53 protein-coding genes (1 of these 53 only partly in view) are annotated in these 56,247 nt (G+C 72.3%); 25 read left to right on the top strand and 28 right to left on the bottom strand.

What is annotated here, in order from left to right; translation table 11 throughout:
- Both BLA60_RS07335 and BLA60_RS07330 read left to right on the top strand, forming a co-directional pair.
- Positions 1-647: the 3' portion of a response regulator transcription factor gene (locus BLA60_RS07335; RefSeq protein WP_075132121.1), read on the top strand. Its footprint begins 10 nt before the window's first position; only the last 647 of its 657 coding nucleotides appear in the window; the start codon falls outside the window, past its left edge; its stop codon occupies positions 645-647.
- The gene (locus tag BLA60_RS07330; RefSeq protein ID WP_075131953.1) at positions 644-1,819 is read left to right on the top strand and encodes a sensor histidine kinase; all 1,176 of its coding nucleotides are present in this window, start codon (positions 644-646) and stop codon (positions 1,817-1,819) included. The genes BLA60_RS07335 and BLA60_RS07330 overlap by 4 nt, the downstream gene beginning before the upstream one ends.
- Here the strand turns inward: BLA60_RS07330 and BLA60_RS43055 are convergent.
- The 4 genes from BLA60_RS43055 to BLA60_RS41975 all read right to left on the bottom strand — a co-directional run bounded on the left by BLA60_RS43055 (position 1,792) and on the right by BLA60_RS41975 (position 8,052).
- Positions 1,792-5,658 carry an FAD-dependent oxidoreductase gene (locus BLA60_RS43055; RefSeq protein WP_075131952.1) on the bottom strand — a complete coding sequence of 1,289 codons (3,867 nt, stop codon included), beginning with the start codon at positions 5,656-5,658 and terminating at the stop codon, positions 1,792-1,794. The two genes, BLA60_RS07330 and BLA60_RS43055, sit on opposite strands and share 28 nt — an antisense overlap.
- Entirely contained in the window at positions 5,659-5,880 is a 222-nt protein-coding gene (locus BLA60_RS07320) for a ferredoxin (RefSeq protein ID WP_075131951.1), read from the bottom strand. It abuts the gene before it with no gap.
- Positions 5,880-6,458 (bottom strand): ferric reductase-like transmembrane domain-containing protein, encoded by a 579-nt coding sequence (locus BLA60_RS07315; RefSeq protein WP_245811859.1) that lies wholly within the window; start codon positions 6,456-6,458, stop codon positions 5,880-5,882. Before BLA60_RS07315 ends, BLA60_RS07320 begins: the two co-directional genes overlap by 1 nt.
- Before the next feature lie 88 nt (positions 6,459-6,546).
- Positions 6,547-8,052 carry a DUF1996 domain-containing protein gene (locus BLA60_RS41975; RefSeq protein WP_075131949.1) on the bottom strand — a complete coding sequence of 502 codons (1,506 nt, stop codon included), beginning with the start codon at positions 8,050-8,052 and terminating at the stop codon, positions 6,547-6,549.
- A gap of 663 nt (positions 8,053-8,715) precedes the next feature.
- On the opposite strand from BLA60_RS41975, the gene BLA60_RS07305 reads away from it, so the two are divergent.
- Together BLA60_RS07305 and BLA60_RS07300 are read left to right on the top strand one after the other, a co-directional pair.
- Positions 8,716-9,270 (top strand): sigma-70 family RNA polymerase sigma factor, encoded by a 555-nt coding sequence (locus BLA60_RS07305; RefSeq protein ID WP_075131948.1) that lies wholly within the window; start codon positions 8,716-8,718, stop codon positions 9,268-9,270.
- 7 nt (positions 9,271-9,277) lie between these two features.
- Positions 9,278-10,318: an anti-sigma factor family protein gene (locus tag BLA60_RS07300; RefSeq protein ID WP_154814182.1), complete on the top strand. Its 1,041-nt coding sequence runs from the start codon at positions 9,278-9,280 to the stop codon at positions 10,316-10,318.
- 3 nt (positions 10,319-10,321) lie between these two features.
- Here BLA60_RS07300 and BLA60_RS07295 read toward each other — a convergent pair whose 3' ends face one another.
- Entirely contained in the window at positions 10,322-11,053 is a 732-nt protein-coding gene (locus BLA60_RS07295) for a class I SAM-dependent DNA methyltransferase (protein ID WP_075131946.1), read from the bottom strand.
- Positions 11,054-11,164: 111 nt separating this feature from the next.
- Here BLA60_RS07295 and BLA60_RS07290 point away from each other — a divergent pair, with 111 nt between their 5' ends.
- From BLA60_RS07290 to BLA60_RS07280, 3 genes are read left to right on the top strand one after another with little or no spacing between them, the layout of a single operon-like run.
- Positions 11,165-12,349: a CaiB/BaiF CoA transferase family protein gene (locus BLA60_RS07290; RefSeq protein WP_075131945.1), complete on the top strand. Its 1,185-nt coding sequence runs from the start codon at positions 11,165-11,167 to the stop codon at positions 12,347-12,349.
- 11 nt (positions 12,350-12,360) lie between these two features.
- Positions 12,361-13,515 carry an acyl-CoA dehydrogenase family protein gene (locus tag BLA60_RS07285; protein ID WP_075131944.1) on the top strand — a complete coding sequence of 385 codons (1,155 nt, stop codon included), beginning with the start codon at positions 12,361-12,363 and terminating at the stop codon, positions 13,513-13,515.
- The gene (locus BLA60_RS07280) at positions 13,512-14,252 is read left to right on the top strand and encodes a GntR family transcriptional regulator (RefSeq protein WP_245811858.1); all 741 of its coding nucleotides are present in this window, start codon (positions 13,512-13,514) and stop codon (positions 14,250-14,252) included. Before BLA60_RS07285 ends, BLA60_RS07280 begins: the two co-directional genes overlap by 4 nt.
- On the opposite strand, the gene BLA60_RS07275 is transcribed toward BLA60_RS07280, so the two are convergent.
- The 3 genes from BLA60_RS07275 to BLA60_RS07265 all read right to left on the bottom strand — a co-directional run bounded on the left by BLA60_RS07275 (position 14,227) and on the right by BLA60_RS07265 (position 16,777).
- Positions 14,227-15,117 (bottom strand): transglutaminase-like domain-containing protein, encoded by an 891-nt coding sequence (locus BLA60_RS07275; protein ID WP_075131942.1) that lies wholly within the window; start codon positions 15,115-15,117, stop codon positions 14,227-14,229. The two genes, BLA60_RS07280 and BLA60_RS07275, sit on opposite strands and share 26 nt — an antisense overlap.
- 52 nt (positions 15,118-15,169) lie before the next feature.
- Complete coding sequence (locus tag BLA60_RS07270; RefSeq protein WP_154814181.1) at positions 15,170-16,132, bottom strand: acyl-CoA desaturase; 963 nt, start codon at positions 16,130-16,132, stop codon at positions 15,170-15,172.
- 138 nt (positions 16,133-16,270) lie between these two features.
- Positions 16,271-16,777, bottom strand: a complete 507-nt coding sequence (locus tag BLA60_RS07265; protein ID WP_075131941.1) for a YceI family protein — start codon at positions 16,775-16,777, stop codon at positions 16,271-16,273.
- Between the two features lie 154 nt (positions 16,778-16,931).
- On the opposite strand from BLA60_RS07265, the gene BLA60_RS07260 reads away from it, so the two are divergent.
- Genes BLA60_RS07260 through BLA60_RS07250 form a run of 3 tightly spaced genes read left to right on the top strand, consistent with a single transcriptional unit; the run spans position 16,932 to position 19,291 of the window.
- Complete coding sequence (locus BLA60_RS07260) at positions 16,932-18,065, top strand: sensor histidine kinase (RefSeq protein ID WP_075131940.1); 1,134 nt, start codon at positions 16,932-16,934, stop codon at positions 18,063-18,065.
- Positions 18,062-18,709 carry a response regulator transcription factor gene (locus BLA60_RS07255; RefSeq protein ID WP_170108387.1) on the top strand — a complete coding sequence of 216 codons (648 nt, stop codon included), beginning with the start codon at positions 18,062-18,064 and terminating at the stop codon, positions 18,707-18,709. Before BLA60_RS07260 ends, BLA60_RS07255 begins: the two co-directional genes overlap by 4 nt.
- 12 nt (positions 18,710-18,721) lie before the next feature.
- The gene (locus BLA60_RS07250; protein ID WP_075131938.1) at positions 18,722-19,291 is read left to right on the top strand and encodes a phosphatase PAP2 family protein; all 570 of its coding nucleotides are present in this window, start codon (positions 18,722-18,724) and stop codon (positions 19,289-19,291) included.
- On the opposite strand, the gene BLA60_RS07245 is transcribed toward BLA60_RS07250, so the two are convergent.
- Genes BLA60_RS07245 through BLA60_RS07235 form a run of 3 tightly spaced genes read right to left on the bottom strand, consistent with a single transcriptional unit; the run spans position 19,260 to position 23,182 of the window.
- Positions 19,260-21,344: an iron ABC transporter permease gene (locus BLA60_RS07245; RefSeq protein ID WP_075131937.1), complete on the bottom strand. Its 2,085-nt coding sequence runs from the start codon at positions 21,342-21,344 to the stop codon at positions 19,260-19,262. The genes BLA60_RS07250 and BLA60_RS07245 overlap by 32 nt on opposite strands.
- Positions 21,345-21,354: 10 nt before the next feature.
- A complete protein-coding gene (locus BLA60_RS07240; protein ID WP_075131936.1) occupies positions 21,355-22,326 on the bottom strand; it encodes an ABC transporter substrate-binding protein in 972 nt (323 codons plus the stop codon).
- Between the two features lie 25 nt (positions 22,327-22,351).
- Positions 22,352-23,182, bottom strand: a complete 831-nt coding sequence (locus BLA60_RS07235; protein ID WP_075131935.1) for an ABC transporter ATP-binding protein — start codon at positions 23,180-23,182, stop codon at positions 22,352-22,354.
- Between the two features lie 123 nt (positions 23,183-23,305).
- On the opposite strand from BLA60_RS07235, the gene BLA60_RS07230 reads away from it, so the two are divergent.
- Together BLA60_RS07230 and BLA60_RS07225 are read left to right on the top strand one after the other, a co-directional pair.
- Positions 23,306-23,722 (top strand): Ohr family peroxiredoxin, encoded by a 417-nt coding sequence (locus tag BLA60_RS07230; protein WP_075131934.1) that lies wholly within the window; start codon positions 23,306-23,308, stop codon positions 23,720-23,722.
- Complete coding sequence (locus BLA60_RS07225; RefSeq protein ID WP_075131933.1) at positions 23,722-24,723, top strand: NADP-dependent oxidoreductase; 1,002 nt, start codon at positions 23,722-23,724, stop codon at positions 24,721-24,723. The genes BLA60_RS07230 and BLA60_RS07225 overlap by 1 nt, the downstream gene beginning before the upstream one ends.
- 49 nt (positions 24,724-24,772) lie before the next feature.
- Here the strand turns inward: BLA60_RS07225 and BLA60_RS07220 are convergent, their stop codons facing one another.
- Complete coding sequence (locus tag BLA60_RS07220; protein WP_075131932.1) at positions 24,773-25,687, bottom strand: LLM class F420-dependent oxidoreductase; 915 nt, start codon at positions 25,685-25,687, stop codon at positions 24,773-24,775.
- Between the two features lie 96 nt (positions 25,688-25,783).
- Between BLA60_RS07220 and BLA60_RS07215 the strand changes: the two genes are divergently transcribed.
- Complete coding sequence (locus tag BLA60_RS07215) at positions 25,784-26,092, top strand: isoamylase early set domain-containing protein (RefSeq protein WP_075131931.1); 309 nt, start codon at positions 25,784-25,786, stop codon at positions 26,090-26,092.
- 29 nt (positions 26,093-26,121) lie between these two features.
- Here the strand turns inward: BLA60_RS07215 and BLA60_RS07210 are convergent, their stop codons facing one another.
- The 8 genes from BLA60_RS07210 to BLA60_RS07175 form a co-directional block, all read right to left on the bottom strand.
- Positions 26,122-26,691, bottom strand: a complete 570-nt coding sequence (locus BLA60_RS07210; RefSeq protein ID WP_075131930.1) for an HdeD family acid-resistance protein — start codon at positions 26,689-26,691, stop codon at positions 26,122-26,124.
- Between the two features lie 45 nt (positions 26,692-26,736).
- Positions 26,737-27,897, bottom strand: coding sequence for a metallophosphoesterase (locus tag BLA60_RS07205; RefSeq protein WP_075131929.1), 1,161 nt, complete (start codon positions 27,895-27,897; stop codon positions 26,737-26,739).
- A 282-nt stretch (positions 27,898-28,179) separates the two neighbouring features.
- The gene (locus tag BLA60_RS07200; RefSeq protein WP_075131928.1) at positions 28,180-29,424 is read right to left on the bottom strand and encodes a styrene monooxygenase/indole monooxygenase family protein; all 1,245 of its coding nucleotides are present in this window, start codon (positions 29,422-29,424) and stop codon (positions 28,180-28,182) included.
- Positions 29,425-29,475: 51 nt separating this feature from the next.
- Positions 29,476-30,072, bottom strand: coding sequence for a GTP-binding protein (locus tag BLA60_RS07195; RefSeq protein ID WP_075131927.1), 597 nt, complete (start codon positions 30,070-30,072; stop codon positions 29,476-29,478).
- Positions 30,047-30,442, bottom strand: a complete 396-nt coding sequence (locus BLA60_RS07190; RefSeq protein WP_075132119.1) for a DUF742 domain-containing protein — start codon at positions 30,440-30,442, stop codon at positions 30,047-30,049. The genes BLA60_RS07195 and BLA60_RS07190 overlap by 26 nt, the downstream gene beginning before the upstream one ends.
- A gap of 20 nt (positions 30,443-30,462) precedes the next feature.
- On the bottom strand, positions 30,463-30,903 hold the full coding sequence (locus tag BLA60_RS07185) for a roadblock/LC7 domain-containing protein (protein ID WP_075131926.1): 441 nt from the start codon (positions 30,901-30,903) through the stop codon (positions 30,463-30,465).
- Complete coding sequence (locus BLA60_RS07180) at positions 30,900-32,153, bottom strand: sensor histidine kinase (protein WP_245811857.1); 1,254 nt, start codon at positions 32,151-32,153, stop codon at positions 30,900-30,902. Before BLA60_RS07180 ends, BLA60_RS07185 begins: the two co-directional genes overlap by 4 nt.
- 371 nt (positions 32,154-32,524) lie before the next feature.
- Positions 32,525-33,511, bottom strand: coding sequence for a DNA polymerase domain-containing protein (locus tag BLA60_RS07175; RefSeq protein WP_075131924.1), 987 nt, complete (start codon positions 33,509-33,511; stop codon positions 32,525-32,527).
- A 182-nt stretch (positions 33,512-33,693) separates the two neighbouring features.
- Here BLA60_RS07175 and BLA60_RS07170 point away from each other — a divergent pair, with 182 nt between their 5' ends.
- From BLA60_RS07170 to BLA60_RS07140, 7 genes are all read left to right on the top strand, one after another.
- Positions 33,694-34,995: an SWIM zinc finger family protein gene (locus BLA60_RS07170; RefSeq protein WP_245811856.1), complete on the top strand. Its 1,302-nt coding sequence runs from the start codon at positions 33,694-33,696 to the stop codon at positions 34,993-34,995.
- Positions 34,992-36,371, top strand: a complete 1,380-nt coding sequence (locus BLA60_RS07165; RefSeq protein WP_154814179.1) for a DUF5691 domain-containing protein — start codon at positions 34,992-34,994, stop codon at positions 36,369-36,371. Before BLA60_RS07170 ends, BLA60_RS07165 begins: the two co-directional genes overlap by 4 nt.
- The gene (locus BLA60_RS07160) at positions 36,368-37,447 is read left to right on the top strand and encodes an ATP-binding protein (RefSeq protein ID WP_075131923.1); all 1,080 of its coding nucleotides are present in this window, start codon (positions 36,368-36,370) and stop codon (positions 37,445-37,447) included. Before BLA60_RS07165 ends, BLA60_RS07160 begins: the two co-directional genes overlap by 4 nt.
- Entirely contained in the window at positions 37,444-39,621 is a 2,178-nt protein-coding gene (locus BLA60_RS07155; protein ID WP_075131922.1) for a DUF5682 family protein, read from the top strand. The genes BLA60_RS07160 and BLA60_RS07155 overlap by 4 nt, the downstream gene beginning before the upstream one ends.
- A complete protein-coding gene (locus tag BLA60_RS07150) occupies positions 39,618-40,775 on the top strand; it encodes a VWA domain-containing protein (RefSeq protein ID WP_075131921.1) in 1,158 nt (385 codons plus the stop codon). Before BLA60_RS07155 ends, BLA60_RS07150 begins: the two co-directional genes overlap by 4 nt.
- Before the next feature lie 75 nt (positions 40,776-40,850).
- Positions 40,851-42,086 (top strand): glycosyltransferase, encoded by a 1,236-nt coding sequence (locus BLA60_RS07145; protein WP_075131920.1) that lies wholly within the window; start codon positions 40,851-40,853, stop codon positions 42,084-42,086.
- Between the two features lie 76 nt (positions 42,087-42,162).
- Entirely contained in the window at positions 42,163-43,425 is a 1,263-nt protein-coding gene (locus tag BLA60_RS07140; protein WP_075131919.1) for a glycosyltransferase, read from the top strand.
- Here BLA60_RS07140 and BLA60_RS07135 read toward each other — a convergent pair.
- From BLA60_RS07135 to BLA60_RS07125, 3 genes are all read right to left on the bottom strand, one after another.
- Positions 43,380-44,831, bottom strand: a complete 1,452-nt coding sequence (locus tag BLA60_RS07135; RefSeq protein WP_075131918.1) for a DUF6239 family natural product biosynthesis protein — start codon at positions 44,829-44,831, stop codon at positions 43,380-43,382. The two genes, BLA60_RS07140 and BLA60_RS07135, sit on opposite strands and share 46 nt — an antisense overlap.
- Before the next feature lie 3 nt (positions 44,832-44,834).
- Positions 44,835-45,428: a hypothetical protein gene (locus tag BLA60_RS07130; protein WP_075131917.1), complete on the bottom strand. Its 594-nt coding sequence runs from the start codon at positions 45,426-45,428 to the stop codon at positions 44,835-44,837.
- Between the two features lie 63 nt (positions 45,429-45,491).
- The gene (locus tag BLA60_RS07125) at positions 45,492-46,265 is read right to left on the bottom strand and encodes a winged helix-turn-helix transcriptional regulator (protein ID WP_162292915.1); all 774 of its coding nucleotides are present in this window, start codon (positions 46,263-46,265) and stop codon (positions 45,492-45,494) included.
- Positions 46,266-46,628: 363 nt separating this feature from the next.
- On the opposite strand from BLA60_RS07125, the gene BLA60_RS07120 reads away from it, so the two are divergent.
- The gene (locus BLA60_RS07120) at positions 46,629-49,721 is read left to right on the top strand and encodes an AfsR/SARP family transcriptional regulator (protein WP_084734711.1); all 3,093 of its coding nucleotides are present in this window, start codon (positions 46,629-46,631) and stop codon (positions 49,719-49,721) included.
- Positions 49,722-49,798: 77 nt separating this feature from the next.
- On the opposite strand, the gene BLA60_RS46145 is transcribed toward BLA60_RS07120, so the two are convergent.
- Positions 49,799-49,933 (bottom strand): hypothetical protein, encoded by a 135-nt coding sequence (locus tag BLA60_RS46145; RefSeq protein ID WP_281257419.1) that lies wholly within the window; start codon positions 49,931-49,933, stop codon positions 49,799-49,801.
- 200 nt (positions 49,934-50,133) lie between these two features.
- On the opposite strand from BLA60_RS46145, the gene BLA60_RS07115 reads away from it, so the two are divergent.
- From BLA60_RS07115 to BLA60_RS07100, 4 genes are all read left to right on the top strand, one after another.
- On the top strand, positions 50,134-51,063 hold the full coding sequence (locus BLA60_RS07115) for a hypothetical protein (RefSeq protein WP_075131916.1): 930 nt from the start codon (positions 50,134-50,136) through the stop codon (positions 51,061-51,063).
- Between the two features lie 46 nt (positions 51,064-51,109).
- The gene (locus BLA60_RS07110; protein WP_154814178.1) at positions 51,110-51,985 is read left to right on the top strand and encodes a hypothetical protein; all 876 of its coding nucleotides are present in this window, start codon (positions 51,110-51,112) and stop codon (positions 51,983-51,985) included.
- Positions 51,982-52,197: a MerR family transcriptional regulator gene (locus tag BLA60_RS07105; RefSeq protein ID WP_075131914.1), complete on the top strand. Its 216-nt coding sequence runs from the start codon at positions 51,982-51,984 to the stop codon at positions 52,195-52,197. Before BLA60_RS07110 ends, BLA60_RS07105 begins: the two co-directional genes overlap by 4 nt.
- A 273-nt stretch (positions 52,198-52,470) precedes the next feature.
- Positions 52,471-53,274: an AfsR/SARP family transcriptional regulator gene (locus BLA60_RS07100; protein WP_075131913.1), complete on the top strand. Its 804-nt coding sequence runs from the start codon at positions 52,471-52,473 to the stop codon at positions 53,272-53,274.
- Positions 53,275-53,421: 147 nt separating this feature from the next.
- Here the strand turns inward: BLA60_RS07100 and BLA60_RS07095 are convergent, their stop codons facing one another.
- The 4 genes from BLA60_RS07095 to BLA60_RS07080 are packed head-to-tail and all read right to left on the bottom strand — an operon-like array spanning position 53,422 to position 56,170.
- Entirely contained in the window at positions 53,422-53,928 is a 507-nt protein-coding gene (locus tag BLA60_RS07095; RefSeq protein ID WP_245811855.1) for a carboxymuconolactone decarboxylase family protein, read from the bottom strand.
- Between the two features lie 13 nt (positions 53,929-53,941).
- Positions 53,942-54,394, bottom strand: a complete 453-nt coding sequence (locus BLA60_RS43050) for a DUF6187 family protein (protein ID WP_075132114.1) — start codon at positions 54,392-54,394, stop codon at positions 53,942-53,944.
- The gene (locus BLA60_RS07085; protein WP_075131911.1) at positions 54,381-55,688 is read right to left on the bottom strand and encodes an FAD-dependent oxidoreductase; all 1,308 of its coding nucleotides are present in this window, start codon (positions 55,686-55,688) and stop codon (positions 54,381-54,383) included. The genes BLA60_RS43050 and BLA60_RS07085 overlap by 14 nt, the downstream gene beginning before the upstream one ends.
- Positions 55,685-56,170, bottom strand: a complete 486-nt coding sequence (locus BLA60_RS07080) for a DUF6423 family protein (protein WP_075132113.1) — start codon at positions 56,168-56,170, stop codon at positions 55,685-55,687. The genes BLA60_RS07085 and BLA60_RS07080 overlap by 4 nt, the downstream gene beginning before the upstream one ends.
- Positions 56,171-56,247 lie beyond the last annotated feature (77 nt).

Here is a 56,247-nt window from a genome sequence, read left to right as displayed (position 1 = left end):
TGGTGGTGGAGGACGAGCCGCTGCTCGCCGACGCGATCGCCGAGTGGCTGCGCGACGAGGCCCACGCCGTGGACGTCGCCCACGACGGCGCGGCGGCACTGGACCGGCTCGGCGTGCACGCCTACGACGTGCTGGTCCTCGACCGCGACCTGCCCGTCGTCGGCGGCGACCAGGTGTGCCGGCAGGTCGTCGACTCGGCGGCGACCACCCGGATCCTGATGCTCACCGCCGCCGCCGAGATCACCGACCGGGTCGCCGGCCTCGGCCTGGGCGCCGACGACTACCTCACCAAACCCTTCGCGTTCCCCGAACTGGCCGCGCGGGTGCACTCACTGGGCCGCCGCGCCCGCCCCGCCGCGCCGCCCGTGCTGCGCCGCGCCGGCATCACCCTCGACCCCGGCCGCCGCGAGGTCTTCCGCGACGGGCACTACGTTCCGTTGTCCCGCAAGGAGTTCGCCGTGCTGACCGAGCTGCTGCTGGCGCAGGGAGCGCCGGTGTCGGCCGAACACCTGCTGGAGAAGGCGTGGGACGAGCACGCCGACCCGTTCACCGGCGTCGTGCGGCTGACGATCCTCAAACTGCGCCGCAAACTCGGCGAGCCGTCGGTCGTGGTGACGGTGACCGGCGTCGGGTACCGGATCCCGTGAAGCGCTCGCGGCCCAGGCGGGTCACGCTGCGCGCCCGGCTGACGCTGCTCCACGGCGGGCTGTTCCTGGTGGCCGGCGTCGTCCTGCTCGGCGTTACCTACGCGTTGTTCAACCAGCAGCTGTCCCGGTCCGGGATGAAGGTCATCGCCCAGGTCCAGCCGGACGGCCAGCGCACCTGGACACAGACCGGCGAGCCGCCCGACGAGGCCCAGGAGTGGATGCTCGAACAGCAGCGGCAGGTGCGTGCGGCGGCGATGACCTCGCTGCTGGCGCAGGGTTCCATCGCGCTCTGCCTGGTCGGCGGGGCGGCGGCCGGGTTCGGCTGGCTGGTCGCCGGCCGGGTGCTGGCGCCGCTGCACCGGGTCACCGACACCGCGCGGCGCATCTCGCTGGCACCCGCCGCCGACCGTGGCCTGCACGAACGCATCGCCCTGCGCGGGCGCGACGACGAGGTCAAGGACCTGGCCGACACGTTCGACACGATGGTCGAGCGGCTCGACCGGTCCTTCGACGGCCAACGCCGGTTCGTCGCGAACGCCTCGCACGAGCTGCGCACACCGCTGACGCTGGGCCGCTCGCTGGTCGAGATGGCCATGCACCGCCGCGGCGCGTCACCGGACGTCATCCGGCTGGGCGAACACCTGCTGGAGATCAACTCCCGGCACGAGCGGCTGATCGGCGGGCTGCTGGTGCTCGCCCGCTCGGAGAACGAGATCACCGAGCGGCGGCCGGTGGACCTCGCGGACGTGGTGAGCCACGTGGTGACCCAGTTCGAGCACCCGGTCGAACTGGCGGCGCGGGAGGCGTGGACGACCGGCGACGCGTTGCTGCTGGAACGGATGGTGCACAACCTGGTGGAGAACGCGGTGCGGTACAACGAGCCGGACGGGTGGGTGCGGGTCGCCAGCCGGACGGCCGGCGGGCGGGTGGAGGTGCAGGTCAGCAACACCGGGCCGGCGATCCCGCCCTACGAGGTGCCGACGCTGTTCGAACCGTTCCGCCGCCTGCCCGACCGTCTCACCTCGGCGAAGGGCTCCGGGCTCGGGTTGTCGATCGTGCGCTCGGTCGCCCTGGCCCACGGCGGCTCCGCGTCGGCACAGGCCCGGCCCGAAGGTGGACTCGCGGTGACGGTCAGCCTGCCCGGTCAGCCCATCGGCGTGATCTCCTCGTAACGGGACGGGTCCTCTATCCCCGGTACCGCCGGAGGCACGGCGGAGACCGTGCCCTGCGGCGGCATCGCCGCCCGGCGGCGGCGGGAGGTGGCCTTGGGCTTCTTGGCGTCGGGGTGACGTTCACGGTCGGGTGGGGCCGCGCGGCCGGCTGGGGGGTTACCGGCCGCGCGGCTGCTCGCAGGGCGGAAGGTCGGGGCTGGCGGAACATCGGCGAAGACCCGTTCCTTGGGCGGGGTCTCGGGGACGGGAGCCAACGGGCTGACACCACTGGCGATGGCGGGGATGCCGGGCAGGCTCGGGGTGGTGGGCCTCTGGGGCACCTGGGCCAGCCGGGTCCCGGTGGAGGTCGCGGAACCGGGCGGGCCGACGGGACGCGGCGCGGAGTCGGTGGGGTGCGGTGGTGGCGCCGGAAAACTGGGGTGGTGGGCGACCGGCCGCAGGCCGCCCGACGAATCGGCCGGGCCGGGCGGACGCCTGGCCGGTGAGGTCCCCACCGGCCGCATCCCGGGGTGGGTGGCGGTGGCCGGCCTTCCCGGCGCGGCCCCCATCGGACCGACTGGCCGCATCCCGCCCGAGGAGTCCATCGGGCCAACTGGACGCAGGCCAGCCGAAGAATCCATCGGACCGACCGGGCGCAGGCCAGCCGAAGAATCCGTCGGGCCGACTGGGCGCATGCCGGATGAGGACTGCGTCGGGCCAACCGGACGCAGGCCCGCCGAAGAATCCACCGGACCAACCGGACGCATCCCCGACGAAGAGGCCGTCGGGCCGACCGGGCGTAGGCCCGACGAAGAGGCCGTCGGGCCGACCGGGCGTAGGCCCGACGAAGAGGCCGTCGGGCCGACCGGGCGTGGGCCCGACGAGGAGTGTGTCGGAGCGGCCGGGTGTGTTCTGGGCGAGAACTGTGCCGGGGCTACCGGGTGCATGGCTGGTGAGGAGTCCGTCGGAACCACTGGAGGCATGCCTGGCGACGAGGCGGTGGGGTGTGGGTAGCGGTTGACGGGGTTCCATGGTGCGGAATCGGGTGGGGTCGGCGGGTACTGGGGTCCGCCGGCCTGCGGGCCTGAGGGGCGGGTGCGGCCCAGTGCTCCCGGCGGCGGGTAGGCGGACTGCGGGAAGTCCGGTGCGGACGATGTCGGCCAGCCGGTGGCGCGGGAGCCCGCGGCCGGCGGGAACGTCGGACGGACCGGAGGGCCCGGCGGCCCGCCCGGTGCGGAGAACACCGGAGGGGCCGCCGGAGTCGTTGACCGCACCGGCGGGATCTCGCCGGTTTCGGCCCATTCCAGCGGTGTCGGCTGCCGGAACGTCGATTGCGGCCGCGCCGCCGGCGACACGGGCAGGGGCCGCGCCGTCGGGAAACCCGTCGACGGCCCCGCGGCCGTCACCTCCGCCGGAAGCGGCGGCCCGGCGAACGCGGGACCGGCGGGCGAAGACCGAACAGCCGTCACTTCCGCCGACGTCGGGCCGGCGAACGCGGGCCCACCAGCCGAACCCGAACCAGCGAACGCGGGCCTGGTAGCCGGGGCCGAGCCGGTGTAGGCGGAGCCGGTGGGCGGGGAGGGGGGCAGTTGCGGGAGTTCCGGTTCGGCGTGGCGGCCCACGGCGGGCATCGACGGGATGGAGGCCATCGCTGGACCGGACTCGTCGTAGGTGGGGCGGCGGGTGGTGGGTGAGTAGTCGGCGGGTACCGGGCGTTTCGGGGAGTCCACCGGCGGGATCGCGGTGGTCTCCTCCACCGCCGCCCTCGCCCGTCGTTGGGCTCTGGTTTCGCGGACCGGCGGGATCGCCTGGGTGTCGTCGCGTTCTGGTCTCGAACCGCGGACGGGCGGGATCGAGCTCGTCACCTCCTCGGGGCGGGTCCGGCGGCCGGACCGTTTCGCCAGCGCGTCGGCCAGGGTCCCCGACGGCGGGGTGTCGTCCGCACGCGCCCGGCGACCGGACGGGGAATCAGGGTGCGCCTGGCCGCCGGACGCGGAATCAGGATGGGCTCGGCGGTCGGGCGCGGAATCTGGGGGCGCCTGACGGCCGGGCAGGGAGTCGGGGTGGGTTCCATGGCCGGGCGCGGAATCGAAGGGGGTCTGGCGGCCGGGCGGGGAGTCGGGGCGGCTCACCACCGGCAGCCTGGGGGACGAATCCACCGCGGGCATCGACAGCCACGAGTCCATCGCCTGGACCGAGGGGAGTTCTGGCCAGGACTTCCCGCCGGCGGCCGGCAGGGACGGCCACGAGTCCTCCGGGCCCAGCGGGGGCGAGTCCAGCGGGCCGAACCGCGGTGTCGCCGGTCCGTGGTCACCACCACGCACCGAACGGGCCGACCACGAACCAGCGGCCTGGTCGCCCTGCGCGGCGAAACCGCCCTGCGCGGCGAAACCGCCCTGCGCGGCGAAACCACCCAGCGGGGCGAAACCGCCCGGGGGCATCGACGGGTGTTCCATCGAACTCCTGTCGGACATCTCGAGCGCTCTGGCCACGGCGGCGTCCATCGCCGCCGCGGACTCCATGGCGCTCATCGCGAAGGCCGGGATGGCCTGGGTCGGTGGGGCGGCGTCGGTGGCCTGCGTCCGCGCGGTCGAGTTCATCGCGGCGACCGACGGGTGCGGCTCGGCCAGGTTCGGCTCCGGCTCGGGCCGCCGCACGCGGACCGGACGCGTCCGCATGGCCTCCGTGGTGCGGGACTCCAGTTCGGCGGTCCAGCCGAGCATGCCCCGGGGACTGTCGAAAGCCATCACGCCGACCAGCTCGCCGTCATTGACATAGCCGGTGACGCGCTGGCCGACGTCGACCGAACTGGTCAACGGCACGGTGCCCTGCGCGAGCGCCGGCAGACCGGCGCCCTGGATACGCAGGCCGTGCTGGTCGGTCCAGAACCTGGGCAGCGGCGTGTAGGGCGCCGCCGACGCCGAACCGACCACCAGACTCTCGGCGGCCGCACGACCCATCTCCACGGCGTTGAGCCAGTGCTCCACCCGCCGGGGCACCGTGTCGAACCGCAGGTTCGGCCAGCGCGCCACGTCGCCGGCCACGACGACGTCCTGGGCGCCGATCGCGTGGCAGGTCGCGTCGCACATGACGCCGTCGTCGAGGATGAGGCCGGAGCCGCGCAGCCAGCTCACCGCCGGGACCGCGCCCACCGCCAGCACGACACAGTTCGCCACCACGACCTGGCCGGTGGTCAGGTGCAGGGCGACGCCGTCCTGCTGGCGCACCCAGTGGTGCACCTGCGCGTCGGTCACGATCTGCACGCCGTGGGCGTCGTGCAGCGCGGTGACCGTCTCGCTGAGGTCGCCGCCGGGCACGCCGGTCAGCAGACCGTGGTCGCGGGTGACGATCGTGGCGTCGCGGCCCATCGCCCGGGCGGCGGAGGCCAGTTCACAGGCCAGGAAACCGCTGCCGATGACCGCCAGCCGGCCCTTGCCGCGCCGCAGACTCTTCTGCACGCCCACCGCGTCGGCGATCGTGCGGACCACGTGCACGCGCGGGTCGTGCCGGGGCGCGCCGGGCAGGTGCCGCGCCTGCGCACCGGTCGCGATCACCAGCCCGTCGTAGACGATCTCCTCGCCGCCCGGCAGGTGCAGGACGTGCTCGTCGGGCTCCAGGTGCGACGCGCGCACCCCGTAGCGCCACACCGCGTCCAGGTCGGTGAGCACCGGCAGCACCAGCTCACGCGGGCGCGCCACCCCGGTCATCAGGTGCTTGGTCAGGCCGGGACGGTGGTAGGTGCGGTACGGCTCCTCGCCGACCACGACCAGCTCACCGCCGAAGTTCAGCTCGCGGAGCCGTTCGGCGGCGCGCAGGCCAGCGGCCCCGCCACCGACGACAACGATTCGCTCCCGGCCCATTCAACGCCTCTCGTCCAGCTCGATCGCCAGCATCGGGCAGCTGCGCACCGCCGCCTTCGCCTGCTCCACCTGCTCGCCGGGCACCGTGCGCAGGTAGCGCAGGCCGCCGTCGGTGGTCATCCGGAACAGCGACGGCGCCTCGGCGACACAGATCCCGTACCGGCGGCAGCGGTCGTTGTTCACGCTGACCGTCGTGCGTGACCTCGACTTCCTCGCGCCCATCACAGGTCCTCGACCAGGCCGGCGGTGGCCAGCGTCCGCGCCGGCAGGAACCGCAGGAACATCACCGTCACCGCCGGGACCAGCAGGGTGATCCCGAGCATCCACACGGTGGCGAGGCTGCCGGCGGCCAGCGCCCCGAAGAACGCGTGCAGCACACCGAGCACGAACGCCGGATAGGCGAGGCGGTGCAGCCACATCCACCGCCAGTAGGTCATGAACCGCTTGAGCCCCACGGCGATCGACGCGGCCAGCATGCCCTCGAAGGCGAGCACGCCGAACGTGTAGCGCAGCGTCTCCTTGAACGGCACCACCACCTCCACCAGCTCCCACGCCCCGCTGTCGAGCATCAGCAGCGTGGTGCCGTGGACGAAGGCGAACGCCAGGGTCAGCGTGGCCAGCACCTGGTGGCTGCCGCGCAACGCGTCCCGCCCGGTCAGCCGGTTCACCCAGCCGGTGCTGGTCAGCACGCCCCAGACCAGCGTCAGGCACATCAGCGCGTAGGCCAGCCGGGCGGACAGCGTCGACACCTCGAGCACGCCGCTGTCGTGTCCGGCATCGGCCGCCAGGTAAAGGGACACCAGGACTCCTCGGATCGGAACGGGGACGGCGGGCAGGTCGGCGGAGCCCCGACCTGCCCGCCCGCCGGCTACCGCGGACGCGGGAGGATCAGCAGCGCCGGCCGTTGTTGACGCACTCCACGACCTCGTTCATCAGGTCCTCGGACATGACGTTGATGAAGTCGTTGTGTGCGGTCACCGGACTGTGCAGTTCCGCGGGGAAGGCGTCCAGGGCGAACACCCGCCCGCGCGGCACCTCCCAGGTCAGCGTGACCCGCAGCTGCGGCACCGCCTGCGTCCCGGCCGGGCACGCGCCCCGCCGGTCCGGGAACACGATGTGGTCGCGGTGGTTGGCGCTGTCGGTGTTGGCGCCGTCCCAGCAGCTGGGGAAGTCGTCGATGCGGGTGACCTGGCTGCCCCGGGGGCACAGCGGGTACTTGTCGGTGATCCGGTTCTCGAACCCGGTGCAGGTCCACTTGGCGTTGACGTTCACGCCGCCGGCCGTCTGGCCCTTGGAGTTGCCGGTCAGCGCCTTGAGGAAGCGGGGCATCGCGACGACGTCGGAGCGCGCGTTGCCGCGGAACTGGAGCTGGACGGTCGGGCGCAGGATCGTGCCGGTGTTGTGCGCGTTGACCTCGTCGACGGCTCCGGTGCCGTCGGCGTTGCGGGCGCGCAGCACCGGCCAGAAGTAGGCCGACTGGTCCGCGGCGTTCTCACAGGTCGTCTCGGCGGCGGCCAGGCTGTCGTCGGTGGCCTCGGCGTTGACGTCCTGGTTGCCGACGTAGTCGTGGGTGTGCTCGGCGGCGTTGACCTTGCCGGGCGCGGCGATCAGGTTGTCGGAGTTGAAGTTGCCGTTCTCGTTGTTGCCGCAGTCGGTGGTGAAGGTGCCGCGCGAGCCGTTGCGGTTGGGCCGGGGGCCCCGGGCGAGGTTGTTGCGGTCGACCTCGAGGATGCTGACGAAGTCCTGGGCGAAGGGGCCCAGTTCGTCGGTGCACTCGTCGTCGCCGAAGTCGTCCTCGGGGGCGTCGTCGTCGACCGGCGGAACGGTCTCGGGCGGCGGCGGCCCTTCCTCGTCACCCTCGGCGGGTGGCTCCTCCGACGCCGGCGGCTCCTCGGTGGCCGGGGGCTCCTCCGACGCGGGCGGCTCCTCGGTGGCGGGGGGCTGTTCGGAGGCGGGGGGCTGCTCCTCGGTCGGCTGCTGGCCGCGCGGGCGGGCGCTCAGCGGGGAGTCGCCGCGCAGGCTCTGGGGCGCGGTCCCGGCCGGCGGCTCCTCCGACGCGGGCGGTTCCTCCGACGCCGGGGGCTCCTCGGAGGCCGGGGGTTCCTCCGAGACCGGGGGCTCCTCGGACGCCGGGGGTTCCTCCGAGGCCGGAGGTTCCTCGGACGCGGGGGGTTCCTCGGCCGGCGGTTCCTCGGACGGCGGGGCTTCCGGGGGCGGCGCCTCGCTGGTCGGGGGGATCTCCGGCAGGCACTGGACCGGACGGGCCTGCTCGTCGTCCGCCTGGGCGGCGCCGTAGATGCCGATGCCCACGGCCGCGCCGAGGATGCAGACCGCGGCCGTGCCGGCGGCGACCAGCCGCCGGCGTAGATGTCGCGGTATCTGGTGTCGTGCCATAGCTGTGTGCCTCGCAGTTCGGTGTGTGCGTTCGGGGAGGGTCAGGCCGATCCGTGCGACGCGGAGGACGACCGCCGGGCCGGGGTCGACGCCGTTCCCGCAGCCGGTCCCGGACGGGACCAGGCCGGAATCGAGGCGCCCTGGCGGATCGTTGTCGCTGGAGCCGGTGGCGGCTCGATCGGCGCGGCGGAGGGTGGCCGGCCGGGGCGCGGCCCGGGTGGGCCGTCGTGCCGGTCGCCGGCGTCTCCGCTGGCAGTTCGGTGATGGTGACCGGTCCGGTGTCCTCCACCAGGGTCAGGGTTCGGCTCGGCGCTGCCCGCGCCGGACGACACCGGTGCGCTCGTCCCGTGGACCGCAGCAGCCAGCGGGACGAGCGGCACCGGCGACGTCACCGCCGGGATGCGACCACGAACTCGTAGGTCCATTGTGGACTCAGAACTCGTCGCCCCGGACGCGCCCGCCGGATCTGGTGTACGGGATGGGCGCGACCGGGTGGTCGCATCGGGTGCTCATGGAGATTTCCTTTCTTCAGCAAGGAGTTTCTTCGTCACCAGCACGTGCGGTCACCAGCAGATACGGAAAGCCCGGAGTCACGGTTCAATCACGGTCAGATCATCAGATGTGACGTGGGTCACTCGACAAGGCGAGGCGAGGGGGTCCACGATGTGCGCCGTGAGCCGGCGTTCAAGAATCGATCTCGCCGGCGCGGACGACGTCTCGGACAGACACGAGGCGTTGGTCAGGATGCTCTACCGCGAGTTCGGTGGCGCGCTGTTCGGACATGTGCTGCATCTGACCGGCAACGACCGGCAGTGGGCAGAGGATGTCGTGCAGGAGACCCTGGTCCGTGCCTGGCGCAATGCCGATCGACTGGATCGGGAGCCAGGCATGTTACGTGCCTGGCTGTACACCGTGGCCCGCCGTATCGTCATCGACGGCCGGCGCAGTCACAGTGCCCGTCCCAAGGAGGTGGACGCCGCGCCGCTGGAAGCCATGCCGGTACCCGACGGATCGGAGAAGTCGTTGTCCGCCATGGTCATCGCAGACGCGTTGCAGGGCCTCAGCGCCGAACACCGGGAGGCGCTGGCCGAGACGTACCTGCGCGACCGGACGGTCAACGAGGCGGCGGCGGTACTGGGGATACCGCCCGGCACGGTGAAGTCGCGGGTGTACTACGCGCTGCGCGCGCTGCGGCAACAGCTTCGGGACGGGGAGTGAACCGACGATGACCGCACCGCGACATGTTGACGTCGGCGCCTATGTGCTCGGCATTCTCGACGAGCCGGACGAGGCGTCCTACGAGGAGCACTTCGCCCAGTGCGAGCAGTGCCGCCGGGAGTACATCGAGCTGGCCGACCTGCCGGCGATCCTGGACACGATGAAGCCGGCCAAGGCCGATCCCGGCCCCCAGCCGGCACTTCCGCCGCTGGACTCGCTGATCAACTTCCGCGAGCTGGCCGGCGAGCGGACACCGCCCGGCCCCTCGGTGCCGCCCCAGCTCCGCCCGGCGGGCGCGACCCAGCCCCAGCGGATCCCCCCGACCAACGGCCGTCAGGTCAACGGCCCCCACGTCAACGGCCGCCCGGCCGCCACGGGCACCCGGCACACGCCGGTCACCCGCCCGAACCGTCCGATCCCCCGGCCGGCCGAGAACACCGGCCGCTCAGCGCCGGTCGCCCGGCCTGCCGAGAGCACCGGCCGGTCGGCGCCGGTGTCCCGGCGACCGGAAGGCACCCGGTCCCCCGGGAGCAGCCGGCCACCCGCCGGACCACCCACCCAGGCACCAGCCAGGGCCGCCGGACCCGGCGGCCGTCGCCGTCGGCCGGTCTGGCTGGCGGCGGCGGTCGTCGCGGTACTGGCGACGGTCGGCGTGGTGATCGGCGTGACGTCCGGTGGTTCCGGTGGCGGACAACAGGTGGCCGACCCGGCGACCTCGACGCCGCCGGCGCCGACCTCCGGCGCGGTCGCCGGCGCGCACGTGGTGAGCGGCACCGACCCCACGTCCGGGGTGACCGCGATCATCACGATCGAGCCGGTCGCCGAGGGCACCCAGATCGACGTTGCGCTCTACGAGGTCGCCGCGCCGCAGCAGGGCGAGGTCTTCGTCGTGTCCCGGTTCGGTGACCGCGAGCAGGTCGCCACCTGGAAGGCCGACGGCAGCCCGTCGGTCCGCACGACCGGGGTCTCGGCCCTGCCGCAGCACGACATCAGCCGCTTCGAGATCCACGGCGACGGGACCGAGCCGCTGCTGGTGGTGCCGGTCTGAGGTCTAGCCCGGCTTGCGGTAGACCGACACGTGCAGCGTGGAGTCCTTGGTGAACGGGGCGGCTTTCCAGTCGCCCCAACGGTTCTCCAGCTCCAGGCCGGCCAGTTGCGCCATCAGGTCCATCTCGTGGTGGGTGACCTGGCGCCCGCTGATCGGGTAGAAGCGGGTGCCGTCGGCGCCGAGCACGACCCACATGCCCTGGTAGGTCCCGGCGACCGCGTCGCGCACACCGGCGCTCAGCGTCACCCGGTCGGACTCGACGCTGACGACGTCCAGCTTGCTCGACGGCCCGTCGCCGCGCAGGACGGCGGTTTCCAGCACGAACCGGCCGCCGGGGCCCAGGTGCGCGGCGGCGTTGCGGAACAGCGCGACCTGGGAACGCTGGTCGGGCAGGATGAAGATCGAGTTGAACGCGACGAGCACCAGCGCGAACTCGCCATCGACCCTGGTCGTGGTCATGTCGCCGACGGTCAGGGCGATCCGGTCGGCGTCCGGTTTCTCCGCGAGCTTGGCCAGCATCTCCTCGCTGATGTCCACTCCGGACACCGGAACACCGAGCCTGGCCAGGGGTAGCGCGAGCCGGCCGGTGCCGACGGCCAGTTCGAGGACCGCTCCCCCGGCGGCCAGGTCGGCCAGGGCGGTGACCGCGCCCTCGTCGTCCATCAGCCCGTCGTGCCACTCGTCGTAGATGTCGGCCCAGCGGGCGCCGTAGAGCCGTGGATCGTGTTCGGTCATGCGCCCGACGTTACGCCGGCGATTGGTCCGGCCAAAGGGTCGAGCAAGTGCTTGACAGGCCGGGCAGTGGGCGGCGATATTGGCCGTACATTTGCCGCCCGAAGGGACGTCATGGAGGAGCCGCCGCTCGCCGGCATCACGGTCGTCAGCCTGGAGCAGGCCGTCGCCGCGCCCTACGCCACCCGACAGCTGGCCGACCTCGGCGCCCGGGTGATCAAGGTCGAGCGGCCGGGCGGCGGCGACTTCGCCCGCCGCTACGACGAGTCGGTGCACGGCCAGTCCAGCTACTTCGTCTGGCTCAACCGGTCCAAGGAGTCGCTCACCCTCGACCTCAAGCAGCCGGCCGCCCTCGCCGCGCTGCACGACCTGCTCGCCGGCGCCGACGTGTTCGTGCACAACCTCGCCCCCGGCGCCGCCGGGCGCCTCGGCCTGGACGCCGCGCCGCTGCGCGCCCGGCACCCGAGGCTGATCCACTGCACGGTCTCCGGCTACGGCACCACCGGGCCGTGGGCCGACCGCAAGGCCTACGACCTGATCGTCCAGGCCGAGACCGGGCTGGTGTCGCTGACCGGGACGGACACCGACCAGGTCCGCGCCGGCATCTCGGTGGCCGACATCGCCGCCGGGATGTACGCCTACTCCGGGATACTCACCGCGTTGCTGCGCCGCACGGCCACCGGCCGGGGTTCCACCGTCGAGGTGTCGCTGTTCGAGGCGCTGGCCGAGTGGCTGGGCTCCCCCGCCTACTACACGCGCTACGGCCCGGCCCAGCCGCGACGCACCGGCGCCGAGCACGCGACCATCGCCCCCTACGGCCCGTACGTCACCGCGGGCGGCGACACGGTCGTGCTGGCCGTGCAGAACGAGCGCGAGTGGACCGGCCTGTGCCGGCTGGTCCTGGGCGACGCGTCGATCGCCACCGATCCCCGGTTCGCCACCAACCCGGCCAGGGTCGCCCACCGCGCGGCGCTCAACGACGTCCTGCGCGACCGACTGTCCACCATGGACACCGAGACGGTGTTGCGACTGCTCGACGAGGCCGGGGTGGCCAACGGCCGGGTCAACACCGTCGGGGAGTTCCTCGACCACCCGGTGCTCGCCGCCCGCGACCGCTGGTCCTCGGTCGCCACCCCGCACGGCGCGATCGACGTCCTGCGCCCGCCGGCCGACCTCGACGGCGTCGACCCGGTCCTGCGCCCGGTGCCCTCGGTCGGCCAACACACCGCGGCCATCCTGCGCGCCCTCGGCCGCACCAACGACGACCTGGCCGAACTCCGCGCCACGCGGGCGATCTGAGGAGCCATGGCATGACCGAACTGAACCCCGACGAGCAGGCCGTGGTGGACACCGTGCGCGCGTTCGTCGACCGCGAGGTCCGCCCCGTGGTCCGCGAACTCGAACACGCCAACACCTACCCCACCGACCTCATCGAGCAGATGAAACGACTCGGGGTCTTCGGCCTGGCGATCCCCGAGCCCTACGGCGAGGTCGCCGTCTCCACCCCGTGCTACGTCCAGGTCACCGAACAGCTGGCCCGCGGCTGGATGAGCCTGGCCGGCGCGATGGGCGGGCACACCGTGGTCGCCAAGCTCATCCACCGCTTCGGCACCGACCACCAGCGCGCCCACTACCTGCCCCGGATGGCCACCGGCGAGATCCGCGCCACCATGGCGCTGACCGAACCGGCCGGCGGCTCGGACCTGCAGGCCATCACCACCACCGCCCGTCGCGACGGCGACAGCTACGTCGTCGACGGCACCAAGACCTGGATCACCAACTCCCGCCGCTCCCAACTGATCGCCCTGCTGTGCCGGACCGACCCGGCCGCGAGCCCCCGGCACACCGGGATCAGCGTCCTGCTCGTCGAACACGGGCCCGGCCTGACCGTCTCCCGCGACCTGCCCAAGCTGGGCTACAAGGGTGTGGAGAGCTGCGAGCTGTCCTTCGCCGGCTACCGCGCGCCGGCCGAGGCGCTGCTGGGCGGGCGCGAGGGCGAGGGCTTCACCCAGATGATGACCGGCCTGGAAACCGGCCGGATCCAGGTCGCCTCACGGGCACTGGGCGTCGCCCGCGCCGCACTGGACGACTCGCTGCGCTACGCCACCGAGCGGGAGACCTTCGGCAAACCGATCTGGCGCCACCAGTCGGTCGGCAACCTGCTGGCCGACATGGCCACCAAGTACACCGCCGCCCGCGAGCTGGTCCTGCTGGCCGCGCGCCGCCACGACGCCGGGCAGCGCTGCGACCTGGAGGCCGGCATGGCCAAGCTGTTCGCCTCCGAGGCCGCGATGGAGATCGCGCTCGACGCGGTGCGGGTGCACGGCGGCTACGGCTACTCCACCGAGTTCGACGTCGAACGGTACTTCCGGGACGCGCCGCTGATGATCGTCGGCGAGGGCACCAACGAGATCCAGCGCAACGTCATCGCCGCCCAGCTCGTCGCCCGGGGGGTGCCGACATGATGCCGGTGCGCACCGAGGCCGCCTACCAGCGCCTGGCCCGCACGCTGCGCGGCGAGATCCGGCGCGGGCGCTACGCGGGCGGCGTGCGGCTGCCGACCGAGGCCGAGCTGGCGCGGGAGTTCTCGGTCAGCCGCCAGACCGTGCGCCGCGCCTTCCACGACCTGGTCGCCGAGGGCCTGGTGCGGCGCACCGCCGGCCGGGGCACCTTCGCCACGCCGCAGGGCCCCTACCTGCGCCAGTTCGGGTCCATCGAGGACCTGATGGGCCTGTCGCTGGACACCGAGCTGGAGATCGTGGAGCCGCTGCGCCGCCAGGTCGACATCGAGGCCGCCAGCCGGCTGCGCCTGGACGGCGACCTGGTGCACAGCGTGCTGTTCCGCCGCCGGCACAACGGCACCCCGTTCTGTGTGACCGCCGTGCACCTGCCGCCGGAGATCGGCACCCGGCTGGCGGAGCTGCCGGAGCTGACCACGACCGGCGCGGTCAGCGACGTCACGGTGATCGCCATGGTCGACACCCGCACCGGGCACCCGATCGCCGAGGCCGAGCAGAGCATCACGGCGGTGGCCGCCGGGCGGGAGATCGGCGAGCGGCTGCGCTGCGCGCCGGGCACCCCGCTGCTGCGGGTGGACCGGACCTACCTGACCACCGCCGGGCAGCTGGTCGAACTGGCGATCAGCTACTTCCTGCCCGAGCACTACTCCTACCGGGTCAAGCTCCGGCGAAGTCCAGGCTGATCCGCTCGTTGCGCGAACGCAGCACGTTGTGCACGGTCGGCCCGACCCGCAGCCGCTCGTCGGTGTCGTAGCGGCGGCGCAGCGCGTCGACGTGGTCGTCGGGGGCGGTGGTCAGCTCGGCGAGCTGGTCGAACAGCGCCACCCGCTCCTCGTCGATCCGGTCGTCCGGGCCGGGCATCACACCCCACGCGTCCCAGGGCAGCATCTCGACGTTGTTCAGCGCCGCCAGGTCGCGCACCAGGTTGCCGGCGATCCACCAGTAGCCGACCTCGCCGGTGATGCTCAGACCGAACCGGTTCGGGTCGGCGGTGCCCGCCCGGCACGCCGCCCACGCCGCCCCGGCCACCACGAACCGGTCGCGCGGGACGTCGGTCAGGTCCAGGTCGATGCCGAACAGCTCACGCTGGTGGTCGTCGATCTGGGCGTCGGCCAGACGCCACCGGCCGTCGAGCCAGTACTCGACCACCCAGTGGTCCTCGACGATCTCGCCGCCGAAGTAGGTGCCGAACCCGCAGCGCGCCCTGGCCGGGACGCCGTGCTCGCGCAGCATCGCCACCACCAGCACGGTGAACTGCCGGCAGTTGGCGGCCACGCGCGCCGCCGGCTCGCGGGCCACCTCCAGCGGCCGGGGGTCGACGGCCAGGATCCGGTCGATCAGGTCGGCGGCGGCCCGCAGGTGCACCGGCGCCCGGTCCTCGTCGGCCAGCGTCACCCCGTAGGACTCGGCGAGGTGCTCGTGGATCAACACTCCCTGGGCGACCGCCGACAGCGCGGCGACCTCGCCGGGCAGCCGGCGAATGTTCTCGGCGTGTGCGCCGACAGCGGTGAACCCGGATTTCCTGGAGTAGAAGGGGAGTGTTCGCATCCCTCTGTTCTACAGGGAAATCCGGGAACAACACACCGGTGACCCGGGAAATTCAGCTGGTCGCGCGCCGCTTTTCCAGGGTGTTCAGCCGCCGTTCGGTCGGCCAGCGCACATCGGTCGCCCAGCCGAACTTCTCCAGCATCCAGATAATCCGCGCCGAAATGTCGATCTGCCCGCGCTTGACGCCGTGCCGCGCGCACGTCGGGTCGGCGTGGTGCAGGTTGTGCCAGGACTCGCCCATCGACAGGATCGCCAGCGGCCAGAAGTTCGCCGACTTGTCGCGCGCCGCGAACGGCCGGCTGCCGATCATGTGGCAGATCGAGTTGACCGACCACGTGACGTGGTGCAGGAACGACACCCGGACCAGCCCGGCCCAGAAGAACGCGGTCACCGCGCCCCACCACGACCAGGTCAGCAGGCCGCCGAGAACCGCGGGGGCCAGCAGGGTCACCGCGGTCCACAGGCCGAACTGGCGGTGCACCCTGGCGATGTCGCGGTCGGCGAGCAGGTCGGGGGCGAACCGCTCGGCGTTGGTCAGGTTCCGGTCGAACACCCAGCCCATGTGCGCGTGCCAGAAGCCCTTGACCAGCGCGATCGGTGAGGTGCCGAACGCCCACGGTGAGTGCGGGTCGCCGTCGCGGTCGGAGAAGGCGTGGTGGCGGCGGTGGTCGGCCACCCAGTGGGTGACCGGGCCCTGCAGGGCCATGCTGCCCACGATCGCCAACGCCACCCGCAGCGGCCGGCGCGCCTTGAACGAGCGGTGGGTGAAGTAGCGGTGGAAGCCGACGGTCACCCCCAGGCAGGTGACCGTGTAGAAGATCGCGGCCAGCGCCACGTCCACCCAGCCAAGTCCCCAGCCCCACGCCAGCGGCACGGCCGCGATCAGCGCGACGAACGGCCCGAGGATGAAGAAGTAGGTCGCGATGTGGGGGGCGAGCCCCCTCGGCGGACCATGGATGGGGCGCACCTCACGCGGTGAGTGCTCCGTGGTCCCCGCGTCTGCGGCCAGCGCCATACGCCAGTCACCCCGACCTTTCGTCATCCCGGGACAGTGGTGAGTAGGAAAGCAGGTCGTCCCGCCGGATGCCAGCCTAGGCCGGCAAAATGGACACCTCGTCAGGTGGTCGTGACCTTCCGACACGCCGGTGCGGCCTCAGCGCCGCGCGACGACCTCCAGCCGCAGGCGCAGACGCCGCCCGGTCATCCCGCGCGCCGCCGTGATCCCGAAGGCGAACCGGTCCACCACCGTCGTGGCGACCACCCGCACCTGGGACCCGTCCACCCGCACCTGCTCGACCCGCAGGTCCAGGGGCGCGCTGACGCCGCGCACGGTCAACTGGCCCCGCAGCACCCAGTCCTCCCCCGCCCCCTGCGCCCCGCCGGCCACGAACACGATGTCCGGGTGCCGCGCGGCGTCGAGGTAGACGGCCGAGGACACCGCGCGGTCACGCGCCTCGATCCCGGTGTCCACGCTGCCCGCGTCCACGACGGCCCGCACCGAGGACCTCGCCGGGTCGTCGGCGACGTCCACCCGCGCCTCCCGCAGCGCGAACGTGCCGCGCACGGCGCCCAGCCCGAACATGTGCCGGGTGGTGAACGAGATGGTCGACGCGGCGGCGTCCACGCGGTACTCGCCGGCCTCGACGGTGGTGGTGCTCATGATGGTCTCCCTTTCGTCGGTGACCTCCTGATCATGGTTTCGGCGCCCGGTCCGGCACATCGTCCGACGGGCTGCCGACGGGTCGACCACAGTGGCCCCCGATGTCGACCTTGGTCGCTGTTGCCCCCTCTGACCAGCGATTACGCTCGAACACGTGAACAGCAAGCTGATCTGCCGACTGGGGGCCCCGCTGGGCCTGGTGACGGTCGCGGTCCTGGTCGCGGCGACCGCCTACGGGCAGTACGCGGCCGGGGTGCGCGGGTGGCTGCTGGGCGTGGAACTCGTGCTCGGGGTGGTGGGCCTGGCGCTGCTGCCGTGGATGTTCCACCGCCCGGTGCGCGGCGCGCTGACGCTGGCCGTGCTGGCCGCCGTCGCGCCAACGGTCACCCCCACCTCAACGGTCGGCACCCTGCACGTCGCCACCCGGGAACGCCTGCCGGTGGCGATCGGCGTGGCCATGGCCGGGACGGCGGCGCACGCGCTGCGCGGCCTGTGGCTGCCGATGCCGGGCCTGTCCTACGGCTGGTGGCTGGTGCTCACGGTCGTCTGCCACGCCGCGCTGGTGGCCATGGGCGCGCTGACCCAGACCCGGCACGCGCTGATCGGGTCGCTGCGTGAGCGCGCCGAACGGGCCGAGGCCGAACAGGGCCGCCGGGTGGCCGAGGCCAGGGCGGCCGAACGGGCCGCCATCGCCCGCGAGATGCACGACGTGCTGGCCCACCGGCTGTCCCTGGTCGCCACCTACGCCGGCGCGCTCGAGTACCGCCCCGACCACCCTCCGGAGCGCCTGTCGGCCGCGGCGGGCGTGATCCGCTCCAGCGTCCACCAGGCCCTGGAGGAGCTGCGGGACGTGATCACCCTGCTCAACGACGACGAGGCCACCGAGCCCGACCGCCCGATGCCCGCGCTGACCGACCTGCCCGGTCTGGTGGCCGAGTCCCGCGCCATCGGCACGCCGGTGGAGATCCGGGACGTGCGCGCCGAGCCGGCGGAACCGGCCGGCCCGACCGGCCGCACCGCGTACCGGGTGGTCCAGGAGGCCCTGACCAACGCCCGCAAACACGCCCCCGGCGAGCCGGTCAGCATCGAGTTGGACGGCGCCCCCGGCAACCGCCTGCGCATCGACGTCCGCAACCCGCTCCCGCGCACCCCGGTGACGCCGCTGCCCAGCGCCGGCCGGGGCCTGGTCGGCCTCACCGAGCGGGTGCGGCTGGCCGGCGGGCAACTCGACCACCGGGCGACCGCGACCGAGTTCCGGCTGACGGCATCGTTACCGTGGCCGGCATGACGATCCGTGTCCTGGTGGTCGACGACGACGCGCTGGTCCGCGCCGGTCTGACCATGATGCTCGACGGCGCCGACGGGGTGGCCGTGGTCGGCGAGGCAGCCGACGGCGCGGAGGTGACCGAGGCGCTGGACACCCACCCCACCGACGTGGTGCTGATGGACCTGCGCATGCCCAGGGTCAACGGCATCGAGGCGACCCGGCTGGCCCGCGCGCGCAGCCACCCGCCCGAGGTCATCGTCCTGACCACGTTCGACTCCGACGAGAACGTCCTGCGGGCCATGCGGGCCGGCGCGAGCGGGTTCCTCCTGAAGGACTCGCCGCCCGCCCGGATAGCCGAGGCGGTGCGCCTGGTGGCGGCCGGGGAGCCCATTCTGTCCCCGAGGATCACCCGCAAGCTGATGGACCGGGCCGCTGTGGAGGCCGGCGCCCACGACCGGGCCCGCGCGGCGCTGGGATCACTGAGCGCCCGGGAACACGAGGTGGCCCTGGCAGTAGGCTCGGGAAGCACCAACGCGGAAATAGCCGAACGTCTCCATCTGAGCGTGGCGACGGTCAAGGCACACATCACCAGAATCCTGACGAAACTGGATCTGGGAAACAGAACCCAAATAGCGATCCTGACCCACGACGCCGGCCTGAACTAAATCCCGGGAACCATGCACAAACCAGCCGTCGCGGTGACCCTGGTGGCCGCCGCCCTGATCACCGCGGCCTATCTCTCCGACGTGGACACCACCTGGCGAACGTGGCTGATCGCCCACCGGTCCCCGGTCCTGACCGAACTGGCGTCCGCGGCGTCCACCGTGGGCAGTGCGCTGGTCCTCATCCCGGCCGCGCTGCTGGCAGCCCTGGTCCTCGCCGTGAAGGGTCAGCGTCAGCGCGCCCTGCTGATCGCCGCGACGGCCGTCACCGCCCCCGTCATCGGGTACGCGCTGAAGAACGTGGTCGACCGCGCCCGCCCCGCCGCGAACCACCTGACCGAGGTCCACAGCGAGTCCTTCCCCTCGGGACACGCCCTGACCTCGATGGCGATCATCGGCCTGCTGATCGTCCTCGCCAGGAACACCGCGACCACCGTGATCGCCGGCCTGGTGATCGTGGCGATCGGAACGAGCCGCGTCTACCTGGGAGTCCACTGGCCGACCGACGTGCTGGCCGGCTGGCTCGTCGGCGCGCTCTGGCTGGCGGTGCTGCTCACCTCCGCCCTCGGTAGAGCAGCCAGATGAAGTACGGCGTCCCCACGATCGCCGTCACCAACCCCGCCGGCAGTTGGGCCGGCGCGATCACGCTGCGGCCGATCAGGTCCGCCACGCACACCAGGATCGCCCCCAGCAGCGCCGCCACCGGCAGTACCCGCGCCGACCGGCGGCCCACCAGTGCCCGCGCGGCGTGCGGGGCGACCAGCCCGACGAACCCGATGACGCCCACGCCGGCCACCGCCGCCCCGGTCAGCACCACCGCGCACACCAGCAGCGCCAGCCGCGCCCCCGGCACCCGGACGCCGAGCAGCCGGGGCGTCTCCTCGTCGAGCGAGAGCAGGTCCAGCGTGCCGCGCAGGTAGGTCAGTACCGGCACCACGATCACCAACGCGACCATCATCGGCACCAGGTGCTCGAAGGTCCGCCCGTAGGTGGACCCGGACAGCCAGGTCAGCGCCTTGGACTCGTTCCACGGATCGGTCAGCGTGATCAGCATGGCGATGATCGCGTTCGTCCCCGCCGACACCCCGAACCCGATCAGCACCAGGTTGTCGCTGGCGAACCCCCGCCGGGCCGCCGACAGGAACACCAGCGCGGCCGCCACCCCGGCCCCGATCCCGGCGGCGCCGGCCTGGAGCCAGAACCCGGACAGCGGCACCAGGGTGATCACCACGACCGCGCCGATCCCCGCGCCGCCGGTGACACCGATGATCCCCGGCTCGGCCAACGGGTTGCGGCTGACGTTCTGGAACACCGCCCCCGCCAGCGCCAGCGACGCCCCGGCCAGCAACGCCGCCAGCACCCGGGGCAGCCGGTTGTCCATCACCCCGGACACGATCGGCCCCGCCTGCCCGCTCACCCAGTTGACCAGGTCACCCAGCAGCAGTTTCGCGTCTCCCAGCAACGCCCCGCCGCCCGCGACGACGACCGCCAGGACCACCAGACCGGTCAGCAGGACCAGGTACCGGGTCCTGCTGGTGGCGGCCCGTACCCCGGCGGCCGGCGGTTCGGCCGCCGAGCCCGACACCCGCAGCGTCCTGGCCAGCACCACCAGGAAGATCGCCCCGAGGATCGTGGTGACCACGCCGGTCGGGATCTCCAGGGCCCGCTGCGAACCGATCAGCGCCCGCAGCAACACGTCCGCGGTGATCATCACGACCGCGCCGGCGAGGCCGGCCACCGGCAGCAGCACGGCGTGCCGGTGCAGCCTCGGCACGGCGGTGGCCAGCAGCCGGATCAGGGCCGGGGCCGCGAGGCCGACGAACCCGATCGGTCCGGTGAGCACCACCGCCGAGGCCGACAGCAGCACCGCCAGGACCACGGCCGTCGCGCGCACGGCCGTGACCCGCACGCCCAGTGCCCGCGCGTGGTCGTCGCCGACGTACACCAGGTCCATCCGGCGCGACATCGCCAGCAGCGCCACCAGCACGACCGCCACCACCGGGGCGAAGGTGGTCACGCCGGACAGGCCGTTCTGTTCCAGCGAGCCCTCGCCCCAGGCGAACAGTCCCCTGGTCTCCTGGGCGAACAGCAGCAGCAGGGTCGTCTTGAGGGCGACCATCATCAGCGCGATGGCCGTGCCGGCCAGCACCAGCCGCGCCGTGCCCGTGCCGCCGGCGCCGGAGAGCATCAGCACCAGGGCGGCCGCGCCGAGACCGCCGAGGAACGCGACACCGGCCGCGCCGAACATCGGCAGCGACACCCCGAACGCCGCCACGGCGACGATCGCCAGGTGCGCGCCGGCGTTGACGGCCAGCGTGTCCGGCGAGGCGATGATGTTGCGCGACACCGACTGCAGCACCGCGCCGGACAGTCCCAGCGCCACCCCGACGACGATCGCCGCGAGCAGCCGGGGCAGCCGCGCGGCGACGACCACGTCGACCGTGCCGTCGCCGTGCCCGCCCCAGAGCAGACCCAGCACGTCGCCGGGTCCGATGGACGAGGTGCCCTGGGTGAGGTGGACCAGGGCGAGCACCGTGCCCACGCCCAGCAGCGCGGCGACCAGCACCGCCAGCCGCGCCGACCTGGCCGGTGCGGGTGGCGCCGGCGGCGCCTCGGTCGGGGTGAGCAGGGAGGTCATCGAGGGCCGGTCAGCTGACCGCGTCGACGGCGGCGTCGACGAACTGGGCCATCGAGCTGGGGCCGCCGAACATCCACAGCGAGTCCGGGAAGCGGTGCACCTGGTCGTTCTTCACGAACGGCAGGTTCTTCCAGATGGCGTTGTCGGCGAGGTCGTCGACGTAGGGGTCACCGAAGGCGTCGTTGGCGATGTACCAGAACCGGACGTCGGCCGGCAGCTCCCGCAGGCCCTCGACGTCGATGTCGGCCAGGCCGTAGACCTCGTCGCCCTTCATCGTCCACGCGGTCTCCAGGCCCAGCTCGGCGAGCACGTCGGCGACCAGCGAGCCCTTGGCGAACGGGCGGATGCTGACCGAGCCGGACTCGGTCCAGGCGTCGGAGAAGGCGACCGTGGTGCCGGCGGCACCGGCCTGCGCGATCGCGGCCTTGCCCTCGGCGAGCTTGGCGTCGAACTCGGTGCGCAGTTCCTTGGCGCGGTCCTCGGTGCCGGTGGCCTTGGCCAGGATGCCGACGTTCTTCCACATCTCGCCGATGCTGTCGTTGGCGTCACCGCCGGCGAGCATGATCACCGGGGTGTCCTCCTCGATCTGCTCCAGCGCGCCCTCGACCAGCGAGTCGGTGGCCACGACGAGATCGACGTCGAGCTGGGCGAGGGTGTCCATGCTCGGCTCGCCCCGGGTGCCGAGGTCGGTGGGGGTGTCGTCGAGCTTCTGGGCACTGACCCACTGGCCGTAGCCCTTGATGTCGGACACGCCGACCGGCATCACGCCCAGCGCGACCAGGTGTTCCACCGAGTTCCACTCGGTGGCGGCGATCCGCTTCGCCGGGCCGTCGAGCACGATCTCCTTGCCGCGCGAGTCGGTGACGGTGATCTTCTCGCCGCCGGCCGCCGGCGTGTCCCGCTCACCCGCCGGGTCCTCGGTCGTGCCGCAGGCGGCCGTCGCCAGGACGGCGGCCAGGCAGAGGGCGATGAGCTTGCGCATGGGTTCTCCTGTTGCTCTGAAATGATCAACGGGCGCGCAGCGCCGCGTCGTTGTAGCGCCCGACGGCGCGGGTGTGGATTCGGCCGTCGGCGGGGTCGCGGTGCACGTCGACCCGGATGCCGTAGGCGCGGCTGAGGTTCTCGGCGGTGAGCACGTCGGCCGGCGGGCCGTCGGCGGTGACCCGGCCCGCTTCGAGCAGCAGCACGCGGTCGGCGACCGCGGCGGCCTGGTCGAGGTCGTGCAGCACCAGCCCGATGCCGACGTCCTCGCTGTCGGCCAGGTGGCGCACGACGTCGAGAATCTCGACCTGGTAGCGCAGGTCGAGGTGGTTGGTCGGTTCGTCGAGCAGCAGCAGCCCGGTCCGCTGGGCCAGGCAGCTGGCCAGCCACACCCGCTGCACCTGGCCGCCGGACAGTGCCTGCACCGGGCGGTCGGCCAGTTCGGTGAGCCCGGTCAGCTCCAGCGCGCGGGTCACCGCCGCCGGGCCGTCGGGGTCGCGCCCGCCCCAGCGGGTGCGGTGCGGGTGGCGGCCGAACTCGACCAGTTCCGCCACACTCAGCCCGCCGGGGGCGGTGCGGTTCTGGGAGAGCATGGCGATCCGCCGGGCGAGGTCCCGGCTGCCGAGCAGCCGCAGCTCGGTGCCGTCGGCGAAGGTGACCGAACCCGATTTGGGTGGGTGCAGCCGGGCGACCGCGCGCAGCAGCGTCGACTTGCCACTACCGTTCGGCCCAATGAGCGCGGTGACGGTGCCGGCGTCGAACGACAGCGAGGCGGCGTGCACGACGACATCGTTTCCGTAGGCGATGTCGACTTCGTGCGCGGTCACGCTGTCGCGGGGACCAGGGATGCTGAGCACACGGGTACGTTAAGGAAGGCTTCCCTAAGTTGCCAAGCCGGTAGCAGGAGATCGTTATCACTTCTCACCTGAACTCGTGCCCCGGAGAATCGACAAGCAGGAGAGCACCGAGAAGGGAACCACATGAGCACGCTGTACACGGCGAAGGCCACGTCGACCGGTTCCGGCCGGGGAGGCCGCGTCGAGTCCGACGACGGGCGCCTGGCCGCCGACCTGAGCATCCCGGAGGGCGTCGGCGGCGCCGGGGGTCCCGGCACCAACCCCGAGCAGCTGTTCGCCGCCGGCTACAGCGCGTGTTTCCACAGCGCCCTGCTCGGCGTCGCCCGCCGCGCCAAGGCCGACGCGACCGGCTCGTCGGTGACCGCCCAGGTCAGCCTGGAGCGCGACGACCAGGGTCACGGCATCACCGTGGTGCTGGAGGTGTCGATTCCCGGCGTGGACGCCGCGACCGCGCGCACTCTGGCCGACGGCGCCCACGAGGCCTGCCCGTACTCCAGGGCCACCCGGGGCAACATCCCCGTCGACGTGCGAGTGGTGTGATGACCGCGACCCGCGAGATCCACCTCGCCGCGCGCCCCGACGGCTGGCCGACCGCGGCCAACTTCGCCGTCGTCGACCGCGAACTCCCGGCACCGGCCGACGGTCAGGTACTGGTGCGCAACGTGTTCATGTCGGTCGACCCGTACATGCGGCCCAGGATGAACGACGTCAAGTCCTACGTCCCGCCGTTCCAGGTCGGCGAGGCGCTCGACGGCGGCGCCGTCGGCGAGGTCCTGGAGTCCCGTGTGGACGGTCTGGCGCCCGGCGACCTGGTGGTGCACCGGCTGGGCTGGCGCGAGCACGCGGTCGTCGACCGGCCGCGCAAGCTCGAACCGCTGGCCGGGGTGTCCCCGTCGCACTACCTGGGCGTGCTCGGCACCACCGGCCTGACCGCCTACGTCGGCCTGCTCGACATCGCCGGCTTCCGGCCAGGCGACGCGGTGTTCGTCTCCGGGGCGGCCGGCGCGGTGGGCAGCGTCGCCGGCCAGATCGCCCGGCTGCGCGGCGCGAGCCGGGTGATCGGCTCCGCCGGGTCGGCGGAGAAGGTGGCGCTGCTGCGCGACAAGCTCGGCTTCGACGCCGCGTTCGACTACCGCGACGGCCACCTGTACCGCCAGCTCACGGCCGCCGCGCCCGAGGGCATCGACGTCTACTTCGACAACGTGGGCGGCGAGCACCTCGAAGCGGCCATCGGCGTGCTCAACGACCACGGCCGGGTCGCGCTGTGCGGCTCGATCTCGGCGTACAACGACGCCGAGCCCAAGCCGGGCCCGAAGAACCTGGGCCTGGCGGTCGGCAAGCGACTGAGCCTGCGCGGGTTCATCGTCACCGACCACGCCGCGCGGACCCGCGACATGATCCGCGAGGTCGGCGGCTGGCTGGCCGACGGCCAGCTGGTCGCCGAGGAGACTGTCGTCGACGGCGGCCTGGACGCCGCCGTGGACGCGTTCCTCGGCATGCTGCGCGGCGAGAACACCGGCAAGATGGTCGTCCGCTTCTGAGCGCGTGGTGAGGGACACGGTGGGGGCGGTCGCCCGCCCCCACCCCCGCTCACAGCTGCGGGCGGACCTGGTCGGCGACCAGCGCCAGGTGGTCGAGGTCATGCAGGTCAAGGACCTGCAGGTACACCCGGTCCGAGCCGGCTTGCGCGTAGTGCCCGAGCTTGTCGACCGCCTCGGCCGGTGAGCCGGCGACACCGTTGGTGCGCAGCTCGTCGACCTCCCGGCCGATCGCCGCCGCCCGCCGGGCCAGCTCCGCGTCGTCCCGGCCGACACACAGCACCAGCGCGTTGGACAGCACGATCTCCGGCCGGCCGTGCTCGGCCAGCGCCGCGCGCACCCGCCCGAACTGGGCCGCGCTGTCGGCCACCGACGCGAACGGCACGTTGAACTCGTCGGCGAAACGCGCCGCCAGGTCCGGGGTCCTGGTCGGACCGAGCCCGCCGAGGATGATCGGCACCGGCGACTGGGCCGGCTTGGGCAGCGCCGGGCAGTCGGTGAGCGTGTAGTACTTCCCGGCGAAGTCGTAGGTGGAGCCGACCGGGGTCGCCCACATCCCGGTGACGATCTCCAGCTGCTCGGCCAGCCGGCCGATCCGCGCCGAGGGGAACGGGATGCCGTAGGCGGTGTGCTCGGCGGCGAACCAGCCGGCGCCCAGACCCAGCTCGATCCGCCCGCCGGACATCTCATCGACCTGCGCGACCTGGATCGCGAGCACCCCCGGCGGCCGGAACGTGCCGGCGGTGAGCATCGTGCCGAGGCGGATCCGCTCGGTCTCCCGCGCCAGCCCGGCCAGCGTCACCCAGGCGTCGGTGGGGCCGGGCAGGCCGTCGCCCTCGCCCATGGCCAGGTAGTGGTCGGAGCGGAAGAACCCGCTGTAGCCGAGGTCCTCGGCGGCTTTCGCCAGCCGCAGCTGGGTGTCGTAGCTCGCGCCCTGCTGGGGCTCGATCATCACGCGAAGATCCATGGGCCCCATTCAACAGGCGCCCCCGCCGAATCGCGGGCCGGCCTCCGGTGCGCCATTCTGTCGTCGACGTCACCGGGCGGAAGGGAGCCCTTGGCCATGATCCGGATCGATCGCGACCGAGCGGGCGGGGCCCGCCTCACGTTCGTCCTGCTGCCCGACACACCGGCCGGGCGGGTGAGCGTCGTGGGCGACTTCAACGACTGGCGGCCGGGCGAGCACGAGCTGCGGCCGCGCAGCAACGGCACCCGGTCGGTGTCGGTCACCGTGCCCGAGGGCGCCGACGTGCGTTTCCGCTACCTCGGCGAGGGCGGGCACTGGTGCAACGAGACCGAGCACCCGCTGGTCCGCCAGGTCGGCGAGGACAGCGTCATCCGCGCCGCGCTCCCCCGCCGGGGCCGGAGCTGACCCTCAGGTCAGCTCCTCAGGCCAGCTCCTCAGGTCACCGCCTCCGGCGCCGCCGGGTCGCGGGGGCGCAGCGAGCGGAGCCGGAACCCGAACACGATCAGCACGATCCCCCAGGCGATGGCGAACGTCGCGATGGCGATCACCAGCGCGACCGCGCCGGTCACCGGCTGCACGATCAGCAGGATCCCCAGCGCCAGCGTGACCAGGCCGGACACCGCCAGGAACCACTCGTTGCGCACCACCTTGCGCAGCCGGAACGCCGCCACGATCTGCATGATCCCGGCGATGATCGCCCAGATCGCGATCACCACCAGCAGCACCACGACGGTGATCCCCGGCCAGATGAAGGTGATCAGCCCGGCGATGATCCCCAGCACGCCGAGCACGATGAGATAGGTGCGGTCCGAGCCCGACCCGACGTCCTTGCCGACGCCCATCGCGGTCGCGGCGATCCCGTCGACGAGGATGAACACCCCCCACAGGATCGCCAGCGCCAGCACCGTGATCCCCGGCCAGACGATGGCGATCAGTCCGAAGAGGACGGCCAGTACGCCGCGCAGGACCACGACCTGCCACCGGCGCGTCATCAGTTCGAGCATGCCTGAATCCTCGGCCCACCCGGGCCGGCCGGCAACTCGCGCGGATCAGCGGGTGAGTTCCACGACGGTGATGTCCGGCGGCGCCCCGACCCGCACCGGCGGCCCCCAGAACCCGGCGCCCCGGGTGACGTAGAGCTGGGTGTCGCCGTGCCGGGACAGCCCGGCTACGTTGCCCTCCAGTGCCTTGACCAGCAGGTTGAACGGGGCGATCTGGCCGCCGTGGGTGTGGCCGGACAGCTGGAGGTCCACGCCCTCGGCGGCGACCTCGTCGATCGGCGCCGGCTGGTGGGCGAGCATCACCATGGCCCGCTCGCGGTCCCAGCCCCGCAGGGTCTTGGGCAGGTCCGGGCCCGGTTCGATGCCCTCGACCGTGGAGTTCGCGTCGATCAGTCCGGCCAGTTCGAACGACCCGCCGTTGTGCTCGATGGTCGTGCGCTCGTTGAGCAGCGTGGTGATGCCCAGCGAGCGGACGTGATCGACCCATTCCTCGTACCGGTAGTAGTACTCGTGGTTTCCGGTGACGAAGAACGTGCCGTGGGTGCTGCGCAGGTCACGCAGCGGCTCGGCGGCCTCGGCGAGGTGCTCGACCCGGCCGTCGACCAGGTCCCCGCAGATCGCCACCAGGTCCGGGCGGGTCGAGTTGACCAGCTCCACCACCCGTTCGGTGAACGACCGGCCCAGCAGCGCCCCCAGGTGCAGGTCGCTGATCAGGGCGATCCGGCAGCCGGCCGCCCGGGGGTCCAGGCGCGGCAGGCGGATCGCCACGTCCTTGAGGTCCGGGTCGCCCAGGGCCACCGGCATGCCGTAGCCGACCGCGCCGAGCGAGGTCACGCCGGCGACCACGCCGACCGACCGGGCCACGAACGTGCGGCGCGAGATCCCCGGACCGTCCTCGGGCCGAGGGTCCTTCTTGATCCACCAGCGCAGCGCGAACCGGGGGATCTCCAGCACCAGCGTGACGATGATCAGGTAGTAGAACAGGCCGAACCAGATGTAGCCGGGCCACGAGTACAGCGCCGACCACTCGCGCGGCAGCCGGGTGGTCGCCAGGAGGGTGGCCACCATGAAGACGTCGCCGACGATCAGCAGGACGGCGACGGCACGGCGACGCGGTCCCGGCGCGACGCTGGGCTTGACCACGCGCCGCCAGAACAACCAGTGCAGCAGGCTCAGCGCGACGGACAGCGGCCAGTGGTAGAAGGGCATCGCCCAAGATCATGCCGCAGTGGACCGGCCACGACGTCATCCTTGAGGCGACACCCGTCCTACTCCCGAGGGCGACTCGAGCCGACCCCGAGCAACGATAGATGACGGTTATCACATGGTCGTCAGAATCACCTGGGAAGGGGCTTGCGAATCGATTCGGACGGGTGAAATGGTGGATTTCGATAACCGAATCTCGCCCGGCTCGGCTGTGCTGCTCCAGTGGCACTGCTACCGCCTGCCGGGAGAAACGCCCGGAGTGTGTCCGTCCACGCTCCGGGCGTGTTACGTCGTGACCGAGGTCCCGACCCGGCGCAGGTACTCCGCGGCCCGGTCCGGCTCGAAGAACCAGTGCTGGTAGTCGGTCGGGTCGGCGAAACCGTTGGCGAAACGCCGGGCGACCTCCGGGAACTGCCCCGCCGCGCCGATGATCTCCAGCACGTGCGGGGGCGGCGGCGCCAGCATCGTGTTCGTCCACCGCGTCACGTGCTGGGCGTAGTCCCAGTACCGCTCGAACGTCGTGGACATCCAGGTCCGGTCGAACGGCCGGTCGCCGCGCGCCACGATCTGCTCCAGGTACAGCTGCGCGCAGTGGCTGGCGTTGTTCGAGCCCTGGCCGGTGATCGGGTCGTTGGCCACGACCACGTCGGCCATCCCCAGCACCACCCCGCCCGACGGCAGCTCCCCCACCGGCTGGCGCACCACCGGCGGGTAGCCGCCGGCGAGCGTGCCGCCCTGGTCGGTCAGCTCGGCGTGGCGCGAACGCTCGTACTCCCACGGCACGTAGGTGCGCATCAGTTCGAGGATCCGGCGCAGGGTCTCCGCCGGCGTCGGACGGTCGCCGAACACGTCCAGCGGGCCACCGGGAACTCCCTCGAAGAACAGGATGTCGCAGTTCCCGCTGGTGGTGAAACACGGGATCATGAACAGCTCACCGACACCGGGAATGATGTTGAACCGCACCGCGGCGAACTCCGGGTGCTCCGGTCGGCGCTCGACGCCGTGGGTGTAGGCCAGCGACAGCGCCCGCTGCGGCGCGCTGTAGGGCGAGCGCCTCGGGTCGCGGTCGAACAGCTGCACCAGCTCACCCTTGCCGGCGGCGATGACCGTCAGGTCGTACATCCGGGCCAGCTTGTCCAGGTCGGCGGTGGTCACGCCGTGGATCACCAGCTGGCCGCCGCGTTCCTCGAACAGCTCCAGCCAGCCGGCCATCTTCACCCGCTGGTCGATCGACATCCCGTAGTGGTCGAGCCGGGCCACCCAGTCCAGCACCCGGGAGCCGTCCGGCGCGGCGACCGAGACCCCGAGCCCCTCGAACGGGATGGTCTCCTCCTCCCACAGGTTCAGCCCGTGGTTGCGCTCGTGCTGCAACGCGTTGTGGAACATGCCCTGCGTGGACATCACCCGGCCCTCGCGGATCTCCTCCGGGGTCCTGGCGGACATCACCGTCACGTCGTAGTCGTGGTCGAGGAGGGTCAACGCGAGCTGCAGACCGGACTGGCCTGCCCCGACGATCAACACCTTGCGCATCAGCACGTTCCTTCACAGGGGACGGGGACGGGGGGACGGGGACCACGCGCGCTAACCGGGCACCGAGACCCGGGACAGCGACAGCGAGTGGGTCACGACCTCCTGCAACACGTCGATGGCCGACGCCCGGCTCCGGGCGTCGCACTCGATCAGGGGGACGGACTCGGTGAGCGCCAACGCGTCCCGGACCTCGTCGACGTCGTGCCGGGGCTTTCCCTCGAAGCGGTTGACCGCCACGATGAACGGCAGCTCGGAGTCGTTCTCGAAGTAGTTCACCGCCGCGAACGACTGGTCGATCCGGCTGGTGTCCACGAGCACGACCGCGCCGAGCGCCCCCCGGCACAGGTCGTCCCACAGGAACCAGAACCTGGCCTGACCGGGGGTGCCGAACAGGTAGAGCAACAGGTCGCGGTGCAGCGTGATCCGGCCGAAGTCCATGGCGACCGTGGTGGTCGACTTGGTGGTCCCCGGGGGAAGATCGTCGACGCCCTCGCTGGCCTCGGTCATCCACGCGTCGGTGTTCAGCGGCGCCACTTCGGAGACCGAGTTGACCAGCGTGGTCTTACCGACCCCGAACCCTCCGGCGACGACGATCTTCGCGGATATCGTCAGCAGACCCGAGTCAGACGGGGAGCTGCTTGAGTCCATCGAGGATCCTCTCCAGCACTCGCGGGTTGTTCTGGTAGGCGTAGGCGGTCGGGTGGATGTACACGGCGTTCTGCCCGGCGAGGTCACTGATCAGCACCCGGATGACACCCAGCGGCAGGTCGAGGGTGGCCGACAGCTCGGCGATCGACATCCGCTGGCACGCTCTGGTGTAGAGCATCCGCGACTCGGGCATGAGCGAGTCGGCGAGCACCGGGTCGAACTCCGGGACCGAGATCAGCGTCTCGACGAGCAGGTGGTGGCGTGCCCTGGTGCGCCCGCCGGTCAGCGCGTACGGACGGATCCGCTTGCTGCGCATCCGCTTGCCGCCGTCGGTGGGATCGTCGTGGAGGTCGTCGCTGGACACCGTCATCACGTCCTTGGCGGGGCCGGTCATGCCTGGGGCCGGCGGGCGGTCAGCACCCGTCGCAGGTCGGCGCGCAGTTCGGGTGTCAGCGCGTGTCCCGCGTTGGTGACGAACTGGGTCATCTCGTAGGCCACGACACGCATGTCGCAGTCGGGACCGGTGAGCACGGCGAGGCCCGCGCCGGTGCCGATCCCCATGAACAGGAAGTAACCCCTGGTCAGCCGGATGATGATCTGCTCGCAGTTTCCCTTGCCGTAGAGGGCGGCGCTGCTGCCGGCGAGGCTGAGCAGGCCGCTGGCGATGGCGGCGAGCTGTTCGGCGTCGTCGGAGCGCACCTCGGCGGACGCGGTCAGCGGGAAGCCGTCGGAGGAGGTGATCAGGGCGTGCGTGACGCCGTGCACCTTCCCGACGAAGTCGTTGAGCAGCCAGGTGATGTCGCTGGCCGATTTGTGGGAGGCGGCGGTCACGACGAGGATCCCTCCGGCGGCAGGTCGTAGTCCTGGGGCCAGCGGGTGTCCTCCGCGTCGGTCCGCGACTTCGCCTCGGCCTCGCCGGCGGTGAACGCCTCGAGGTCGGCGAGCAGCTTCTCGTGGCCGTTCGGGTCCGGCTGCGGTTCGGCCGCCGGCGGTTCGGCCGCCGCGCCGTCGCCGGGGTTCTTGATGCTGCGCGAGACCCGGCGGGGCAGGCCGTTGGCCGTCTGGCCGCCCTCGTCGGGGTCCTGCGGGCGGGGCCGGGTGACGGTGCCGCCGCGTCGCCGCTCGCCGGCCGGGGCCGCCGGGGTGGTGCGCTGGCGGGTGATGGGAGGGCGGCGGGGTGCCGGGGGTACCGGGACCGTGGTGACCCGGTCGGGGTCGGCGGCGGTGGGCGCGGCGGTGACGGTGACCGTCTGCGAGCCCGACCAGGCCTTGTCCGGCAGCTCGCAGAGCAGGCCGGGGGGCAGCAGGACGGTCGCGGTGGTGCCGTGCGGCGAGCGCCTGGCCAGCCGTACGCGCATGTCGTGGCGGGCGGCGAGGCGGCGGACGACGGCCAGGCCCATGTGGCGCACGGAGTCATCGGTGAGCCTCGGCTCGTCGGACAGGCGGCTGTTGAGCTGCTCGACGCGTTGCGCCGGCAGGCCGATGCCGTCGTCCTCGACGCGCAGCAGAACGCTGCCGGAGTCGGTGAGGTGCGCGCTGACCCTCACCGAGGACTCCGGCGGGGACTGCTTGGCGGCGTTGTCGAGCAGTTCGGCCAGCAGCCGGCTGAGGTCGTCGGCGGCGATGCCGGTCACGCCCAGGGCCAGTACCCGGCCGATGGAGACCCGGGAGTAGCCGTCGATCGAGGACATCGCCGCCCGCACGACATCCACGATGGACGCCGAGTCGGACTGTGCGTCGTTGGCGTCGCGGCCGGCGAGGACCCGCAGGTTCTCGGCGTTGCGGCGCAGCCGGGCGGCGAGGTGGTCGAGCTTGTACAGCTCGGCGAGGCGCTCGGGGTCGGATTCGTTCTCCTCGAGCCGCTCCAGCAGGGCGAGCAGCGAGTCGACCAGGTTGAGGTCACGCAGCGCGATGCTGGCGCAGATGTCGACCACCGCGCCCTCCGGCTCCTGGTGGACCATCTCGCCGCGCGCGCCCTCGATGACGCGGGGCAGCACCGGGGCCGGTCCACGGGGCGGGTCGAGTACCCGTACGGCCGCCACCCGGGACCGTTCGAGCAGATCGCGGGAGCGCTGGAGCATTTGTCTGGCTCGGGTCGTCATTGTGTCCCAACGGTTTCTGTCACTAGCGGGTGCGGTGCCGGGGCGGCGCATGCGACGGGGACATGTAATCAAAGCGTCGGACGGGTGTCCACACCTCGTCTCGGATCATATGCGCAGGGTAACCGGCCGCAGACCGTCCATTGTGGAGCATTCAGGCCGCTGACTGGCACCGATGGGGGCCAGGTACCCACTTGAGTGATAACCCTATGTGATCATCATCGGGCGATCGAACCGGCCGTTCGGCCGTGACGAAACCTCCGCTCGGCCGGTCCCGGGACCGGCCGAGCGGGCGTATCGCGGAGTGCGGGTCGGCCGTTCAACGAACGCTGACGTCCGACCAACGGGCGCGATTACTCCTCGCCGGCCTTGGCGGCGCGTTCGGCCGCACGCTTGCGGCGCTTGCCCTCGTGCATGGCGACCACCCGGGCCACCGGGATCTCGTGGCCCTCGGCGACCAGGTCGGCCGGCAGCCGCTGCGGGGCCGGCAGCGCGGCCGCCCACGGGTCGGTCCCGGCGACCAGCGCCGCGGCGTTGCGGACGGTGAAGTCGGCCGGCACGACGTCGTCGGCGTCGGCCCAGCTCACCGGGAACGAGACCGGCACGCCGGGGCGCAGCCGGGGGCTGTACGCGGCGATCACCGTGGCGCCGTGCGCCCGCGTCGAGTCGACGAAGACCTTGCCCTCGCGTTCGTCCTTGATGTACGCGGTGGTGGCGATGCCCGGATCGAGCCCGGCGGCCCGCGCGGCGATCGCCCGGGTGGCGGCCGCCGCGTCGTCGGGGTCGGTGGTCGGGTCGACCGGGACGAACACGTGCACGCCCTTGGCGCCGCTGGTCTTCAGCGCGCCGTCCAGACCGAGGTCGAGCAGGGCCTGGCGGACGAGTTTGGCGGCGTTGGCCGCGGCCCGGAAACCGTTCTCGACCTGACCTTCCGGCGGGTCGAGGTCGAGCACGAGGTGCGTCGGGTGATACATGACCTCGGTCTGATAAAGCGTGACGTGGTACTCGACCGCACGTTGGTTGGCGAACCAGATCAGGGTGCGCCGGTCGTCACAGAGGCCGTAGGAGACGGTGCGCCGCGACGCCTCGGCCCACAGGTCGGTCCGGCGGATCCAGTCCGGGGTGTACTTCGGCAGGTTCTTCTGCATGAAGGGTTCCTGCCCCGGCCGGACCCGCACCACCGACAGTGGACGGTCGGCCAGGCCGGGAAGGATCCGATCGCGCACCGCGTCCAGATAGTCGACGAGATCGCGCTTGGTCGCACCGGCACCGTCGAACATTTCCTGGTCGAGGTTTGTGAGCGGGACCCCGTCCCGTGACTCCGTACTCCTGCTCGCCATGGCTACACCTCACCGTCTACGACAGACCCCGTCAACCCGCGGAGATATGTCTCAGGCGGGATTTGCCGGCATCCCGAATTCACGCCTTTCGTCCACTCCCAGCGTGCCGGAATTGCCGCGTCGGCGGACGTTGTCGGTGCCGGCGGATAGTGTTGGCGGTCGGTGTCCAACACGATCGGGAGGTGCGGCGCGTGGGTGCGCGGTGGACCGAGGCGCGGGTGCTCGCCCTCGCGCCCGACGCCGGGTCAGCGCGTGCCGCCCGGTCACTCGCCCGGCCCGGCCGCTGGTCGGACCTTGGCAGCAACGACTCGCTCGTGTGGGGCAAGTGCCAGGGCAGCGCCCGCGACCCCTACCAGGTCACCGTCGACCTGAACGAGCCAGCGTTCCGCTGCACCTGCCCCAGCCGCAAGCACCCGTGCAAGCACGGCCTGGCACTGCTGCTGATGTGGGCGGCCGGCGACGGGTCGGTCGCCGACCTCGACACGGCCGCCGACTTCGCCGCCGCCTGGGCCGACGAACGCGCCGCCAGGCCCACCCGCCGGGCCGGCGAGCCCGACCCCGAGGCACGGGCCAAACGGCTGGCCGAGCGGGAGAGCCTGATGACCGCCGGCCTCGACGAGTTCGAACGCTGGCTGTTCGACCTGGTCCGCCAGGGCCTGGCCGGTGTACGTGGCCAGCCGTACACGTTCTGGGAGACCGCCGCCGCCCGCCTGGTCGACGCCCAGGTCCCCGGCCTGGCCGAACGGGTCCGGTCGATGGGCAGCGCGGTCCACGTGCGCGCCGACTGGGCCCAGCACCTGCTCACCCACCTGGGCCGCTGGTACCTGGCGGTGCGCGCGTGGCGCGGCCGAGCCGGCCTGTCACCGGCGAGCATGGGCGACCTGCGGACCGTGCTCGGCTGGCCCCGCCGCTCCGACGAGGTCCTGGCCGGCGAGCGGCTGCGGGACCGCTGGTGGGTGCTCGGCCTGCGCCAGGACGAGGACGAGCGGCTGTTGTCCCAGCGCACCTGGCTCCACGGCGAGCACACCGGCGAGACCGTCGTCCTGCTCGACTTCGCCGCCGCCGGCGGGTCGCTGCGCGTGCCGCACGTCCTGGGTTCGGTCCTGGACGGCGAACTGGCCCTCTACCCCGGCTCCGCCCCCCGCCGGGTCCTGCTGGCCGGCGACCCCACCACCACTGTCGGCGACGGCCTCCCGGTGACCGACACCGTGCTGGCGGCCCTCGACCTGGCCACCACCTGGCAGGCCGGCAACCCCTGGCTGGACCGCCTCCCGATGTCGCTGGGCGCGGTCACCGTCATCCCCGGCGACGACACCGTCCTGGTCGACCGCGACGGCACCACCGTCACCCTGGAACGCGAGTTCGACCCCTGGCCCCTGCTCGCCCTCAGCGGCGGCCACCCGGTCGACCTGTTCGGCGAGTGGATCGGCCAACGCCTCCACCCCTGCAGCGTCGCGGTCGACGGCGAGCTGATCTCGCTGTGAACTGGGAAGGGCTGCTCGGCACGGCGATGGTCGGCACCGGCCGGCGGGATCTGCCGGCCGACGTGCTGGACGGGGTGGCGACGGTCAGCGCCGAGGGGCCGGAGGCGACGGTGCTGGCGGCCGCGGCGGTGCTGGGGGCCTACCGGCGGGCCGGGTGGACGCCGCCGGCCTGGGGCGGGGAGGTGGTGGAGCCGGCGGCGCGCGACGAGCGGCCGGTGTGTTCGCCGGCGGCGGCGCAGGTGCTGGAGTTGTTGGTGAGCAGGGACATCCGGGTCGAGGGTGGCAACGAGTTGCTCATCGGGCACTGGTTGGCGACCTGTGCGCGGGCCGGGCAGCGGCCGCCGGCCCGGTTGGTCGTGTTGTTGTTGCGGTTGGCGACCGCGACGCGGGGGTTGCGCGACGAGGTCGCCGCGATCGCCGGGCCGCGCGGCGAGTGGCTGGCCAGGCGGAACCCGAGTTGGGCGTGGGCGGCGCCGGTGGCGGCGACCGACGCCAAGGAGCGGTTCGCGACCGGGACGTGGGCGCAGCGCCAGGCCGTGCTGACCGCGTTGCGGCGCACGGATCCGGCGGGGGCCCGCGCGCTGGTGGAGTCCACCTGGGAGCAGGAGCCGGCCGCCACCCGGGCCGGGATGGTCGACGTACTGGGCGTCAACCTGTCCGATGAGGACGAACCGTTTCTGGAGTCCACACTGGACGACCGGGCGGTGACCGTCCGCGCGGCCGCCGCCGCGTTGCTCGACCGGTTGCCGCGCTCGCGGCGCGCGGCGCGGATGGCCCAGCGGGTCCGCGACCTCGAACCGCCGGAGGAGCTGGACGCCTCGGCCCGGCGGGACGGGATCACCGACCAGCGCGAGCACGGCCACGGGCGCCGCGCGTCCTGGCTGATCCAGCTGCTCGGCGCGGCCCCGCTCGGGCCGGTGCCCGACGACCTGTCCACCGCCGACTCCTGGGTGGTGGTCGGCTGGACGATGGCCGCGTTGCGCCAGCGCGACGAGCGGTGGCTGGTGGCGCTGGCCCGCGCCCGGCCAACGCCCGAGGTCGTGGCCGCGTTGCCGACGGCCGAGGCGATCGCCGTCGTCGACCGGGAGTCCACGGTGGACGCTCGGTTCGCCGGGCTGCTGGCCGCCTGCCCTGGGCCGTGGCCGGCGGAGTTCTCCACCAGGATCGTGGTGCGGCTGCGCGGCGCCCGCACCGAGGGCGCGCTCACCCTCGCCTTCGCCGCCCTCGCCCGCAACCTGCACCACACGGCGCTGCCGGCCGTCGAGTCCTGGATCGAGGACACCCCACCGGACAAGCGCGCCCGCCGCCGCACCCTGCGCGGCCTCGCGCACGCCCTGACCATCCGCCAGACCATCGAGCAGGAGTTCCCTCTATGACAACGGTTTTGCGGGCGCACGCCGAGGACCAGCATGCCGAGGAGCTGGCCGCGCTCGCCCGGTCCGACGACCGGCCGCGCCCACCCAACTGGCACCTGTCGCCGTGGGCCGTGGTCACCTACGTCCTGGGCGGCCAGACCCCGGACGGCACGGTCATCACGCCCAAGTACCTCGGCTCGCGCCGGCTGGTGGAGGTCGCGGTCGCCACCCTGGCCACCGACCGCGCGCTGCTGCTGCTCGGCGTCCCCGGCACCGCCAAGACGTGGCTGTCCGAGCACCTGGCGGCGGCCGTGTCCGGCGACTCGACCCAGCTCGTGCAGGGCACCTCCGGCACGGCCGAGGAGTCGATCCGCTACGGCTGGAACTACGCGCGCCTGCTCTCGGCCGGCCCGTCGCGCGACGCCATGGTCGCGAGCCCCGTCCTGCGCGCCATGGAGACCGGCGGCATCGCCCGCATCGAGGAGCTGACCCGCATCCCGTCGGACGTGCAGGACGCGCTGATCACCGTGCTCAGCGAGAAGACCCTGCCGATCCCCGAACTGGACGACGAGGTGCAGGCGCTGGCCGGGTTCAACGTGATCGCCACCGCCAACGACCGTGACCGGGGTGTCAACGACCTGTCGGCCGCGCTCAAGCGCCGGTTCAACGTGGTGGTTCTGCCGCTGCCCGAGGACACCGACTCGGAGGTGGAGATCGTGCGGCTGCGGGTCGGCCAGCTCGGCGAGGCGCTGTCGCTGCCGACCGAGCTGGAGGCGGTGGACGAGATCCGGCGCGTGGTCACGGTGTTCCGCGAGCTGCGCGACGGGGTCACCGCCGACGGCCGGACGAAGATCAAGTCCCCGTCGGGTTCGCTGTCGACCGCCGAGGCCATCTCGGTGATGACCAGCGGGATCGCCCTGGCCGCGCACTTCGGCGACGGTGTGGTGCGGGCGGCGGACATCGCCGCCGGGTTGCAGGGCGCGGTGGTCAAGGACCCGGTGGCCGACCGGCTGGTGTGGCAGGAGTACCTGGAGGCCGTCGTGCGCGAGCGCAAGCCGTGGCAGGACCTGTACCGCGCCTGCCGAGAACTCGGGTGACCGACGTCCACGTCCTGGGGATCCGCCACCACGGGCCGGGGTCGGCGCGGGCGGTGCGCGCCGCGTTGGACGAGTTGGACCCGGAGCTGGTGCTGATCGAGGGTCCGCCGGAGCTGGACGCGGTGGCACCGCTGGCGGCCGAGGCCGGGATGCGCCCGCCGGTCGCCGGCCTGGTCTACGCGGTCGACGACCCGGCGACGGCCGCGTTCTACCCGATGGCGGTGTTCTCCCCGGAGTGGGTGGCGCTGCGCTGGGCGTTGGACCGTGGCCGGGCTGCCCGGTTCCTCGACCTGCCGGCGGCCAACGCGCTGGTGCTCGGTGACCAGGAGCGCGACCGGTTCGACCCGATCGCCACCCTCGCCCGCGCCGCCGGCTACGACGACCCGGAGCGGTGGTGGGAGGACGCGATCGAGCTGCGCTACCACGGCCTGGAGGTGTTCGACGCGGTGCTCGACGCGATGCGCACGCTGCGCGAGGACCTGGCGGTCGACGAGGTGACCCGCCGGCGGGAGGCGGCGATGCGCCGGGTGCTGCGGGCGGCGATGCGCACGGCGAGCGGGCCGGTGGCGGTGGTCTGCGGCGCCTGGCACGCGCCGGTGCTGGTGCCGGGCACCTTCCCCACGATCGCCTCGGACAGCGCGCTGCTCAAGGGTCTGCGCTCGGCGAAGGTCGCCGCGACGTGGGTGCCGTGGACGTCCAACCGGCTGGCGAAGGTCAGCGGCTACGGCGCCGGCATCGAGTCGCCCGGCTGGTACCACCACCTGTTCACCGCGCCGGACGAGGTGGTGACCCGCTGGCTGGTGCGGGTCGCGCGGTTGTTGCGCGCGGAGCGGCTGGACGTGTCGTCGGCGTCGGTGATCGAGGCGGTCCGCCTGGCGCACGCGCTGGCCGGGCTGCGCGGGCGGCCCTTCCCCGGCCTCGCGGAGGTGTCCGAGGCGGCGCAGGCGGTGCTCTCCGGCGGTTCGCCGGTGCCGATGCGGCTGGTGGCCAGGAAGCTGCTGGTCGGTGACGTGCTGGGCCGGGTGCCGGAGCGCACGCCGATGGTGCCGCTGGCCAGGGACCTTGAGGCGACCCGCAAACGTCTGCGGATGCGGCAGAGCGCGGCCTCGGCGATCCTCGACCTCGACCTGCGGACCGAGTCGCACCTGGAGCGGTCCAAGCTGCTGCACCGGTTGCGGTTGCTGGACGTGCCGTGGGGCGAGCCGGCCGAGTCGGGCCGGACCAGGGGCACCTTCCGTGAGGCGTGGACCGTGGAGTGGCGGCCCGACCTGGAGGTGGCGCTGATCGAGGCGAGCGTGCACGGCACGACGATCCCGTCGGCGGCCACGTCGGTGGTGACCCACCGGGCGGCCGGCGCGGACGTCGGGGTGCTGGCGTCGCTGGTGGAGACCACGCTGACCGCCGATCTGCCGGACGCGTTGGGCACCGTGCTGGACGCGCTGGCCGAGCGGGCGGCCCGCCAGCACGACACGACGAGGCTGATGGCGGCGGTGGAGCCGCTGGCGCGGGTGCGCCGCTACGGCAACGTGCGGCGCGCGGACACGGAGTTGGTGCAGCGGGTGCTCGCCGGGGTGCTGACCAGGGTCGCGGTGGGTCTGCCGTCGGCGTGCGCGGCGCTGGACGACGACGCGGCGGTGACCGTGCGCGACCTGGTCGACGGGGTGCAGCGGGGGGTGGCGTTGCTCGACCAGCCGCCGCTGCGCCGGGAGTGGCAGCGGGCGTTGGGGGCGGTGGCCGAGCAGCCGGGGGTGCACGGGCTGGTGGCCGGCCGGGCGACCAGGCTGCTGTTGGACGCGGGGCTGATCGAGGTGGCCGAGGCCGGCCGGCGCCTGTCGGCGCGGCTGTCCCCGGCGGCCGACGCGGTGGACGCGGCGGGCTGGCTCGACGGGTTCCTCTCCGGCGAGGCGGCGCTGCTGGTGCACGAGCCGGAGCTGCTGGCGGTGGTCGACCGGTGGGCCTCCGGTGTGGACGGTGAGGTCTTCGACCGGCTGCTTCCGTTGCTGCGCAGGACGTTCGCCGGGTTCGCCCCGGCCGAGCGGCGTGGGATCGGCGAGCAGGTCGCCCGGTTGCGCCGGGGCGGTGGCCGGGTCACCGCCCGCGAGCCCGACCTGGACCACGACCGCGCGGCGCGGGTGCTGCCCCGCGTCCTGGAACTGTTGGGGGAACGGCCGTGACCGACGACGAGGACCACCTGCGCCGCTGGCGGCTGATCCTCGGTGGTGAGGACGCCGACGGCACCGGCGCCGAGCTGTCCGGTGTGGACATCAAGCGGGACGCGACGCTGGACGCCCTCTACGGCGAGCAGAGCCGCCGGGGCGGGCTGGGTGGGTCCTCGCCGAGGGTGGCTCGTTGGCTGGGCGACATCCGGGGCTATTTCCCGGCGTCGGTGGTCCAGGTGATGCAGCGCGACGCGATGGAGCGCCTCGGGTTGCGCCGGTTGCTGCTGGAACCGGAGCTGCTGGAGTCGGTGCAGCCGGACGTGCATCTGGTCGGCACGCTGCTCACGCTCAACCAGGCCATTCCGGAGCGTTCGCGGGAGACGGCGCGGGCGGTGGTGCGCCGGGTGGTCGACGAGCTGGAGCAGCGGCTGGCGCGGCCGACCCGCCAGGCGGTCACCGGTGCGCTGCACCGCGCGGGCCGCACCCGGCGCCCGCGTGCCGGCGACATCGACTGGCCGCGCACGATCCTGGCCAACCTCAAGCACTACCAGCCCGAACACCGCACGGTGATCCCCGAGCGGCTGGTCGGCTACGGCCGGCGGCTGCCGCAGGTGAGCCGGGAGATCGTGCTGTGCCTTGACCAGAGCGCGTCGATGGCGTCGTCGGTGGTGTACGCGGGGGTGTTCGGCGCGGTGCTGGCGTCGGTGAGGTCGTTGCGTACCAGGGTGATCGCGTTCGACACGGCGGTGGCCGACCTGACCGACGCGGTGGCCGACCCGGTCGAGTTGCTGTTCGGTGTGCAGTTGGGCGGCGGCACGGACATCAACGCGGCGTTGGCGTACTGCCAGACCCTGGTGCAGAACCCGCGCGACACGATCCTGGTGCTGATCAGCGACCTGTTCGAGGGCGGGGACGAGGAGGAGATGCTGGCCAGGGCGCGGGCGATGGTCGCCAGCGACGTCCAGGTCGTCTGCCTGCTGGCGCTGTCGGACGACGGTGCCCCAGCCTACGACCACGACAACGCGGCGGCCCTGGCGGCGATGGGCGTCCCGACGTTCGCGTGTACCCCCGACAAGTTCCCGGACCTGATCGCCGCCGCCATCCAGCGCGACGACCTCACCACGTGGGCCAGTGCCAACGACATCCAGCTGGCGGCGCCTCCCCAGTAGCGCAAGGGCAAAGTTGCTGGTCAGCGGCGGCCGTCGGTAGACAGAGATGAAGCCGAAGCCGGTCGTGAGGAGGACATGGTGACACCGAACTGGGTACGTCGCCCGAACACCAGTCCGAGCATGGTCCACGTCAGCGCGACCGCCGCCACCGGCGGCGTCGCCGAGCTGCTGGCTGGCCTGGTGCCGGCACAGATCGCGGCGGGGGTGCCAGCGGGGTGGGCGGTGATCGAGGCCGGGGAGGACTTCCACGACTTCACCCGTTACCTCGACAGGCTGCTCCACGGCCGGGCCGATTCGCTGACCAGCGAGCGTCTTGGCGAGGGCGCCAAGCCCTACCGGGAGCTGCTCGCCACCCACGCCGCCTGGCTGGCCGAGCAACTGGGCTCGGAGGACGTCGTTGTCCTGCACGACCCGGCGACCCTGGGCATGGCCCCGCCGCTGGCGGAGGCCGGGTTACGGGTGGTCTGGCACTGCCACCTGGGGACCACCGAGGAGGAGGCCTCCGGCCCGGCGGCCGTCTGGCACCACTTCCACGACGAGCTGGCCAGCCTGGACGCCGTGGTGACGACGTTGCCCGAGTACGCCCCGCAGAGCGTCCCGGCCGCGCGCCGCCACGTGTTCGCCCCGGCCGTGGACCCGTCGGCCCCCAAGAACCGCCCCCTGTCCTCCCGGGAGATCGAGACCGTGCTGGCCGAGGCCGGGCTGGCGTTGCCGGCGCAGGCGCGCACGGTCGCCCAGGTCTCCCGGTGGGACGCCCTCAAGGACATGCCCGGCGCGCTGCGCTGCCTGCCCAAGCTCCCCGCCGACGTACACCTGGTGCTGGTGGGCGACCACCCGGACTCCTCGGAGAGCCGCGCCGTACTGGACGAGGTGCGATCGTTGCGCGCCCGCCTGTCGGAACAGGACCGGTCCCGGGTGCATCTGGTGCTGACCTCGCAGGAGGATCCGCAGGCTCGCGCACTGCTGGTGAACGCGGTCCAGCGCCGAGCGGACGTGGTACTGCACAAGAGTCTGGCCGAGGGCTTCGGGCTCCCCGTCACCGAGGCGATGCTGAAGGGGAAGGCCGTGGTGGCCGGGGACGTCGGCGGACCACGCCAACAGATCTCCCCCGGCCACAACGGAGTGCTGGCAGATCCCCGGAACACCACCGCGGTGGTGGAGGCCCTGGAGATGCTGCTGGAGGACCCCATGTTGCGCCGGCGTCTGGGGAACAACGCGACCGAGTCGGTGAGCCGGCGCTACCTGATGGACCGTCTGGTGGCCGACTACCACGCCTTCGGCATCTCCGGCCAACTGGCCATCGCCGCCTGACACAGCAAGACGAAAGACGCGAGGCACGGAACGACCGGGTAGAAACGGCCACACCGCCGCCGACCCGGGAGTTCCGATGCCGACACCAACCTGGGAAACACCCCCAGGCCCGACCCGCCTCACCCACATCTCCACCACGACCCACGGCGACGGCATCGCCGAAACCCTCCGGGCCCTCACCAGGACCTCACCCTCGGCGTGGGCGACGATCACCGCCGACAGCGAGTTCCACACCTTCACCGGCTACCTGCACCAGCTCCTCCACGGCTCGGCCGACCCGATGACCGACGACTGGCTGACCCGCTCCGCCCCGCACTACCGGGCCACGCTCGCCCCGTACGCCCACTGGCTCACCACCCAGCTCGCCCCGGGCGACACGGTGGTCCTGCACGGTATCCAGACCCTCGGCCTGGCCCCGGTCCTGTCCGCCGCCGGTCTGCGCACGGCCTGGCACTGCCACGCGGGCACCACCGAGGAGGACGCCTCGGGCCCGGCCGCCGTGTGGCGGATGTTCCACGACGACCTGGCCAGCGTCGACCTTGTTCTCAGCACGTTGCCGGAGTACGCCCCGAAGACGGTTCCGATGGCCCGGCGGCGGGTGATCTCCCCGGCGGTGGATCCGCACTCGTTGCGCAACCGGCCGCTGTCGACCGACGAGCAGGACACGCTGCTCGCCGAACTGGGGCTCACGCTCGACCAGGGCCTGGTCGAGCAGGACCGTCCGCTGCCGGCCGAGGCGCCGATGGTCCTGCAACTGGCGCGCTGGCAGCGGCTCAAGGACATGCGGGGTGTCCTGCGCGCCTTTCCCGCGCTCCCGCCGCACGCCCATCTCGTTCTGGCGGGCAACGATCCCGACGAGTTGCCCGACGACCCGGACGGCTGGTCGGTGTACGAGGAGGTGCGTGAGCTGCGGGCGCAGCTGCCGGTCGACATCCGGCGCCGGGTGCACCTGGCCTTGCTGTCCACTCAGGACCCCGTGCGTTCGGCGCTGACCGTGAACGCGCTTCAGCGCCGCGCGGACATCGTGTTGCAGAAGAGTGTCGCCGAGGGGTTCGGGTTGGCGGTGACCGAGGCGATGCTCAAGGGGCGCGCGGTCGTGGCCGCCGACGTCGGCGGGCTGCGCCAGCAGATCTCTCCTGGCCACAGTGGACTGCTGGTGGATCCGCACGACGTCAACGCCCTGGCGTCGGCGGTCGGCACGTTGCTCGACGACCCGTTGTTGCGGCGCCGGTTGGGGCGCGGGGCCGCCGAGTCGGTCACCCGCCGCTATCTCATGCCCCGTCTGGTCGCCGACTACGGCAGGCTGACGCCGTCGCGGTCCAGTCGCGAGGTCGCCTGAACCCGCACCGGGCCGGTCTCGGGTTCGCGGCGTTCGGCGAGCCAGGCACGGTAGCCGGCGGCCGACGCCGACTGGGTCGAGTAGCTCTCGCTCAGCTCGTAGCGGTAGCGGCGGAACGACTCGCCGTTGGGGTCGTAGCGCAGGGCGATGTGCTGGCCGTCGGCCAGCAGCGGTTCGGTCAGCAGCCAGGGGGCCAGGTAGACGGGCCGGTCGCGGTCGGTGGCGGCGTCGGTCCAGCCGGAGGTGATCACCAGCGGCACGCCGGGCGTGTCCGGTGGGACCAGGGTGAGACCGGTGGCCCTGGCGGCGACCCGCACGGCGGCGGCGGCCTCGACGCCGCGCGGTGAGCTGTCGGTGATCAGCGCCGCCCGGTCGGCCTCGACGGCGTCGACCAGGTCGACCAGGGCGGCCGCGTCGATCGGGTCCAGGCCGTCCGACGGGCAGGGTTCGCCGCCGGTGGCCGTGCCGGCGACGAGCATGCGGCCCAGCAGCGCGCTCGCGCACTCGGGGCCGTCGGCGCCGGCCAGGACCGGCGAGGACCGGCCGGTGTCGCCGGTGGTGGTGAAGAACGTCGCGGTGGCCGCGCCGGAGCGGACCCACAGGTCGCTGCGGCCGGGCGGCAGGTCGACGCTGACCCAGCCACCGGTGGTCCCGGCCCTGGGCCAGACGGGTTGGTGGGCCCCGGCACTCAGGCCGACGGAAGCGTCCGGGTCGTCGACGTGCACCAGGTTCCAGCCGGGCAGGTTGGGCACCACGGTCACGTCGACCACCCGCCCGCCGACCTCCAGGCGCACGGCGTTCGCCACGCCGGGGGTCGGTTCGGGGCGCCGCAGGGTGACCGCCTGCGCGGTGCCGGCCAGCATGGCCATCGCCAGCAGCGCGGCGCCCACGCGCAGGGCGGCGCTCGCCCACCGGCCCCGGGGCGCGGCGACGGCGAACCACACCAGCGCGACCAGGCCCAACAGCACGCCGGTGTGCAGTACGACCGAGGTGCGGACGTCACCGGCGCCGGTCAGCCACGCGAGCGCGAGCTGGACGAGCGCGAGAACGGCCACCGCGGCGAACACCAGAGGTGCCGCGCGGCGGCCGAACCCGACGGCGGGGGCGAACCGCTCGTCCCGGGACAGGACGAGGTAGATCGGGGCGGCCAGGGCGGCCAGCAGCAGCGGCACGACCTGGTCGGGCAGGTTCAGGCCGCCGGAGACCAGCAGCTGCATGGTCGCCGCGGAGCTGGCCAGGACGGTGACCGCGACCCTGGCGAACCGGGTCGGCTCACCGAGGAAGCCGCGCAGCAGCGCGAACGCGGACACCGCCGCGACCGCGGCGAGCAGCACCACCCGCAACAGCAGGGAGCCGATACCGTCCCCGAGGTCCAGGTGGGCGTGCCCGCCGCCCGCCGCCAGCACCGGTCAGGCCGCGGCGCCGGCCGGAACCCGCTGGCTCACGGCACAGGTGCAGGTCATCAGCGCGCGCTCGGCCGGCTTGGGCCACAGGTGCTTGATCATCCCGACGACCATCGGGACGAACACGATCGCGTTGTAGAACAGGTGCAGCTCCACCCGGGGGAAGACCAGCTGGGCGATGCTCGTCGGCACCGGCTTGCCCATCAGGTTCGCGCCGGTCAGCGCCTGCAGCAGCAGGAGCAGGTGCTCGAAGTGGTGCCACACCTGGATCCACATGGCGATGTTCCACCAGGTCCGCGAGCCGCCGACGAACCCGTGGCGCAACACCACGAACCCGACGAGCATGAAGATCGCGAAACCGTAGTGCAGCCACTCGGAGGTGACCAGCCACGGGAAGACCAGGCCGAGGACCCCGCCGGCCTGCGGGCGCGGCCAGCCGGAGACGTAGATCTGCCAGGCCTGGGCGAGGTGCTCGGCCCAGTGCGCGACCACGATGAACGTGAACGCGTAGAGCATGAGCTTGTGGTACCGGGTGTTGAGCGAACCACCTGGTCCGAGCAACCGCTGATGATCCTGCTGGACGGCCGCGTTGGCGGGCATCACGACTCCTCGCTGTCGAAGACGGAACACTCGCTCCTGGGTCCCCATCCTGCTGGACGGCCCTCAGTCACGGGAAGGCCGAGGCGCTTCCAGATCTGGCAGACCGAACATCGAGACGAACTCCTCCATGACGGCCGCACCACCGGTGACGGTGACGGTGCCGGTCGCCATGGCCTCGGCGACGGTCATCCGGCGGGTCACCATGTCCTTGAGGTACGGGCCGGGAGCGATCATGACGGCGCCGGGCAGGCGGCCCCGGCCGGTCTCGATGTGGCCGTCCTCGATCACCGCGTTGATGACGATGTCACCGAAGTGCAGTTCGTAGGAGGCGGAGCGGCCGGCGGCGGCGTCGGCGATGAACATCGCCCGCATGGCCACCATCATCGAGTCCTCGGTGATGATGTCCTCGGGACGGGGGTCGTTGAGCATGGCCGAGCCCCAGCGGCCCATCGCCAGCAGCGGCCCCTCCAGTTCCCGGCCGTACCTGGTCAGCTTGTACTGTGGGTTACCGGAGGTGTCACTGGTGCCGGCCTTCTCGACGATCCCGCAGTAGCCCATTTCGCGCAGCCGCATGGACAGCAGGTTCTCCGGCACACCCGGCAGGCCCTTGGCCAGCTCGGATGTGGATTTCGCACTTACCAGAAGGTCCCGTACAATCAACATGCCCCAGCGCTCCCCCACCGCCTCGATGGCGCGGGAAAGGCCGCAGTACTGCCCGTAAGTTCCTCTGGCGACGCCCTGCAACTCCGACACGACCGTGTCGAGGCTTCGCGGATCGGCACCGTTCGTGGTGAGCGAGAAAGTATCGCCGGAGATGGTCAGGCCATCCCCGTCCATGACGACTTTCCACCCGGAGTCCGTCATACCAGCGGTCCCCTCTCTCAACCTGTGCCAAAGGGCGTCTTACCAGGTAGCGGCGCTGCGCCAGGTGGGCAACAGGCTCGACTCGTGCGAGTTCAATGGTCTGCCTCGAGCGGATCGAGACGCATCTTCCGGTTTGCGCTGCGGCACCGGTTCGGGCATCGGGAGCGATTGGTGTCGTCCATTTGCCGCAAACTGGACGGAATGTTCCCGCGCATGAGACACTTGGCAACTCATGTACCACCCGGTCAAGCACTAGGATGACGGTGTTGTATCGGGTCGAAATGACGTGTGGCACAGCATCGGGCGAGTTGCACACCTAGGCTTGGAGGGGGACATGTGCTCGCACTGCGCCTACTCGGCCCCCTGGAGCTGACCTACGACGGCGCGGTCTGCGACATCGGGGGAACCAGGCAGCGGGTCGTGCTGGCCATGCTCGCCCTCAACGCCAACCGGGTCACCCCCATCGACCAGCTCATCGACGCGGTGTGGGACACCGAGCCGCCGACCACCGCACGGGCCCAGATCCAGATCTGCATCTCGGCCCTGCGCCGCATCCTGAGCACCGCCGGCGGCACCACCAAGATCCGCACCCGCGCCCCCGGCTACCTGCTGGAGATCGCCGAGTCCGACCTGGACACCGCCCAGTTCGCCGGCCTGGTCACCTCCGCGCGCGCCCACGTGGACGCCGGCCGGATGTCCGAGGCCGTCGCCACGCTGCGCAGCGCGCTGGCGCTGTGGCGCGGCTTCGCGCTGGCCGGACTCCAGTCCGAGCTGGTGCGCCGGGGCGCTGCCCAGCTGGAGGACGAGCGACTGGCCGCGATCATGGAACGGATCCGGCTCGACCTGACGCTCGGCCGCCACGAGGAGATCGTCGGCGAGCTGTTCGCGCTGGTCAAGGAACATCCGCTGCGCGAGCGGCTCTACGAGTTCCTCATGCTGGCGCTCTACCGCTCCGGCCGCCAGGCCGAGGCGCTGGAGGTCTGCCGGCGGGCCCGCGCCACCATGATGGAGGAGCTGGGGATCGAGCTCGGCCAGGGCGTGCGCCGGCTGGAGACCGCGATCCTCAACAGCGACCCCGAGCTGGACATCGCCCCGTCCAACCCGCCGCCGGCCGCGCGCGCCACCCCGGCCGCCGCCCAGGCCGAACAGCAGTTCGTGGTGCCGCGCCGGTTACCCGCCAGCATCGCCGACTTCACCGGCCGCCAGGTCCAGCTCTCGGAGATCACCCGGGTCCTCAGCGACGAGGACGACAGCGAGGACCGCTACGGGATGCGGGTTGTCGCCATCTCCGGCAAGGGCGGCGTCGGCAAGTCCACCCTGGCGCTGCGCGCGGCGCACGAACTGCGCGACATCTATCCCGACGGCCACCTCTACGGCGACCTGGAGTCCCCCAACAGCCAGGAGCGGGTGCGCGGCATGCTCGCCAGGTTCCTGCGCGCGCTGGGCGTGGACGGCAACGCGATCCCCGACGACGAGGAGGAGCGCGCCGACCTCTACCGCAGCCGGATGGCCAGCCGGCGGGTGCTGGTGGTGCTCGACGGCGCGACCAACGAGGACCAGGTCATCCCGCTGCTGCCGGCCGGGCCGGGCTGCGCGGTCATCGTCACCAGCCGCGCGCCGCTGTCCGGGCTGCCCGGCGCGCACACCGTCGACATCGACGTGTTCGACGTCGACCGCTCGCTGGAGATGCTCGGCAAGATCATCGGCGCGAACCGGCTGGAGACCGAGCGGGACGCGGCCGTGGAGCTGGTCACGCTCTGCGGCGGGCTCCCGCTGGCCATCCGGATCGCCGGCGCCCGGCTGGCCTCACGCCCGCACTGGCGCATCGACGTGCTGGCCGCGCGGCTGCGCAACGGCGTGCGCCGGCTCGACGAGCTGTCCTACCGGGGCCTGGTGCTGCGGTCCAACATCGGCCTGAGCTACCGCTCGCTCACCCCGGTCGCGCGCAGCCTGTTCCGCCGCTTCTCGCTGATCTCCACCGCCGACTTCCCGGCCTGGACCTCGGCCGCGCTGCTCGACATCGACCCGTTCGACGCCTACGAGGTGCTGGAGAGCCTGGTCGAGGCCCAGCTGCTGGACACCGTGCAGTACCCGGGCGAGAAGCTGCGCTACCGCTTCCACGACCTGATCCGCGACTTCGCCATCGAACGGCTCCAGGACGAGGAGACCGACACCGAGCGCAACGTGGTGGTCCGCCGGCTGCTCGGCGCGTGGCTGGCCAGGGTCGACCAGGCGCACCGCAAGGAGTACGGCGGGGACTACACGATCCTGCACGGCGACGCGCCGCGCTGGGACGGCGCCCGCGAGCTGGAGGACCTGGACGAGATCGGCGACCAGATCGCCTGGCTGGAGGCCGAGCGCCGCTCGCTGGTGACCGCCGTGCACCTGGCCGCCGACTACGGGCTGTCCGAGGCGTGCTGGGACATCGCCCTCACCTCGGTGACCCTGTTCGAGGTCAAGGGCCACTTCGACGACTGGCGGGAGACCGCCGACCGGGCCCTGGCCGCCGCCGAGGCGGCCGGCGACCGGCGCGGGCAGGCCGCGACGCTCTACTCCCTCGGGGCGATGAACTCGTTGCAGACCCGCCTGGCCGAGGCCGAACGCTGCTACGCCGCCGCGCTGGAGATCTTCACCGAGATCGGCGACGAGCACGGCGCCGCGCTGGTGCTGCGCGGCGAGGCGACCGTGGACCGGATGCGGGCGCGGGGGGCCGACATGCTGCGCCGCTACGAGGAGGCCCTGGCGAAGATGCGCGCGGTCGGCGACCGGGTCGGCGAGGCGCACATCCTGCAGAACCTGGCCAAGGTGAAGATCGACGAGGGTGAGACCGAGGAGGCCTCGGCGATGCTGGAGACCTCGCTGACCCGCTTCCGCCAGGCCGGCTACCTGCGCGGCGAGGCGCAGGCGCTGAGCCGGTTCGCCGAGCTGCACCTGTACACCAACCAGCTCGACCAGGCCCACCAGGAACTCAACCGCGTGCTGCTGATCGTGCGCAACATCGGCGACCGCATCGGCGAGGCCTACGCGCTCTACCGGCTGGGCGTGGTGCGCCAGCGCACCGGGCGGCTGGACAACGCCGAGACCACGTTGCAGCACGCGTTGTCGCTGGCCCAACAGGTCGGCGACCGCATGGTGGCCGGGATGGCGCACTATGCGGTCGCCGAGATCGCCCTGGCGCGGGGCAAGGCCGAAACCGGCGCTGACCACGTCGCGGCGGCGCACGAACTGTTCGTCGAGCTGGGGTCGACGGTCTGGCACGCCAAGACACTGATCCTGCGCTCGGACATCCATCAGGGTGACGGCGCTGACGAAATGGCGACCCAGGATCTGCGTCAGGCCATCGAGCTGCTCAGCACGGTGAGCTCCGTCGAGGCCATGCGACTGCGCGAGGAACTCGAGCGCAATCGCGGCAGTGCGATTTATCGCTGAATTCGGGTCACCGGTGACCTGACCGCCCTCACGACAACGGCCGGGTCACCCACCACATTCACGTCCGAACTATCGCGTCAGTTCGACATCAGGCACGGGGTGGGCGACTGCCAGCTGCAGTCGGCGGTGGCCGTGCCGGCACCGAGGAGGAGCACCGCGAGGCCGAAGAACAGCGAGACGATGGCGACGGCGATCTTGCGAAGAGCAGACATGGCTGTGCCTCCGAGACTGTGTTTGGTGATTTTCGTTTGGCGGGAACCCCGCTCGAGAACCACTCAACGCTCGCTCGCCTTTGGTTGACATTCGATGGATTTAAGAACCGCTATCGCCCGGCGATAGCGGACCGATAGACGCTCGGAAGCCCGCTCCGCGAGATTGACGACATGACTCGCGCAGGCGAAGGACTTCCGAGATGACCGAGGCCCTGCTCCGGCTTCGCGCACACGAGGTGTGGAGCGCGCTGGAGATCATCGACCCGGTCGCGGTGCTCGCGGAGGACCTCATCGGGCGCACGGTCGGGCGCTTCGGACGCCTCTATCGCACCCGCGGCCGGCTGATCGCCTGGGAGGGCGCCGGGCGCAACGGCAGCGAGCTCGTCCTGCTCGAACACCCCGACGCCGTGCCGTGCCTGCTGCCCGCGCAGAGCCTGCGTGACGCGCTGGCCGCCGCGCTCACCGCCGTCGCCGCCCGCGAGCTGCTGGTCGGCGGCGCGGTCACCGTCGGCATGCTCGGCTCGGCCGACACCGTCCAGACCCAGCTGTCGGTCATCGCCAGGAACGTGCCCGACATCAGCCACGTCGCGCTGTGCCTGGCCGACGGCCGCACCATCGAACGCAAGCTGCTCGACCAGCTGGAGCTCACCAGCATCGGCCTGTCGGTCGTGCCGACGCTGGCCGAGGCCGTGTTCGGCGCCAACCTGGTGGTCGCCACCAACCACAGCGCCGCCCACCAGGACGTCTCCGAGCTGCGGCTCGACCAGCTCGCCCGGGGGGCCGTGCTGGTCAACACCACCGGCAAGGACCTGCCGGCGCAGGTGGTCGACCAGGTCGACGGCGTGTTCGTCGACGAGTTCGACCTGATCGACGACCACCGCGACCGGCGCGTGGTCGCCACCCATCTCGCCGAGCCGACCACCGAGTCGGCCAACCTGCACGGCGGTGCCGGACCACGGATCTCCGCCGACCTCGCCCAGTTGCTCACCGGCCGGCACACCGGCCGCCGCCAAGGCGACGACGTCCTGCTGGTCGAGCTTCTCGGCGCACACGAGCTGCACGCGGAGCTGGCCTACCGGATCTACGAGGGCGCCCGGCGCACCGGTCTCGGTGAGCGGATCTCCACCTGAGACGACCTATGTGTGCGCCGGCGGGCGCACGGACTGGGAGAGGGTCATGGCGAGGCAGAGCGGGACACACCGACCGGCTGGCGGCAACGGCGGCCAGCAGACCTGCCACAGCCGGCTGCACAAGTCGGGTGAGGCGGCGCCGCTGGTGCCGGGCCTGTGCCTGTGCGCGGCCTGCCGCGAGACCGTCGAGAAGACGCTGATCGAGCTGCCGACCCTGTTCGACCTGTCCACCGGTGACCTGGATCTGCGCCCCAAGGGCATGCGGGAGCGGGTCAGTGGTCACCGGCCGCGCGGGATCATCCTGCGCGAGGCGGTCGTGTCGGTCCGCTCGGAGATCCTCGGTGTGTTGGCCGCCTGGTGTGGGCTGGTGACCACCGAACGCGGGGTCGACGGCCCGGACGAGCTGTCCATCCGCAAGCTGGTCGGCTTCCTCGCCATCCACCTGCACTGGCTCTGCCAGCACCCGGCCGCCCCGGACATGGTCGACGAGCTGACCGACCTGTCGACCGCGGTCGACGCCGCGCTGCGCCCGGAAACCGGTTTCCGGGTCGCCGTCGGCACCTGCCTGCACGAGGAGTGCGGGCGCCCGGTGCACGCCGAGGCCCACCGCGAGGGCGCCCAGCCCTACGAGGTCTCCTGCGAGGCCGGGCACGTGTGGGCGCCGGAGCACTGGCTGGCCCTGCGCGGAAAGCCGTCCACCAACGGCACGAACGGCACCAACGGCACGACCCCGAACGGCACCAACGGGTCCAACGGCAACGGCGCCACCCACGCCAGGTCCGATGGCCCCACCACCCACCACGACGACAGCGCGCCCACCAACGGCAACGGCAGTGTCAACGGCACCGTCAACGGAACTGCCAACGGCACGGGGCACGCGAACGGCAACGGCGCATCACCGCGCCCGGAGAAGGCGGAATGAACCACCTACCTCAGGAGACCTCGCGCCGGGCACGGACGACCGTGCCCACGCAACTCGCCGCGCTCGCCGCGGGAGTCACCGAGGCCACCATCCGCAAGTGGGCGAGCCGAGGCAAGCTCACCCGCCACGGACGCCCCGGGCGCGCGGAGTATGATCTTGAGGAGCTCTACGAGCTGGTCGTCGAGTCCAGGAGACGAAACACCGTGCGATAAGCTCCTGGCTCCGTTTTCCGCACGGCATTCACGGATGCCGGCGATTCTCCTTTTACCACCCTTTTCCGGGTGGAGTGGCACATCATCCCATGGTGCGCTCGACACACGGTCGAAGCGTGCTTGACACGCCCTCCAGGATCTGTCACGCTTTTCTCGGGATTCGCGCGCCCTGAGAAAGTCCAAGCAAACACAGACCACGACGAAATGCCCATCCTCCAGGTGTGGAGGGTGGGCATTTTGCCATGCAACGGACCACCCAGCAAAGGTTTCGTCATGCGAGTTGAGATCAAGGTTCTCGGCCCCCTGGAGGTCTCCGTCGGAGGAGTGTCGATCGTGCCCACGGCGAGCAAGCCGAGCCAGGTGCTCGCGATGCTCGCCCTCAACGCCGGACACGTCGTCACCACGGCGGCGCTCACCGAGGAGATCTGGGACTACCAACCGCCGCGCAGCGGCGTCCCGACCCTGCACACCTACATCCTGAAGTTGCGCCGCAAGCTCCAGCAGGCGCTGACCGGCGAGAACGACGTCGGCTCGAAGGACATCCTCATCACCCGCCGCTCCGGCTACCTGCTCAACGTCGCCTCCAGCGACGTCGACGCGGTGCGCTACGACCGGCTCTCGGCCGCCGGCCACAAGGCGGTCAACGAGGGTGACCACGAGACCGCGTCCCGAACGCTCGGTGAGGCACTGCGGCTGTGGCGCGGCCCGGCCCTGGCCGACGTGCCGACCGGCCCGCAGCTGGCGATCGAGGCGATGCGGTTGGAGGAGAACCGCCTCGGCGACCTTCATCTGCGGATCGAGGCGGACCTGCGTCTTGGCCGCCACCACCAGCTGCTCGGTGAACTGGCGACCCTGTGCGCCAGGCACCCGCTGATGGAGAACTTCGCAACCCAGCACATGGTCGCGCTCTACCGCTCCGGCCGCCAGAGCCAGGCGCTGGAGGCCTTCCGGCGATTAAGGACCGCCATGGTGGAGCAGCTCGGCGTCGAGCCCTCGACGCGCGTGCGCCAGCTCCACCACGGAATCCTGACCGGACGAGCCGACCTCGACGACCCGAACTTCGTGTTCAACAGCTGATCACGGCGAGGGGGCACACGGCGTCTACCGGGAGCGCGTTCTCGGTAGGCGCCAGCCACGTCGTGATCGTGGCGCTCACTGTAGGCCATTCGGGCGCCCGCGATTTCTCACAGAGTGCGCACTTGATCGTTTTCTGAAACGCCGGGTTCAGTCATCCAGCAGGCGGTTCAGCCCGGCGTAGCCGGTCTCCTTGAGCCGCTTGCCGGACTCGGCGAAGTAGTCCGGTCCCGCGCTGATCCCGTGCCCCTCGACCATCCGGTTCATGAAGTTGAACAACGCGCACACCATCACCGCGTAGTGCAGTGCGCTGTCGTCCCAGCCGGCCGCCCGCACCGCCTCGGCGTCCTCGGGCGTCAGGGCGGAGGGCGTGCGGGTGAGCTTGCCGACGTACCGCAGCACCGGCCGCAGCGTGTCCCCGACCGGCGCGGCGTCCAGGTCGGCGAGCGCGGCGGGGATCGCGCCCTGCTCGATGCCGCACACCTCGGCGGTGACCGTGTGCACGCCGTGGCAGTAGTCGCAGGAGTTGACGCCGGAGACGTAGGCGGCGATCAGCTCCCGCTCGGCCACCGAGAACGGCGCCGGACCACGCATCAGGACCTCGTGGTAGTCCAGCAGCGGCCGCGACGTGTCCGGGAACCGCCTGAAGACGTCCATCAGAACCGGGTTCTCAGGAAGGGAGTTCAGGAAAGACACCGTGTTCCTCCGCCGTTCGAGTGATCTCGGCACACCGCAACCAGCACACCACCAGGTACAGCCGCTGCGCCGGGCTCCCGGCGATCCCGGTGATCTCGGCGCTCGCCGCGGCCAACTGCTGGCGCAGTGACGCCGACCGGACGCCGGGAACGACCCCGGCCAGCGCCGCGTGTGCCACGCGCCAGCGCGCCGCCCCGGCGCGCAACGCGTCGGCCAGCGCCAGGTCGCCGCCCGCGTCGTGGCGCAGCTGGTCGACGACCAGCGTCACCTCCGCCGGGCCGGCGTCGCCGCGCAGGCACGCCACGCCCAGCCCGGCCAGCAGCCGCTCCGGGCCAAGGCCCATCAGCAGTACACCGATCTCGGTCTCCGCGTCGTCGTCCACCGAGGGAAGGGAGAACACCGTGTCGTACGGCTCAGTTCCGCGCACCGGCACCCTCCCGCGTCCTGGCGGCGGCGATCACGCCGGCGATCCGCGCCGTGGCCACCCGGTGGCCGTCGATGTTGCGGGACGCCGGTCCCAGGACCATCGCCGCGGCCGCGCCGGCCGCGAACACCCGTGGTGCGCGGCGGAAGGCCAGCGTGCGCTCGTCGAGGTCGGGCCAGCCGTCGCGGGCGCCGACCAGTTCGTCTGGCAGCAGGCCGGTGCCGATCGAGGGGACCGTGCCGAGCGCGAGGGTGATCCGGTCGCCGGTCACCACCTCGCCCCGGTCCAGCTCGACGCACTTGTCCGACACCGCGTGGATCTCCCGGCCCCGGTGCACGGTCAGCCGCCCGTCGGCCTCCGCCGCCTCCAGCAGCGGCCGGAACTCGAACATCACCGATGCCCGCCGCTGGGCGGCCATCAGCGCCAGGCGCTCCGCCCACGGCGCAGGACCCCGGTGCCCGTCGAACCGCGAGCGGCCCTCGGCCCGGAAGAACGACGCGTTGACGTCCGAGCACTGGTAGCGCTCGGAGTCCTTGCGCAGCACCCAGTCCACCCGCGTGCCGGAGTCCAGCGCGTTGCGGATCAGGTGCGCGGCGGTCAGCCCGGCGCCGACGACGATCTGCCGGTCCGGTGGCTCACCGGCCGGCTCGTCCCAGTAGTCGACCCCGGCCGGCGGACCGCCGGTCCACCAGTGGTCCGGCGCGTCCCGGCGCTCCTCGCCCAGGCACAGCACGACGTGCCGCGCCTGGACGGTGAAGTCCGTGCCGCGCACCAGGACCCGGTCCTCGCCGACGTCCAGCCGGCTGACCTCGCCGCGCCAGAGCCGTTGCGGCACCTGGTGGATCGCCGAGGTGTGCCGGCAGTAGGCCTCGAACACGTCGACCGGGACGACCGAGCGGTGCCCGGCCTGCGACATCCGGATCTCCCGCCGTTCCACGGGGGTCAGCAGCGACCAGTGCAGCCGCGCGAAGTCCCGCAGCTCGCAGTCGCGGTAGCCCTCGACGCCGGGGTGGTGTTCGTAGGGCGACCGCAGCACCCGCTGGTCGAGCCGGTCGATCCGCGCCAGGAACCGGGAGACCGGCTCGCCGTCGCGGTCGATGACCACCACGTCCGGCACACCGACGTGCCACAGCGCCGTGGCCACCGCGAGCCCCGCCGGGCCGGCGCCGACGATGACGACGTCGGCGATCTCCGGCGGCCAGCGCGGCGGGTCAGGGAGGGTGGCCGCCGGATAGCGCGGCCAGTCCCGGTGGCGGGGCGAATCGAGCAGGTGGGGATGGGGGACGAACGTGGTCACCCGATGACCGTGACCGGAACGATCACCTCGATGACCGGACGCTGCGGCATACCGTTGGAGATCATCTCCTGCAGCAGGTCCTCGGACTTCTCGGCACTGTCGGCCGACACCGGGCTGTACCGGGCGTGGGCGTAGGCCGGGCGCCGGCCCTCGGACTCGATCTCGAAGACCTTCAGCACGGCCTCGCCCGGCCGAACCTCACCGTCGTAGAAGGTGAGCCGCCGCTGGTCGGGGGTGAGGAAGGTCTTGCGGAACTGGCGGGACATGACCATCGTCTCGCCGCCGTCCACGAAGACCGTGTCCTCGTCCGTGGTGACCTGCATGGCGACCCACACCTGGTCGGTCAGGTTGGTCTCGGACTTGATGATCTGCCACCGGCCCGGTTCCGGGAGGTTGATCGACACCGAGACGTCGTAGTCGACGGCGTCGATCGCCCCCGAGATCATCAGCACCCGGCGTCGCACGTCGGCGACGCCGGCCATCTGGATGTCCCTGGCGCGCACCCGCCCCGCGACGTCCAGGCCTGGAACCTCCAGTGAAGACATTCGCTACCTCCAAA

The sequence above is a fragment of the Actinophytocola xinjiangensis genome, from assembly GCF_001921215.1.
GTDB lineage: Bacteria > Actinomycetota > Actinomycetes > Mycobacteriales > Pseudonocardiaceae > Actinophytocola > Actinophytocola xinjiangensis.
The sequence above is the reverse complement of the archived record's forward strand: the minus strand, read 5'-3'. Positions and strand labels throughout refer to the sequence as shown.

Bases quoted from the DNA above. Each gene is read 5' to 3' on its own strand.
- BLA60_RS07305 (WP_075131948.1), top strand. From the start codon at position 8,716: ATGTGCGCCGTGAGCCGGCGTTCAAGAATCGATCTCGCCGGCGCGGAC.
- BLA60_RS07145 (WP_075131920.1), top strand. From the start codon at position 40,851: ATGGTGACACCGAACTGGGTACGTCGCCCGAACACCAGTCCGAGCATG.
- BLA60_RS07200 (WP_075131928.1), bottom strand. From the start codon at position 29,424: ATGCGCAAGGTGTTGATCGTCGGGGCAGGCCAGTCCGGTCTGCAGCTC.
- BLA60_RS07220 (WP_075131932.1), bottom strand. From the start codon at position 25,687: ATGGATCTTCGCGTGATGATCGAGCCCCAGCAGGGCGCGAGCTACGAC.
- BLA60_RS07205 (WP_075131929.1), bottom strand. From the start codon at position 27,897: ATGCCCTTCTACCACTGGCCGCTGTCCGTCGCGCTGAGCCTGCTGCAC.
- BLA60_RS07190 (WP_075132119.1), bottom strand. From the start codon at position 30,442: ATGACGGTGTCCAGCGACGACCTCCACGACGATCCCACCGACGGCGGC.
- BLA60_RS07175 (WP_075131924.1), bottom strand. From the start codon at position 33,511: ATGGCGAGCAGGAGTACGGAGTCACGGGACGGGGTCCCGCTCACAAAC.
- BLA60_RS07160 (WP_075131923.1), top strand. From the start codon at position 36,368: ATGACAACGGTTTTGCGGGCGCACGCCGAGGACCAGCATGCCGAGGAG.
- BLA60_RS07290 (WP_075131945.1), top strand. From the start codon at position 11,165: ATGGAGGAGCCGCCGCTCGCCGGCATCACGGTCGTCAGCCTGGAGCAG.
- BLA60_RS07320 (WP_075131951.1), bottom strand. From the start codon at position 5,880: ATGGGCGCGAGGAAGTCGAGGTCACGCACGACGGTCAGCGTGAACAAC.
- BLA60_RS07105 (WP_075131914.1), top strand. From the start codon at position 51,982: ATGAACCACCTACCTCAGGAGACCTCGCGCCGGGCACGGACGACCGTG.
- BLA60_RS07195 (WP_075131927.1), bottom strand. From the start codon at position 30,072: ATGGACTCAAGCAGCTCCCCGTCTGACTCGGGTCTGCTGACGATATCC.
- BLA60_RS07115 (WP_075131916.1), top strand. From the start codon at position 50,134: ATGACCGAGGCCCTGCTCCGGCTTCGCGCACACGAGGTGTGGAGCGCG.
- BLA60_RS07210 (WP_075131930.1), bottom strand. From the start codon at position 26,691: ATGCTCGAACTGATGACGCGCCGGTGGCAGGTCGTGGTCCTGCGCGGC.
- BLA60_RS07270 (WP_154814181.1), bottom strand. From the start codon at position 16,132: ATGGCGCTGGCCGCAGACGCGGGGACCACGGAGCACTCACCGCGTGAG.
- BLA60_RS07130 (WP_075131917.1), bottom strand. From the start codon at position 45,428: ATGCCCGCCAACGCGGCCGTCCAGCAGGATCATCAGCGGTTGCTCGGA.
- BLA60_RS07180 (WP_245811857.1), bottom strand. From the start codon at position 32,153: ATGCTCCAGCGCTCCCGCGATCTGCTCGAACGGTCCCGGGTGGCGGCC.
- BLA60_RS07285 (WP_075131944.1), top strand. From the start codon at position 12,361: ATGACCGAACTGAACCCCGACGAGCAGGCCGTGGTGGACACCGTGCGC.
- BLA60_RS07125 (WP_162292915.1), bottom strand. From the start codon at position 46,265: ATGGACGGGGATGGCCTGACCATCTCCGGCGATACTTTCTCGCTCACC.
- BLA60_RS07110 (WP_154814178.1), top strand. From the start codon at position 51,110: ATGGCGAGGCAGAGCGGGACACACCGACCGGCTGGCGGCAACGGCGGC.
- BLA60_RS07250 (WP_075131938.1), top strand. From the start codon at position 18,722: ATGCACAAACCAGCCGTCGCGGTGACCCTGGTGGCCGCCGCCCTGATC.
- BLA60_RS07280 (WP_245811858.1), top strand. From the start codon at position 13,512: ATGATGCCGGTGCGCACCGAGGCCGCCTACCAGCGCCTGGCCCGCACG.
- BLA60_RS07265 (WP_075131941.1), bottom strand. From the start codon at position 16,777: ATGAGCACCACCACCGTCGAGGCCGGCGAGTACCGCGTGGACGCCGCC.
- BLA60_RS46145 (WP_281257419.1), bottom strand. From the start codon at position 49,933: ATGTCTGCTCTTCGCAAGATCGCCGTCGCCATCGTCTCGCTGTTCTTC.
- BLA60_RS07095 (WP_245811855.1), bottom strand. From the start codon at position 53,928: ATGGACGTCTTCAGGCGGTTCCCGGACACGTCGCGGCCGCTGCTGGAC.
- BLA60_RS41975 (WP_075131949.1), bottom strand. From the start codon at position 8,052: ATGGCACGACACCAGATACCGCGACATCTACGCCGGCGGCTGGTCGCC.
- BLA60_RS07275 (WP_075131942.1), bottom strand. From the start codon at position 15,117: ATGCGAACACTCCCCTTCTACTCCAGGAAATCCGGGTTCACCGCTGTC.
- BLA60_RS07240 (WP_075131936.1), bottom strand. From the start codon at position 22,326: ATGCGCAAGCTCATCGCCCTCTGCCTGGCCGCCGTCCTGGCGACGGCC.
- BLA60_RS07080 (WP_075132113.1), bottom strand. From the start codon at position 56,170: ATGGCCGGCGTCGCCGACGTGCGACGCCGGGTGCTGATGATCTCGGGG.
- BLA60_RS07255 (WP_170108387.1), top strand. From the start codon at position 18,062: ATGACGATCCGTGTCCTGGTGGTCGACGACGACGCGCTGGTCCGCGCC.
- BLA60_RS07300 (WP_154814182.1), top strand. From the start codon at position 9,278: ATGACCGCACCGCGACATGTTGACGTCGGCGCCTATGTGCTCGGCATT.
- BLA60_RS07100 (WP_075131913.1), top strand. From the start codon at position 52,471: ATGCGAGTTGAGATCAAGGTTCTCGGCCCCCTGGAGGTCTCCGTCGGA.
- BLA60_RS07215 (WP_075131931.1), top strand. From the start codon at position 25,784: ATGATCCGGATCGATCGCGACCGAGCGGGCGGGGCCCGCCTCACGTTC.
- BLA60_RS07295 (WP_075131946.1), bottom strand. From the start codon at position 11,053: ATGACCGAACACGATCCACGGCTCTACGGCGCCCGCTGGGCCGACATC.
- BLA60_RS07140 (WP_075131919.1), top strand. From the start codon at position 42,163: ATGCCGACACCAACCTGGGAAACACCCCCAGGCCCGACCCGCCTCACC.
- BLA60_RS07230 (WP_075131934.1), top strand. From the start codon at position 23,306: ATGAGCACGCTGTACACGGCGAAGGCCACGTCGACCGGTTCCGGCCGG.
- BLA60_RS07225 (WP_075131933.1), top strand. From the start codon at position 23,722: ATGACCGCGACCCGCGAGATCCACCTCGCCGCGCGCCCCGACGGCTGG.
- BLA60_RS07245 (WP_075131937.1), bottom strand. From the start codon at position 21,344: ATGACCTCCCTGCTCACCCCGACCGAGGCGCCGCCGGCGCCACCCGCA.
- BLA60_RS43055 (WP_075131952.1), bottom strand. From the start codon at position 5,658: ATGGGCCGGGAGCGAATCGTTGTCGTCGGTGGCGGGGCCGCTGGCCTG.